We start from the raw sequence: 55,910 nt of genomic DNA on the forward strand, positions 1-55,910 counted from the left end.
AAAACGACTACTCAGCGCACTCACCGTGACACTCCTCGCCGCCGGGCTCCTCGTGGCCGCCGGCACTCCGGCATTGGCGGCGGGCCGCCTCCGCGCCGCCTTCACCTTGACGGGGACCACCGGTGAGTACACCGTCACCAACCCCAGCAGCGAAACCGTCGCCGACTGGTCCATCACCTTCACCCTCCCCGCCGGGGTGACCGCCACGAGCGGCTCCAACGCCACCGTGTCCCAAGCGGGCAACCAGGTCACCCTCACCCCGGCGTACTACATCAAGTCGCTCGCGCCGGGCCGCTCGACCTACCCCTACAGCCCGTCGTTCCAGCTCAGCTCCGCGGTCAACCCGACCACGTGCCGGATCGACGACGCCAACTGCGACGGCTCGGGCGACACGCCGCCGTCGACGCCGGCCAACCTGCGCCTCGTGGCGAAGACGACCACGACCGCGGCGCTGGCCTGGAACGCGTCGGCGCCGGGTTCGCTGCCCGTCTCCGGCTACGACGTCTATCAGGGCACCACCCTGGCGGCGTCGGTCACCGGTACCGAAGCCAGGATCACCGGCCTGACGCCGAACACGGCCTACAGCTTCACCGTCGTCGCCAAGGACCGGAAGGACACCAAGTCCCCGCCCACCCCGGCGCTGGCCGTGACCACCAACAACCCGGGCGACGACACCCAGGCACCGACGGCGCCGTCGAACCTCCGCTCGACCGCGGTCACCTCCAGCTCCGTCGCGCTGGCGTGGACCGCGTCCACCGACAACACCGGCGTCGTCTCCTATGACGTCTACCGCGGCACGACACTGGCCACCACGGTGACCGGGACGACCGCGACGGTGAGCGGGCTTTCACCGTCTACTTCGTACTCTTTCACGGTCAAAGCCCGCGACGGGTACGACAACGTCTCCGCGGCGAGCGCCGCTGTCAGCGCTCGCACCGGCGACATCGTGAGTGGGTACGCCCGGGTCGGCTACTTCGTCCAGTGGGGTATCTACGGCCGCCAGTTCTTCGTCAAGAACCTGGTGACCAACGGATCCGCGAGCAAGCTGACGCATCTGCTGTACGCCTTCGGCAACATCGACCCGGTCAACCACACCTGCCTTTCGGGTGTCACCAAGGGGACGACGTCGAATCCGCAGGACCCGAGCCAGGGTGACGGCGCGGGAGACGCGGAAGCCGACTACTCGCGGCCGATGTCCGCGTCGCAGTCCGTCGACGGTGTCGGCGACACCGGCTGGGAACCGTTGCGCGGCAACTTCAACCAGCTGAAGAAGCTCAAGGCCAAGAACCCGAATCTGAAGGTGCTCATCTCCTTGGGCGGCTGGACCTATTCGAAGTACTTCTCCGACGTCGCGGCCACGGCCGCGTCCCGGCAGAAGTTCGTCGCGTCGTGCATCGACACGTACCTGAAGGGGAACGTGAAGGCGTACGGCGGCGCCGGCGGGCCGGGCACGGCCGCGGGCATCTTCGACGGCATCGACATCGACTGGGAATGGCCGGGCAGTCCCGACGGGCATCCCGGGAACCACTGGAGCGCCAACGACAAGACGAACCTGACCGCGCTGCTGGCCGAGTTCCGCACGCAGATGGACGCCTACGGCGCTACCACCGGCAAGCGGTACGAACTGCAGGCGTTCACCCCCGCCGACCCGGCGAAGGTGAGCGGCGGCTGGGAAATCCCGAAGATCTTCGACTACCTCGACGTCGCCAACGTGCAGGGCTACGACTTCCACGGTTCGGGCAGCGACAACTCGTGGGAGCCGTACCGCACCGGCCATCAGGGAAACCTCTACGCCGACGCGGACGACCCGTACAACTTCAAGTTCAGTGTGGAGTCGGCGATCAACGCCTACACCGGCGCCGGGGCGAATCCACGGAAACTGACCCTCGGGCTCGCCTTCTACGGGCGAGGATGGCAAGGGGTCGCGGACGGCGGCAAGAAGGGTGAATGGCAGAGCGCGACCGGCGCCGCGCCAGGCCAGTTCGCCGAGGAAGCAGGTACTCGTGGCTACGCGAATCTCCTGGCCAGCGTGCCGAGCTGCACCGTCCAGCACGACACCGCGGCCGTGGCCACGGCGTGCTACACCGGCAACGGCGGGCAATGGTGGACCTTCGACGACGCCTGGTCCATCCAGCAGAAGGTCGCCTGGCTCAAGACCAGAGGGCTGCTCGGAGTCATGGCCTGGGAGATGTCGGGTGACACCGGAGCCCTCATGACCACAGTGGACAACTCGCTGAAGTAGAGGTTCCGGTCGATCCGTGAAGGCCTCCTTGCCTACCTTGAGGGTAAGCAAGGAGGCCTTCACGGATGCCCCGGTTTGCTGCACAGTGTGCCTGTGACTCCTGCGAACGACGACCGGATCCTGATCATCGTCGGCTCCTACACCGCCGCGAGCAACGGCAACGGTGAAGGCATCGGCACCTTCTGGCGCGACGAGCGGACCGGGGAGCTGACCCCGGCGGGCTCCCTCGCGCTGGACTCGCCGAGCTGGCTGACGCCGCATCCGACGTTGCCGGTGCTCTACGCCGTGAACGAGACGGCCGAGGGCGCCATCACCGCCGTGGCGGTCGCCGAGGACGGCACACTGGAGGCGTTGAACTCGCTGCCGACCGGCGGCGCGGATCCGTGTCATCTGGCGGTCACGCCCGATGGCCGGTTCCTGTTGTGCGCCAACTACAGCGGCGGAAGCCTTGCCGCCTTCGCGCTCGGCCCGGACGGGGTGCCCACCGTGCGCACGGCGCTCGTCCAGCACGAAGGCACCGGTCCCAACGCCGAGCGGCAGGAAGCCGCGCACGTGCACATGGCCGTGGTGGACGAAAGCGGCACACTGGTGAGCGCGGTCGATCTCGGCGCCGACGAGATCCGCAGTTACCGCATCGGCGAGGACGGCGAACTGATCCCGGTCTCGGTGTCGGAGCTGCCCGCCGGCACGGGTCCACGTCAGCTGGTCCGGCGTCCGGGTTCCGGTCACGCCTACGTCGTCGGCGAACTGGCAGCCTCGGTGATGACGATGCGGGAAGAGCAGCCAGGCTCGTTCACGGTGGTGAACTCGGTTCCCGCGACGCTGAGCCCCGGCGGCGAGAACCTCCCGGGACAGCTCGAACTGCACGGCGACCGGCTGTTCCTGTCGAACCGCGGTCCCGAAGCGATCACCGAGTTCACGCTCGACGGCGTCCTCCCGAAAGCCGTCGCCGACCACGGGACCGGTAGCTGGCCGCGGCATTTCTCGATCGTCGGCGAGCATTGTTATGTCGCGTCGCAGAGCGATGACGCGATTCAAGCCTACGAACGCGCGACCTGGAAACTCATCGGCAGCTACCCCATCGGAAGCCCGGCCTTCGTAGGCCCTTGGCCACACTGATTCATTCAGCGGGCTGAACGCTTTGTTCAGCCCGCTGAACAAAGCGGCACTTCTTTCTTTTCGGGGCGAATTAAGGTCTTGACGCAACTGGTTCAGACCATGACACTGAATCGCACGCCGCCGGTGACCTGGCTCACACCCGCCCGAGGAGAACCATGTCCCTACCGAGAAAACTGCTCGCCCTGACCACGCTCATCCCCTTGGCGCTAGGCCTTTTCAACGCTCCCGCCCAGGCCGCGCCCGCCACCTTCACCCACCCCGGCGTGCTGGTCAGCCGCCCGCAACTGGACTTCGTGCGCGCCAAGGTCCAAGCCGGCGCGCAACCGTGGAAACAGGCCTACGACGCGATGATGTCGAGTTCGTACGCGTCGCTGTCCCGATCACCGAAACCACGCGCCGTCGTCGAATGCGGTCCCTATTCGAATCCGAACATCGGGTGTACCGATGAACGGCAGGACGCGATCGCCGCATATTCTCTTTCCCTCGCCTGGTACATCACTCGCGACGCGAAATACGCGACCAAGGCGATCGAGATCATGGACGCCTGGTCGGCGGTAGTGAAGGACCACACGAACAGCAACGCTCCCCTGCAGTCGGCGTGGTCGGCCTCCTCGTGGCCGCGCGCGGCGGAGATCATCAAGCACACCTACCCGAGCTGGCCGAACTCCGGCCGCTTCGGCACCATGCTGCGGAACGTGTACCTGCCCGAGGTGATCAACGGCAGTCACAGCAACGGAAACTGGGAACTCAGCATGACCGAGGCCGCGGTCGGCATCGCGGTCTTCCTCGACGACAAGACGAGCTACGACAAGGCCGTCGCGAAGTTCCGCACTCGCGTCCCCGCCTACCTCTACCTGACCAGCGACGGAGCCCTCCCGAAGACCGCACCCGGCAGCGGCCTCGACACCCGCGACAAGATCGTGAAGTACTGGCAGGGCCAGACAACCTTCGTCAACGGCCTGTCCCAGGAGACCTGCCGCGACTTCACCCACACCGGCTACGGCCTCGCCGCCATCGCGAACTTCGCCGAAACCACCCGCATCCAGGGCCAGGACCTCTACCCGGAGATCGCCGACCGCCTCCGCGAAGGCCTCGGCTTCCACGCGAAGTACCAGATGGGCGCGACCGTCCCGTCGTGGCTGTGCGGCGGCAGCCTGAAGCTCGGCCTCGGCCCGGTCACCGAGGTCGGCTACAACCACCTCCACACCCGCCTCGGGCACACCATGAGCAACACCGAAGCCCTCACCCTGCGCCAGCGCCCCGCAGGCACCAACAGCCTGTTCGTCGCCTGGCAGACCCTCACGCACGCGGACAACCCACAGTGACCCCGCCGACGCCGCCTGATTGCGACAGGGCGGCCCTCACGGTCTGTTTTCCCAGCTCAGACACACAGTGACCCCTGGTTGCAACCCCGGCTTTCGGACCCGCTAAAGTACTCACATCGCACTCCACGGAGTGCGGGTCCGGGCTGTGGCGCAGTTTGGTAGCGCACTTGACTGGGGGTCAAGGGGTCGCAGGTTCGAATCCTGTCAGCCCGACCGGAAGACGAAGCCGCCTGGCTTGGGTGAGAACCCGGGCCAGGTGGTTTTTTCGTGTCACCGAAGACAATGTTTCGGCAGGCACCGAAGCATCCGCTTGGGGACCACGTGGACGAGGACGCTGTCCGCGTCGGAGCATCCCTGTGCACGAAAGACTCCACGACGCGAAGTCGGCCCTGCTGTGCCGGGAGGCTCTCGCGCTGATCGAGACCGTGCTCTGACGGCCACATCGATGATGTGGGCCGAACCCCGAGGCTGGACCGGCTACTGTCGTGGCCGACGGTCTCCGGTGAACCCTTGCGGGCGAAACTCGAGGAAGGCGGCGGAGCCGAGTCCGAGAGACTCCGCGAGCGCCTGCATCCGCGCGGGTCGCGTCGACGTACCCCAGCCCCCGGTGTCCACTCGGCGGTGGACGGTCTCCACCGCGGTCACCAGTTCGGCGGTGGTGAAGGTGCAGTGTCCGGGGTGGGCGGTGTAGGACTGGCGCAGCAGCCCGTCGGCACCCGCCATACGGACGTCCTCGGCGTACTCGCCCTCGTGTTCGACCGGGACGAGATTGTCGTCGGTGGTGTGCATCGTGAGCACGGGGATCGCCAACCGTCCACTCAGGACTGAAGTCGAGGCCATCCAGCGCGCGGCCGCCTGATCCGCCTTCACATCGGCGGTGCGGGTCAGCATGTCGAGGTCACCGTTCAGGTCGGCGCCCGCCTGCCGGTAGAGATCCGACACGAAGCCGAGCCTGCCGGACTCCGCGAGCAGCCCGCGATAGTCCACGCCGGTGTTCCACGAGGGATTCCCGCCGGCGGCCTGCTCGATGTCGTACCGCGCGGGCAGGATGAAGGGCAGGATGGAGCGGAGATTGCGATATTGGCCTGCCTGCCGCGCCTGCCGATCGCCGGGTGACGGGTTCGGCTGTCCTGGAACCCAGCCGGGTTCAAGGAAGAGCGAGGTGATCAGGGCGACCCGCGCCCGGCCTTCCACCGTGGTCTGGGCCTGATCCAGCGCGTCGACCATCCGCTGCGCGGTCGCCGTCGCCTCGGCGGCGCTCTCGAAGCGGGTCAGTTTCAGCGACTGTCCGCGGAGCAGCAATCCGGCCACGGCGTGCGCGCCGTCGAGCTGGTAGTTGAGCAGGTCGACGCCGCCACCCATCAGACCGCAGGTGGCCACGGCGCCATCGAGCCGCACGCCCGGGAACTCGGCGAGTTCACCGGTGACCAGTCCTCCCATCGAACTGCCGACCGCGATCGCGTGGCGTGGGGCGCCCGTCAGTCCGGCCACCGCGCGCAACGTGTCCCGCTGGTCCCGCGCCGCGGTGCCGAGAGCCCATCCGGCACGCGAGTACGACGAACCCGCCAAGGCGTAACCTCGCGCGAGAAGCGCCTCAGCGGTGACCGGATCCGGCGCGTTTCGCGGCGGGTTCGCCGGGCTCGGGTCGTAACCGTGACTGTAGAGCAGAATCGTGCCGTTCCAGGGTGCCGGGACATCGGCGATCCACGTCGTGCCGTTCGGCAGGACACCGGAATGACGGGTCGCGGACGGGGTTTGCGCCGCCACACTGCCCGGCGCGACCAAAGCCGCCGTCACGATCATCGCGGCCACCAGAACATTCCGCATGCCAGCCATTGCCGTCACCTTCCGAGGGCCAACCGATCGGATCCGACATTAGGCAGTACCGTGACGAGCGTCAAGACTGTGCACGACTTCGGCACCCGGAGATTGTCGGTCCGGCTCGGTAGCATGCGACGCACGACCATCAAACTTGAGAATGTCGGTATCGCCGTTCGCGACCTCGAAGCGACGATCGCCTTTTCACCGACCTCGGTCTCACGGTCATCGGCCGGGACACGGTCAGTGGCGAATGGACGGACACCGCCGTCGGCCTTGACGACAACCACGCCAAGATCGCCATGCTCCAGACGCCGGACGGCAACGGCCGCCTTGAGCTCTTCGAGTACATCCACCCGAAGGCGATCGAGTCGGAACCCACCCAGCCCAACGAGATCGGCATGCACCGCGTCGCCTTCTCAGTCGACGACATCGACAAAGCCCTTGAGATACCAGCGAAACACGGCTGCCACCCGCTTCGTGGCGTGGCGACCTAGGAGGACCTCTACGAGCTCACGTATGTCCGCGGCCCCAGCGGCATCATCGTGATGCTCGCCGAGGCGCTGAAGAAGAACTGACGTTTTCCTTCCGGTGCGGTCGCATCCGAGAGCCCTCTCGTCCGGCTTTGCGCCGAGCGATCAGCGGAACCGCCAGAACGCACAGCGCGATCACGACCAAGATCGTGATGCCGAGAACGTTCGCCGGTACCAAGGGCCTGATCAGGAGCACCACGACGAGCATCCAGCCCGCCAGAGTGACGATCTCGAGAACGAACGACCGCCACCCCCGTCTCACCCGCGGCCGCACCGACACGCCGAGGACGACCAACGCGGCACCCACCGCTCCCCACCACCAGTGATCCCCCATCGCCCCGTTCCCCGCTCGTGCCGACCGAGTACCCGGATCGGCGCCCGGCTACTCCTGGGTGCCGGGACGGCCGGCTTTCGTGGCGTCACTCATCGCCGGAACGGTAGCGCTGACGGTGTTCCTCGGCCTCCTCGCGCGGCGACTTCGTCAGCGGACGTCCGTGGACAAGGTCGTGCTCCGTGTAGTCCGCGCGCCGGGACGCCCAGCCCGGCAACAGGAACTTCCGTGTCCCGCCGCGCCCGCGATCACGCAGATCGGTGACCACGGCGAGACCGATGACCACAACGAGAACGCCGAGCCCTACCCAGATTCCGACCATGTCCGCTCCCCGTAGAAGAATTCACCGCGACTGGCCATCAGGATCACGGAGGAGTCGGGAGAGAACCTTGAAAAATCCTTGAATCAGCAGGTGAGGCCTGGCTGTCGAGCCGCACTGAGCAGCGCGCGCACGTCATCGGCTTCGGGTGCGCGAAGCTCGGTGTACGCGGCGAGGGCGGCCTCCAGATGCGGCCTCGCCTCGCTGTGGTTCCCGCCGGCGTGGTGGGTTTTGCCGATGCCATGGTGGGCTCTGGCGCGTTCGTGTAGATGACCGATTCGCTGCGCGAGGACTTGTGCGTCCTCGTACAGCTTGATCGCCTCGGCACCGGTTTTCGTGGCGGCGAACTCGTTGAGGGTGGCGACTTCGACGTTGGTGTTCCCACCGGTACGGGCGAACTCGAGGGCTCGCTGGAAGTGCCGTGTGGCCTTGTCGTCCTGTCCCAGGCCGGCGTAGGCGCTGCCCAGCGCGGCCAGCACCGGTGCACCGAGACCGGCTGAACCGAGGTCCTGCGCGATTCTGCCGCTCTGCTCCAAGAAGCCGATCGCGGCCTGATGATGGCCGCACCAGCTGTAGTGCTCGCCGAGGTTGCACAGCGCGATACCTTCCAGCAGCGCATGACCGGTGCGGCGGGCGGCGGCGAGAGCGAGCTTGTACTGCTTCCGGGCGGCCTTCCGCCGGCCGCGCATGTCATCCACCGACGCGAGACCGTTGCGGACCATGCTTTCGAGGAGGTCGTCTCGCCGGTCCAGGGCGATGGACAGGGCCTGCTCGAAATGACCGGCGGCCTCGTCGTAGCGGCCGAGCCGGAACAGAGCCATGCCGACGGCCTGCCCGGCGAAGCCCTGTTCCGCCGTGCCGGTGCCGGTCAGTGCGAGAGCGGTCGTGTGGAGGGTGAGTGCCTCGTGGTAGTGCGCGGCTACGTCCAGATATCGCCAGAGAAGCGCGGACAGCCGGGTCACCTGCTCTGCCAGGCCTGTTTCCGCCGTGTCGGCGGCCAACGCCAGCATGGTGGCGCGTTCGGTGTCGAGCCACGCACGCGCGTCCTCGTGCGCGGCGAAGTTCGGCTGTGGCCCGGCCGAACGTGCTGTCCGCGGCCGAAGGTAGGGCTCGTGCGGTGACATCCGGTCCATGGCGGCCGATGCCCAGCTCAGGTAATGATCGAACAACCGGGTCGACGCGGCCAGGCGGTCGGCGGAGGCGTCGGTCTCGGCGAGGAGTTCGGCAGCATAAAGCTTGACGAGGTCGTGTATCCGGAACCGGCCCGGCGGATTCTCTTCCAGGAGATGGGCGGCGCACAAGGCACGCAGTGGCCGAGTGTCCGCGAAGAGGGCGGCCGCGGCCGCTCGGTCGATGCCACCATCGGGCAAGAGCCCGAGCAGGCGGAACGCCGACGCGCACTGGCGGTCGAGAGAACGGTAGGAGGCGGAGAACACCGCGCGCACGCTCGCGGACAGCTCCCCGGTGTCCAGCGCGTCCAGCCGGCTTTCGCGCAGCTCGGCGGCCACCGAGGACAGCCGCCTGCCCGGCTGGGCGGCGATCCGTGCGGCGGCGATCGCGAGCGCCAAGGACAAGCCACCACAGTGGCGCAGGATTTCCTGTCCTGCTTCGGGTTCCTCGGCCAGGCCGGCCGCGCCCACCTTGTGCGCGAGCAGCTCGCGCGCCTGACGCTCGTCGAGGGTTCGCAGCGGCAGCGCGCTCGCGCCATGGGTGGTCAGCAGGCCGCCGAACCCATGACGGCTCGTGACGAGGACCGAACACGAAGATCCGCCCGGGAGCAGCGGGATGACGTGGTCTGTGTCCCGGGCGTTGTCGAGCAGCACGAGCAGCCGTCGCTGGGCGGTCAGGCTCCGGTACAGCGCCGCCAGCTCGTCCGGCTCGGACGGAATCGACCTCCCGGCAACGCCCAGCGCGCCAAGGAAACCGCGGAGTACACCGGCCGCGGGCACAGGTTCGTGGACCGGGTCGAAGCCCCGGAGATCAACGTAGAGCTGCCCGTCGGGGAAGCGGGTCACGTTGTCGGTCGCCCACCGCACCGCGAGCCAGGTCTTCCCGAGACCGCCCGCGCCGGAGATCACCGCGACCGCGCCCCGGTCGGCGAGCATCCGGTCGAGCGCCGCCAACTCCTCCGTGCGTCCGACGAACGAGGGAGGCGCGGCCGGTAGCTGCCGAGGGGCCGACCGGTCGCCATCCGGCCCTGCGCCGGTCAGGATTCGCTGGTGCAGCGCGCGTAATCGGGGCCCCGGGTCGGTGCCGAGCTCCTCCGCCAGATGCGACCGGAACGTTTCGTATTCCCGCAGCGCGTCGGCCGGATGTCCGTCGAGGTACAGCGCCTCGATCCGCTGCGCCGCCGCGCGTTCCCCGGCCACGCCGTCCGGTGGTGGCTCGGCCAGCACGGCGGCGTGGGCACCGATCCGCAGCCGACGGTCGTTGCGGTCCAGCACGGCCGCTTCATACTTGTACGCCAGCTCGCCGCGAACGCCGTCCGCCCATTCGGACTCCAGCTCGCCCAGCGGCCTGCCCCGCCACAACGCCAGCGCCTCTTCGTACAGCGCGAGCGCGGCGTCGTCTTCCACCGTCGTCCGCGCGCGCCCGAGCAAGTTCTCGAAGCGGTGCACGTCCACCGTCCGCGGATCGGCGAGAAGGACGTAGCCACCGCGGTCACGCTCGATCGTCACACCGTCCACCGGGGCAAACGCCCGCCTCAGCCGGGACACGTAGCCGTACAGCGCGTTCCTCGGCTGTGCGGGCGGCCGCTCGCCCCATACGCGGTCGACCAGCGTGTCGACCGGTACCACTCGTGCGACTTCGAGCAGCAACACCGCCAGAACGTCACGTTGACGCGCATGCCCGACATCGAGCCGGGCCCCGTCGGCCACCACCTCGACCGGCCCCAGCACCTCCATTTCCAGCACGGCCTCTGCCCTCCTCGTCTTCAGGGGTAGCGGATCGCCGTCACTCGTACAAGGCCTCTTCAAGGTTTTCCCCAGGTCCCCGGCGCACCGTGACGAGACCGAACGATCAGAGCCAGGAGCCGTGATGATTTCCGAGGCGTACCTCCGTACCCCGATAGCCGATGTCCAGCAGGAATTCGCCACCGCCAGGCGCTGGCGGCGGAGGTTGAGGCATGTGCTGACCCGCGTTCGCGGACGCCGGGCGCCCACCGGACGTCGATCACCGGGGCGTCGGCCTGTCCGAACCGGAGGACTCACGGATGAGATCGCGGTAGGCGGCGAAAGCGGGTTCGAATCCTGTCAGCCCGACCGGAAGAGGAAGCCGCCTGGCTTGGGTGAGAACCCGGGCCAGGCGGTTTTTTGTTTACCGAAGACAATTTTCGGAGCACACCGAAGCAAGAGCCGCCAGGGTTTCCTGCGTCAGACCCGGAAAGCCGACCAGGCATCACGATCACTCAAGGTCATCGCCCCTTCACCAAGCAGTGGTAAAGGGGCGATGACGCCCTGAATCAGGCTGATCAAGTCGAGCCGACGCTCAGAAGTCCCAGCTCTGACTCGCCGCGTTGTTACAGCTCCAGCTGACCAGAAGCTGGCCGTTCTCCGGCCTGCCGCCGAGAATGTCGAGGCATTTCCCGTTGAGGCGACTGCGGATCTCGTTGCCGTTCCGGAACCATCGCTGCGTGCTGGTTCCGTTGCAGTCCCACAGGTCCACCGAGCCCTGATCACCCTGGTGAGCGGCGTAGATCTCCAGGCATTTGTTGTTCATACTCGAGCGGATCTGCTCGCCGTCCCAGCGCCACTGCTGGTTCGTGTTGCCAGTGCAGTCCCAGGTGACGACGGAGGCACCGTTCTCCTGATGGAACATGAAGACATCGGCGCATCTCCCGTTCAGCCTGGACTTCAGAAGGGGTGCCGCGGCGGATGCCGGCGCACCGGCCACCGCGCCGCTGAACAGCATTCCAGCGGCGAGCAACGCCAGCAGGGGCTTCTTCACCTTGTTCATTCTTCCTCCTCGTTCGCCTCTCGGAATTCCGTGACCTGTCACAGAATCGATCAGCCGAGCAGGTTTGATCAGGTCGAGAAGGGCAGTCACAAGGTCAGACAGCCGTACCCGGCGAAAGTCCGCGACCGCCAGTCGTGAGCGGCGATTCACAAGTACAGGGCACTCACGACGCCTGCTGCTCGGCGATCCAGTTTTGGTACACCGTCACATCGGTCCAGATGCCCAGACCGCTGGCGCACTTCGGGTCCGCGTCACCATCGCGGCTGGTGGCACCGACCAGTTCCCATTCGCCCGGCCTGCCCTTGATCTGCGGCCCGCCCGAGTCGCCGTAGCAGCCCATCGCGTCCGGCGTGTCGGAACCGGTGCAGATTTCCTTGCCCGTGGCCAGATTGCGGCAATCCCCCGCCGGCATGACCTTGGTGTCCAACTCCTGGAGGATCTCCGGCGCACCGCAGTTCCGCTCGACGCAGTGCTCACCCCAGCCGAGGATCCGAGTCGCCGTTCCCGCGTCGCCCGCGGCCCCGGCGATCTTGATCGGCTGCTCGGTCACCGGTTTGTCCAACCGCACCAGCGCGATGTCACCGCCCTGCGGACTCTGCCCGCCGAAGTCCGGGTGCACGATGATCCGGCTGACACCGGTCTCGGTGCCCCCGCTGTTGTGCCGCCGCGCCCCGATCCTGGTCCTGACCTGCTCCGGTCGCGTCCCCTGTACGCAGTGCGCCGCGGTCACCACCCAGTTCTCGCTGATCAGCGAGCCGCCACAGAGGTGCCTTCCGCCCTGCTGCAGCGACACCATGAACGAGTAGTCCTCGGTGGCGTCGTGCCCGCCGATGACGAAGGGCGTCGGCCCGTCCGCCGCAGCGGCGGCCCCCGGTACCAGTACCGCTCCCACCGCGGCCAACCCGACCGCCAAGATCCCTGTTTTGCGAAGCATTGTCGTGAACTCCCCGTAGATGACGAATTGCTGACAGTCGTCACGCTATGGGGTGATGATCACCACTGGATCCACTCATCGGCCGGCGCGCATCGGCCGAATGACCGACCCAGCGTGACACTTCGCCACCCGATGGATGAATACCAGCCGCCTTCGCCCAGAGTTGACATGCCAGCTGTTTCAGTCGAGACTGAAATAACTAGCAATGAGTCTGGCTGAGAGGAGGACACGCCATGCCCGGTCAGGACAACCAGGACGAGGTACTGAAGTGGGTGGAGCAGGTGGCCACCTTCTGCGTGGAAGAGTGGGGGCTGCCGCCGATCACCGGCCGGATCCTCGGCCTCCTGATGATCTGCGACCCGCCCCAGCGCTCCGCCGGCGAGATCGCCGAGACGATTCAGGCCAGCCGCGCGTCGCTGACTTCGAACATGCGTTTCCTCACCGTCATCGGGCTCATCCGCAAGGTCCGCGTCCCCGGCGGCCGCACCGCCTACTACCGCATCGAAGACGACGCCTGGCACAAGGTGATCCAACGCAAACTCGACAGCCTCGCCGCGTTCGGCGACATCGCGGAACAAGGCCTCGCCCTCGCCGGTGGCGAAGGGCCCCGCGTCGAACGCATCCGCGCCGCCCAGCAGTCCCTGACCTGGCTGCGCGACATCGCCGCCGACAACCCCCTGAAAGCTTGAGGACACCTCCGTCATGCAACGTCTGCACCTCACCCTGGACCCCATCCAGGAGACCCTTCTGCTGACCCTTTACGCCAGGGCCCTGGACAGCAAGCTGCCCCATCCGATCCTCGGCGACACCCGCTCCGCCGACCTGATCGAGAAAATCGACTACGACTTCGCCAAACTCAAAGTCAAACCCAGCCTCATCTGCGGCACCGCGCTCCGCGCGAAGAAAGTGGACCAGACGGTCATCGACTTCCTCGCCGACCACCCCGACGCCATCGTGCTCGACCTGGGCTGCGGACTCGACACACGAGTATTCCGCTGCGACCCGCCCACCGGCGTCGACTGGTACGACATCGACTTTCCCGAGATCGTCAGCTTGCGCCCGCAGTTCCTCCCGGAACGATCCAGGCTCCTCGGCGCCGACCTCACCGAACCCGGCTGGCTCGACGCGCTGCCCAGGGACCGGCCGGCCATGATCGTCGCCGAAGGCCTGCTGCCCTTCATGCCCGGCGACACCTTCCAGCGGATGACGCGCGCGTTGACCACACACTTCCCCACCGGCGAACTCGCTCTCAACGGCTACACCCGCTTCGCCGCATGGGCGATGAAATACCACCCGACCATCAAAACCCTCGGCATCACCGCCGCCCAAGGCTTCGACGACCCACACGAACCCGAAGCCTGGGACGCGGCCCTCACCCTGGCCGACGAGCAGCTCCTCACCCGCGCCCCGGAAGTCACCGAGTTCCCTCAGCCTCTCCGCACACTCACCGGCCTCATGAGCCTGAACACAGGCCTGTCCCGTCAAGGAACCCGCATACTCCGCTACCGATTCTGACCGACCGACACCATCGGCACACCGCGTCCGTCCCTGGCGGTGTCCACACCGTCCGGGTTGACAGTTCCATGACAAACTCGGATCCAGCGGTTCCGCCCTCGCCGACCAGCTGGTGAGCTTGGCTCGTGAAGCGCGGCGAACTCGACGAGATCGTGAACGCGACCGTGCCACCGCCCGCCTGGTGGCTGGTCGCCGCGACCGGGCTGATCGCCGCGGCCGCGACACTGGCTTCGGCATCCGTGTTGCTGACCGGGCAAGAGCGACTGCTGACCCGGTTCAACGTGCTCGGAACCTTCGTGCATGAAGGCGGCCACGCCCTGATGAGCGTCCTGACCGGCGGCGGGGTCTACCAGGTCGGGATCTTCAGCCCTGATTCCGGGGTGACGTGGTCCTGGGCGCCCTCGCGGCTCTCCTCGATCCTCACCTCCGCGGCCGGCTACGCGATGCCGCCGTTGGCCGGCCTCGGTGCAGCGGTGCAACTTCAGCGCGGACACGCCGCCGCCGTGCTCACCCTCACCGTGGTCGCCACCGCCCTGCTGCTGTTCCTCTCCGCGGACCTGCTCACCTTCGCCATCGTCGCCGGCATCGGCACGATCGCCTTCGCCGCGCTGGCCTGGGCACCGCCGTTGCTACAGACAATGATCGCCTACCTCGAGGCGTGGCTGCTGCTCACCAGCGAACTCGCCGGAGTCGGCCACCTCCTCGCCGCCCGATGGCGCGGCGAGATTTCCGACACCGACGACGCCGCCAGCCTCGCCGCGAAGACCCACATACCCGGCATCCTCTGGATCCTCGGCTGGCTCGCGCTGATCATCTGGGCGTTGTCGAAAGCCTTTCCCATGCTGTGGCCATGACAAAACCGAAGCCGACCGGCGCGACATATCCCCGACGGGGTCAGAGTGCGACGTGGCCGGTGATACCCACGACCGTGTCGCCACCGACCCACATCTCGCCGTCGGACTGCTCGATGCGCACCCGTTCGCGGCGGTGCAGCTTCGTGCCCTGAGCGGCGACATACGCGGCCGGGGCCTCGTTGGCGGGAATGAGCCACTGCGCGATCGCGGCGTTCAGGCTGCCGGTCACCGGGTCCTCCACGAACGTGCCGCCCTCATCGACGAACGCCCGCACCTCGAAGTGGGCCTCGCCGCCCGGCGGGTGCGGGCCGAACACGCCGACGTCCGGATATTCACCGAACGCGGCCACGATGTCGTCCGGTTCGACCCGCAACGCCGCGGCCAGTGCGGCCACCGTCGATGACGGTACGGGACCGCTACGGCGCAACGGCGGAGCGGCGAACGCGAGCAGCTCCCCGTCGGCCCGCACCGTGACCAGACCAGCGCCGCACTCCTGTACCAGGCGACCTGCCGTTTCGGCGTGCCGCCGCGCTGCAGCCAGGCACGAGCGGACCCGAGCGTTACCGGCCGCGGCGCCACCCTCCGTGAGGTAGCCCAGGTGAGTGAGCGGACGGGCCGGTCACCGCCGCTTGCAGGCGTTTCCGATCTCTCCATCAAACCGTTACCCCGGTCGGGCTAACGGCGTCGTATCTTTCGGACCATTAACTCTGCCGGTTGCCACGTAACGACAGAGGGCAGGACAGGAGTCCCACACCTTTCCCGCGGTCGGCGCGGTCGCGGAGTCACCCAAAGGTGCGGGCGAGGCGAGTCCGGAATGGCCGGCTTTCGCCAAGGCGCGTCATCAGCGCGGGCCGGACGTTCACCGGGACACCGCGACATTGTGAAAATTCGCTTGCCTGGCACGGCTTTTGAGCGCCCTTGTGCGATGTGGACACACGGGTACGTGGCGCTTTCGCACCCCGTCGACGGGGATCGCGGCGTGCTCGGCGGCTTCGTCTTCGACGGCTGACGTCAGTCCGTCGACGGATCGGTTCGGGAGAGGACATGGCGATGAATGCTGCCGTCCGAGCACTATCCACAGTGGACACCAGGGACGGCTTCGGAGCCGGATTCCTCTGCTTTCCTCCTGCCGGCGCAACGGTTCTCAGCCTGCGCGGGCTCACAAGGGACACGGCAGGAATCGAAATGTGGGGTGCGGAGTATCCGGGGCACGGCGGACGTCTCGCCGAGCCGCCCGCGGCGTCGCTCGCGAACCTTGCCGAGGGGATCGCGTGGGACTCCCTCGACCATTTCGGAACCGAAGGGTTTTCGCGAATCACGCTGATCGGGTTCAGTATGGGCGCGTTCGTCGCCCTTGAAGTGGCCCAGCGCATCCGCGCGCGGGGACTGCCGGGACCGACGGCGTTGGTCGTCGTGAGCGCGTGCGCCCCGCAACTGCGAGTGCCGGGGAGATTCGCGAAGGCGGACGCCGCCGAGGCCGAGCGGCTACTCGATCGGAACGTCATGGCGCCAGTTGCGGGTGACGGTGCCTCCCCCGAGCTCCGGGAGTACGCGCTCGATCTGCTGCTCGGTGATCTGCGGCTGACCAATTCCTATGCCGGACCCGCGCAGGTGCGGCTGTCCTGTCCGATCGTCGCGATCCGGGGCGAGAACGATCCGATGTTCACGGGCGGCGATGACACGCTCAGGGCGTGGCGGGCCTGGACGTCCGGGCGGTTCACCGAGGCTGTCGTGCCCGGTGGCCATTTGGACATGCTCGCACCAGGCCAGGCCCCTGATTTCCGGGCGTTGGTCCACCGGTCCAGGTTCGACACCGAGGCCGCGCGATGAGCGGCTCCGCGCTGTCCGTGGTGCGCGGCCTGCCACGACGGCTCCCCCGCACGACCTGGTGCGATTTGTTCGAGCGCCAGGCTCGGCGGAACCCGGCCAGGACGTGCCTGGTCGCCGACGAGATCGCCTGGACCTTTCACGAACTCGACCTCCTGGCCGACCGGCTCGCCCAGGCACTCCGGGACGTCGGCGCGGCACCCGGAACTGTCGTGGCCTGCGCCATGACAAGATCCGCGCGGGCGGTGCTGAGCGTGCTCGCGACGGCGAAGGCGGGCGCGGTTCATCTGCCGATCGATCCGTCCCTGCCCGTCGCACGCCTCGACGCGATTCTCGCCGACGCTCGTCCCTCCGTGGTGTTGACGGATACCGCGGACCTCGCGGAGCGGGCGGATCTGGTGCTGTCCGATGAGGACTGGCGGAGACAACTCGCCGGACGACCCGAGCGGCGGTCGCCGCGGACCACGGAGGGCGCGGCGTACATCATCTACACCTCCGGTTCGACGGGCCTGCCCAAAGGAGTGGTGGTGGGCCACCGCAGCCTGGTCAACCTGTATGGCGAACTGGCTGGCCGGTTCTTCCCGGCGGGCCGCGGTCCGCAACGGGTGGCGCACGGTTTGCCCCTGGTCTTCGACGCGTCGTGGAATCCGCTGTTGTGGATGGCCGGTGGGCATGAACTGCATCTGGTTCCCGATCCGGTACGCGCGGAACCGGAGTCCTATGTGGACTTCGTACGGGAGCATCGGCTGTCGGTCGTGGAAGCGGTGCCCGCGCAGATGTCGGCGCTGCTTCAGGCCGGTCTGCTCGACGGCCGGAGCTCTCCGCGAACGCTGCTGATGGGTGGGGAGGCCATCGGCCAGGATCTCTGGTCGCAGCTGCGTGGAGCCACGGGTGTCACCGCGGTGAACCTCTACGGTCCGACCGAGTGCACGGTGTTCACCACGGCGTGCCGGTTCGGTGACCGCGCGACGCCGTCGATCGGACGGCCCATCGGCAACACCTCCATCCAGATCGTCGACGAGGACCTGCGGCCCGTACCGACCGGAGAACCCGGCGAGCTCCTGGTCAGCGGGTCCTGCCTCGCCCTCGGCTATCTCGGCGGGCCGGAGCTGACCGCGGACCGGTTCGTCACCACGGGCGAACGCCGGTACCGGACCGGCGACCGGTGCCGCCTCATGGCCGACGGCCACCTGGAATGGCTGGGCAGGCTGGACGATCAGGTCAAGATCCGGGGTCATCGGGTCGAGCCGGGTGAGGTGGAACAGGCTCTGCTGGCGTTTCCTGGCATCCGGCAGGCCGTCGTCCGGGCCGAAGGCAGCGAGCCGCGGCTGGTCGCGTACGTCGTGCTCGGCACCGACACGGTCGCCCAAGTGCGGGAACGGCTGCGGACGGTGCTGCCGGCGTATCTGCTGCCCTCCACCCTGATCCCGCTCGAGGCGATGCCGCTCGGGCCGAACGGCAAGATCGACCGGATCGCCCTCACACCGCCGGCCCCGCTTGTGAGGGTGAGCACGCTGACCTCCACGCAGGAACTCGTCGCGTCCGCGTTCCGCGTCCAGCTCGAGATTCCGGCGGTCGACGCGGACAGCGACTTCTTCGACCTCGGCGGGCACAGCCTGTCCGCCGCGGCGCTCGCCGTCCGGCTGCGGGCGTTGGGCGTGCCGTGTTCGCTGCGAGACGTCCTGCTCCGGCGCACGGTCGCCCGGCTCGCCGAACTCGTTCCCACCACTACGAAAGGAGTGACACCGTCATGGACGACTACGACGTGATCGTCGTGGGCGGCGGCCCGGGTGGCGCCACCGTCGCCGGGCTCACCGCCGCGGAAGGTCACCGGGTGCTGCTGCTGGACAAGGACCGCTTCCCCCGCTACCAGATCGGGGAATCCCTGCTGCCCGCCACGATCCACGGGATCTGCGCGATGCTCGGAGTGCGCGACGAGATCGCGCGGGCCGGGTTCGTCCGCAAACACGGCGGGACCTTCAAATGGGGTACCAGGCCGGAGCCGTGGACGTTCTCCTTCGCCGCGTCCGACCGCATGGCCGGGCCCACCTCCTACGCCTACCAGGTCGAGCGCACCCGGTTCGACACGATCCTGCTCGACGGCGCCCGCCGGCTCGGTGCCGAGGTCCGGCAGGACCATCGTGTGCTCGGCACGATCCGGGCCGACGACCGGATCCGCGGCGTCCGCTACACCGACGACGCGGGACACGAACGGCGGGCGACCGCCCGGTTCGTCGTGGACGCCTCCGGGCACGGCAGCAGGCTCCACCACGATGTCGGCGGAACCCGCGAGTATTCGCCGCATTTCCGCAATCTGGCACTGTTCGGCTATTTCGAGGGTGGCCACCGGATGCCCGCGCCCGACGCCGGGAACATCCTGTGCGTCTCGTTCACCGACGGCTGGTTCTGGTACATCCCGCTGTCGGACACGTTGACCAGTGTCGGTGCCGTCGTCAAACACGAGTCGGCGGACAAAGTACAGGGCGACCCCGCGTCGGCCTACGCCTCGCTGATCGAGGAATGCCCGCTCATCAGCGAGTTCCTCCGAGACGCCCACCGCGCGACCGAACCACCCTACGACCGGCTCCGCGTGCGGAAGGACTACTCCTACGACCGGACCGTCCTGTGGGCCCCGGGGATGGCGCTCGTCGGGGACGCCGCCTGCTTCATCGACCCGGTGTTCTCCTCAGGCGTGCACCTGGCCACCTACAGCGCGCTGCTGGCGGCCCGCTCGATCAACAGCGTTCTGGCCGGTTTCGCGGACGAGAAGCGGTGTTTCGCCGAGTTCGAAGCCCGCTACCGCCGGGAATTCGCGCTGTTCCGTGATTTCCTCATCACCTTCTACGAGCTGGACACCGGCGAAGAAGACTACTTCGCGCACGCGCGACGGCTCACCGATCATCAGGGGAGTGCCGACGAGGCCTTCGCCGAGCTCGTCGGCGGGGTGTCCTCAAAGGACTTCTCCCGTGCGTTGTTCGGCGACGTACTCGCGGAAGGCGTGCAGCTACAGTTACGCGGCCTGCTGGGCGAAGCCGCGGGCGACGAGCCGCCGACGTTCCCCGGTGGGCTGATCCCCACCGCGGACGGCAGGCGATGGCGGGTGCCCGATGCCTGACCTCGCCCTCCTGCTCGCCGCGCTCGCCGTGTTGCTGCCCTTGGCCCGTTGCTTCGGCTGGGTCTTCACCCGGCTCCGGCAGCCGGCCGTCCTCGGGGAGATCACCTGTGGGCTCGTCGTCGGCGTCGCCCTGCAAGCGGGCCCGAGCGTGCCCATCAGCGTCGAATCAACGCTGGACGCACTCGCTCAGCTCGGCCTGATCCTGTTCCTGTTCGGGGTCGGCGCCCGCCTCGCGCCGTCGATCACCGCCGCGCGGATCACGGCGGCGTTCGTCCCCGCGCTCGGCGCGATCGTCGTCCCGGTCGTCCTCGGCGCGCTACTGGCGCTCTGGCTCGCCGCACGCCACGCCCCCGCCGGGATCACGCCATTCGTCCTCTTCGCCGCCGCGGCCATGGCGGTCACCGCCTTTCCCGTACTGGCGAGGATCCTGGCCGAACGGCGCATGCTGGACGACCCGCGCGGCCGCTGCGCGCTCACCGCCGCCGCGATCACCGACGCCACGGCGTGGGCTGCGCTCGCCTTCGTCGCCGCGTCTGTCCACAGTGGACCTCAGACCTGGTCGCTGCTGGGAGTGGTCCCATTCCTGCAGGGCCTGCTCTTCCTCGCCCGCCCGTGGTTCGGCCGGGCGGTGGATCGGCTGTCCGCACCGGCCGCGGCCGTGACCATGGTCGTCCTCGCCTGCGCAGGGGCGGCGGTCACCGGCACCATCGGCCTGCACGCCGCGATCGGCGCGTTCCTCATCGGCGCCGCCGCGGGCCGCCCCTCGTCCCGCCACGACCCCGCCGCGCTGATCACCCCCCTCTCGTCCCTGCTGGTCCCGCTGTACTTCGTCCTCATCGGACGGAGGGTCGACCTCGGTGAGCTCGATACCACCCTGGTGACCGAAATCCTCGCGATCATCGCGGTCGCCGTCATCGCCAAAGGCGGCGGCGCGTACCTCGGTGCCCGCCTCGCCGGACAGGCGCCCCGTCCGGCCGCGGTCTTCGCGACCCTGATGAACACCCGCGGCGTCACCGAACTCGTCTTCCTCAGCATCGGGCTCGGTCTCGGCGTCATCGACAGCGCCTTCTACACCGCGATGGTCGCCATGGCCCTCGTCACGACCGCCATGACCGGCCCGCTCCTCAACCACCTCCAACGAAACAAGGTGACCCGAGATGCCTGACCACCCAGCCGAACCGTGGCGGATCAAAATGGTCGAACCGATCCGTACCACCACCCGCGAACACCGCGAACGAGCACTCCGGGCCGCGGGCTGGAATCCCTGCCTGCTCCGCTCCGAAGACGTCTACATCGATCTCTTCACCGACTCCGGCACCAACGCCATGTCCGACCGGCAATGGTCGGCCCTCATGCGCGGCGATGAGGCCTACGCCGGCGCCCGCAGCTTCTACATCTTCGAACAAGCCGTCCGCGCCCACTACGGCTACGAACACGTCATCCCCGTCCATCAGGGCCGGGGCGGCGAGAACATCCTTTCCCGCTGCCTCATTCGCCCGGGCACCCATGTCCCCGGCAACATGTACTTCCCCAGTACCCGCGCCCACCAGGAACTCAACGGCGCCACCTTCCACGACGTCATCATCGACGAAGCACACGACCCCGCCAGCGAGCATCCGTTCAAGGGCAACGTCGACCTCGACAAGCTGCGGGCCGTCATCACCGAACACCGCGGCGCCATCCCCTACCTTTCGCTCGCCGCGACCGTGAACGTGGCGGGCGGCCAGCCCATCAGCGTCGCCAACCTCACCGAGGCCTGCGAGCTCGCCAACGCCCACGGCATCCCGGTCTTCCTCGACACCGCCCGCGCGGTGGAAAACGCCTGGTTCGTCAAACAACGTGAGCCCGGCTGGGCGCACCGGTCGATCGCGGACATCCTGCTCGCCCTCTGCTCCCCCACCGACGGCGCCGTCATGTCGGCCAAAAAGGACTGTCTCGCCAACATCGGCGGCTGGATCGCCTTACGCGACCACGATCTCGCCGAACAAGCGCGCGGGCTCGTCCTGCTCTACGAAGGACTCCACACCTACGGTGGCATGGCGGGCCGCGACATGGAAGCCATCGCGCAAGGCATCACCGAATCCGTCGACGAACAGCACATCCGCGCCCGCATCGCGCAGATCGGCTACCTCGGCCACCGGCTCCACACCGCGGGTGTCCCGATCGTCCGTCCCCTCGGCGGCCACTGCGTCTGCGTCGACGCCACCACCGTCCTCGGCCACCTACCCCGCACCGAACTCCCCGGCCAGACCCTCGCCGCCGCCGTCTACCTCGAGGGCGGCGTACGCGGCGTCGAACGCGGAACCGTCTCGGCCGGACGTGACCCGGCCACCGGCGAAAACCGCCACCCGCCCTTGGAATTCCTCCGGCTCGCCATCCCCCGCCGCGTCTACACCCAAAGCCACATCGACCACGTCGCCGACACGCTCATCCTCGTCCACAAAGACCGCCACCGCATCACCCATGGGCTCACGTTCACCCACGAACCGCCCCACCTCCGCTTCTTCCAGGCCCGCTTCGCTCCGACCGGAGGTACCGACATCTACGCCGCTTGAACGCCTTGTCACAAACCCCAAGGCCACGCGCGGGCAGCGAGATTCCGGGTCACCAGGCCGAACCTGGTCTTCGGCACGAGCATGGCCACGGCGAGTGTGTGGGCACCGGCGATCGCGATGTGCTGATGACCAGCCACAAGGGGAACAGAGAGCACGGTTAGCTCGTAACCGAGACTCTATTCGTCGATCTTGTGAGGCAGCCCAGTAATGACTCCGGAGAACTCGACCCGGTAGCGGGTCGGCGTCGTGCCCAGCGCGGTGGCGAAATGCTCGCGAAGACGGGCAGGCGTGCCGAAACCGGATTGTGCGGCGACGGCGTCGATGCCGAGCGTGGTCGTCTCGAGAAGGTGCCGCGCCCGCGCGAGGCGTTGGGCGACAAGCCAGTTGTGGACGGTGGTCCCAGTGCGGGCGCGAAACGAGCGGGTGAAGGTGCTCCTGCTCAGATGGGCACGGGCCGCGAGGCCGTCGATGCTGTGCTGTGCGTCGAGATGGGACTGCGCCCAGCTCATCACGTGAGTGAGCGGATCCTCGTCCGGGGCGGGGACGGGGAATTCGATGAACTGGGCCTGGCCACCGGGACGGTGCGGCGCGGCGACGATCCGGCGGGCGACGCGGTTGGCCACGACCTGACCGGCCCGGCGAGCGAGCAAATGAAGACAGGTGTCGATCCCGGCGGTCGCGCCCGCACCGGTCACCACGTCGCCCTCGTCGACATACAGGTCTTCGGGACGCAGCTCCACCGAGGGGAAGCGCCGCCGGAACGTTTCGGCCCATTTCCAGTGCGTCGTCGCCGCGCGACCGTCGAGGATGCCGGCATCCGCGAGGGCGAAGACTCCCAAGCAGAGCCCGACGACGAGTGCTCCGCGTTCGTGCGCGGTCCGCAGCGCGGCGGAGACGGGCGCGGGCGTGGGGGCTTCCGGGTCGGACCACCACGGCACGACGACGATGTCGGCGTCCGCGAGCGCGCCGAGGTCCGCGGGAACGTCGATGGAATAGCCGGCGCCCGTGGCGAGCAGTCCTCGCTTCACGGCGACGACCGTGATCGGCCACGGCTCCATGTCGCCCACCGGGGATTCGGGTCCCCAGACCAGCGACGGCACGGCGAGGTGGAACGGGCTGATCCCCTCGAACGCCAGGACGGCCACTCTCGGAGCGCTCATCGATCCCTCTTCCCGCGGATGTCGGCCGATCTCGACCATGCCTGACCCGAATCCGTATCTCGATATCGGATCGGGTCAGCCACGATGGTAGCCGTACCGACGGAAAGCGAAGGAAACACGATGACCAGCACCACTCTCCGCGAAATCAGCGCCCTGCCGACGACCCCCGCGACGCTCTCGGACGCGACGGTGATCCTCGTCGACTACCAGAACACCTACACGCGCGGCGTGATGGAACTCGACGGCTGGGAAGCGGCGCTCGACGAGGCCGCCACATTGCTGGCGCGTGCTCGCGCGGAGGGCGCGACGGTCATCCACGTCGTGCACGACGGCGGCGAGGGCAGCCCGTACGACCTCGGGCAGGACATCGGCCGGATCCACGAGCGCGTCGCTCCCGTTCCGGGTGAACAGGTCGTGGTGAAGACCGCGCCGAACTCGTTCGTCGGGACACCCTTGGGGGAGCTGGTCGACGCCGCCGGACACCAGGACGTCGTCGTGGCCGGGTTCATGACCCATATGTGCGTCACGTTCACCGCGGAAGGCGCGTTCCTGCGCGGGAACACCCCGACCGTGGTGGCGGCCGCCTGTGCCACGCGCCCGCTCCCGTCCGTCGCGGGCGCGGTGACCGCGGCGGAACAGCACCGTGCGGCCCTCGCCACGATCGGTGACCTCTACGCCGTCGTCGTCGGCTCCACGGCCGAGCTCGGCTAGGACCTGCGAGGCGGCGCCCGCACGTGGATCATGAACGTAGTCCCGCCGCCGGAGCATCGAAGGGGTCGTAATGGCCAAGCTCAACGTCGCCGAGCAGTTCGTCCAGGTCCTGGTGCAGGCCGGGGTGGAGCGGATCTACGGCGTGGTCGGCGACAGCCTCAACCCCGTCGTCGACGCCATCCGCCGCACACCGGGCATCGAATGGGTGCACGTCCGCAATGAGGAGGCGGGCGCGTTCGCCGCGGCCGCCGAGGCCCAGCTGACCGGACGGCTCGCGGTGTGCGCCGGCAGCTGCGGCCCCGGCAACACCCACCTGGTGCAGGGGCTTTACGACGCGCACCGCACCGGTGCCCCGGTTCTCGCGCTCGCCTCGCATATCCCGTCCGGCCAGATCGGTACCGGCTTCTTCCAGGAGACCCATCCCGAACGGCTGTTCGTCGACTGCAGTGGCTACTGCGAGCAGATCAGCGGACCCGCTCAGATGCCGAGGGTCCTGCGGATCGCCATGCAGCACGCGTTGTCCCGCGGTGAGGTGTCGGTGCTGGTGCTGCCCGGCGATGTCGCGCAGCTCGACGCCACTTCGCCCACCGGCCAAGGGGTTCCGGTCACCGAACACGGGACGGTCGTGCCACCGGAACCACAGGTGGCACGACTCGCCGAGCTGATCAACGAGGCCGAGACCGTTACCGTGTTCGCCGGTGCCGGCGTCCGTGGCGCGCACGCCGAGGTGATGGAGCTGGCCGGGACGGTGCAGGCACCGGTCGGCCACAGCCTGCGCGGCAAGGAGTGGATCCAGTACGACAATCCCTACGACGTCGGAATGAGCGGACTGCTCGGCTACGGCGCCTGCTACCGGGCCATGCACGACGCGGATCTCCTGCTCCTGCTGGGCACCGATTTCCCTTACGACTCCTTCCTTCCTCAGGCCCGGACCGTGCAGGTCGACCACGACGCGACCCGGCTGGGCCGTCGCACGCCGCTGGAGCTCGCGGTGCACGGCGACGTGCGGGAGACCCTGCGAGCCGTGCTGCCGCTCTTGCGGCGCAAGACCGACCGCAGGTTCCTGGACCGCATGCTGCGTGAACACTGCAAAAACCTGGAACAGGTCGTCGACGCCTACACCCGCAACGTCGAGCGGCATGTGCCCATCCATCCGGAGTTCGCCGCGGACCTCCTCGACGAACTCGCCGCGGACGACGCGATCTTCACCGTCGACACCGGCATGTGCAACGTCTGGGCGGCCCGGTACCTCACGCCCAACGGGCGCCGCCGGGTCATCGGGTCGTTCCTCCACGGCACCATGGCCAACGCCCTGCCGCACGCCATCGGCGCGCAGTTCGCCTACCCGGGGCGCCAGGTCGTGTCGATGTCCGGCGACGGCGGACTCGGCATGCTGCTCGGAGAGCTGCTCACCGTGGCGTTGCACGACCTTCCGGTCAAGATCGTGACGTTCAACAACTCCTCGCTCGGCATGGTGAAACTGGAAATGCTGGTGGACGGCCTGCCCGACTATCAGACCGATCACCGGCCGGTCGATTTCGCCGCCATCGCCAGTGGCGCGGGACTGCGCGCCGAGCGGGTGACCGATCCGAACCGGTTGCGTGCGGCGCTCAAGGAGGCACTGGGGCACGACGGTCCCGCGCTGGTGGATGTCGTGACGGATCCGAACGCGTTGTCCGTCCCGCCGCACATCACCGCCGGTCAGCTCGGCGGATTCGCCTTGGCCGCGAGCAAAGTCGTGCTCGAAGGCGGGGTGGGCCGGATGATCGACCTCGCCCGGGCCAACCTCCGCAACATCCCGCGCCCCTGAGAACGCCGGCTCGCCGCGGCTGACGTTCGTGCGGGCCGTTTTCCACGGCCCGCGTCACTCGGCGTCCGCGTCCGCCCGGGCGTCGTTGATCGCATTGGCCCGCCCGGCCCAATCACTGGTCGGCGGGTGGGTGAATTCCTGCCTGGAGTCGCCTCCGGAATTGACAGGACATCCTCCGATCGGTCACCGTGATCGGCGCTGGGAGCGCTCCCAGGGTGAGCGGCTCACCGAGCACAAAGGAGTGTCCATGGGTGTGACAGCGAGAAAACTCCTCGCCGTGGCGAGCGCCTGCGCCGCCGTGGTGCTGTCGGCGGCACCGGTCTCCGGAGCGAGTACCGAGGCCGCGGGGTTCGCCTGCCGTGTGGACTACGCCGCGAAGGACTGGGGCTCCGGCTTCGGCGTCTCCGTGACCATCGCGAACCTCGGCACCGCGGCCGTCAACGGCTGGACCCTGACGTATTCCTACGCCGGCAACCAGACTCTTCAGCAGGGCTGGAACGGCCTTTGGTCGCAGTCCGGCAAACAGGTCACCGTCCGGAACGAGACGTGGAACGGCACCATCGCGGCAGGCGGCAGTGTCCAACCGGGCGCGAACTTCTCCTATAGCGGCAGCAACGGCACGCCGACGGAGTTCGCGGTCAACGGCGCCGCCTGCACCGGTGTCCCGCCGACCGAGCCGCCGGGCGGCGGGCCCGCACCGGCGTTGAAGGTGTCCGGGAACCAGCTGACCGCCGACGGCAAGTCCTACCGGCTGCTCGGCGTCAACCGCGCCAGCGGCGAATTCGCCTGTATGCAGGGCAAGGGCATGTGGGACAGCGGCCCGGTCGACCAGGCGTCGGTCGACGCGATGAAGACCTGGCACATCCGCGCGGTGCGCATCCCGCTGAACGAGGACTGCTGGCTGGGCCTGTCCGGCTCGCCCAGCGGGCCCGCCTATCAGCAGGCGGTCAAGGACTACGTGAACCTGTTGGTGGCCAACGGCATCAACCCGATCCTCGATCTACATTGGACACATGGGCTGTACACCGGCAACGTGTCGGCGTGTGCGGACGTCAACGCCACCTGCCAGAAACCGATGCCGAGCATGGAGCACACGCCGGCGTTCTGGACTCAGGTCGCCACCGCGTTCAAGGGCAACGACGCCGTCGTGTTCGACCTGTTCAACGAGCCTTACCCGGACGCGGCCGACAACTGGGCGAACGCGGCCGCCGAGTGGCGCTGCCTGCGCGACGGCGGCCAGTGCACCGGCATCGGCTACGAGGTGGCGGGGATGCAGGACCTTCTCGACGCCGTCCGCGCGACCGGCGCGACGAACGTCGTCATGACCGCCGGACTCACCTGGACCAACGACCTCTCCCAGTGGCTGACCTACCGGCCGATCGACCCGCTGAACAACGTGGTCGCGTCGTGGCATTCGTACAACTTCAACGCCTGCAAGACCTCCGCCTGCTGGGACAGCCAGATCGGCGCGGTCGCCGCGCAGGTTCCGGTGCACGCCGGGGAGATCGGCCAGGATTCGTGCGCGCACGACTACCTGGACCAGGTGATGGCGTGGCTGGACGCGCACCGCCTCGGGTACACGGCGTGGACATGGAACCCGTGGGGCTGCACCGGTGGCAACGTCCTCATCCAGGACTACGCCGGCACCCCGACCACCACCTACGGCGAGGGTTTCAAGGCGCACTTGCTGAGCGTGACGCCCTTCGTAGCGCGGTGATCTTGAGACTCGGCAGTAGTTGTAATCAGGGCCGCGGCCGCGCTCGCGGGGTGCCGGCGATGCAAGGATGCCGTCCATGGGATCGGACTGGATGTGGAACCCCACGCTGCCCGGCGGAGCGTTGCGGCCGGCGACGGTGGAACGCCTGCTCACGCTGACCGTGGCCTTCGGTCTGTCGCCGCGTCGGCCGGACGGAGGGATCAACGGCTTCGACAGCTCCCCCGGCCATGAGGGCGAACACCGGGTGCTGAATCGGCGAGAGCTGGTCCACGGCCTCGCCACGGGATCCTGGAGCACCAACCTGTGGAACCGCTCCGAGGTGGACGTCTTCCTGTCCACCCGTTTCGAGCGCTGCACCTCCTGCTCACCGATCTGAAAGATCCCTTTTCGACCGCCGCGCCACCTCCGGGTTCCTGGCCGGAGTGGCTGAGCTGGACGACCTACTTCGATTTCGACCGCTACCGGCGGTTGCCGTCCCTGACCGCGGGACTGGACGCCGATATTCGTCGGACGACCGACGGGGCAGCCGTGATCGCGTTCTTGGCCGACCCGGCCGCGGTCGACGAACTGAGGTTCGCCCGGCTGCATCGGCAGTATCGGCGCGCGGCGGGCCAGGCGCTTCACCGCTTGTAGGGTTCGGCCATGAGCCAGCCGATCTCGTTCACCGACCTCAACTTCAAGCTCGCCGTGATCCAGGAGCTGATGTACAACCAGGATCTCCTCCCGCGGTTCGACCTGCGTGAGTACGCCGCCGCACAGGGCTTCACCTTCGACGACGGCAGCGTCGAGGCGGTACCTGAGGCCCTGGCCTACTTCGAGGCGCTCGAGGTGCCGGTCGCGCTCGCGGAGAAGATCACCGAGATCGAGATGGACGGCGGCAACGAGATCTACCTCCAGATCGCGCCGAACTGGGATGGCGAGGACGGTCTGTTCGATGTCGACGAATTCGCCGACGTGCGGCACTTTCCTTACTTGAAGTCGATGACACTGCTCTACACGGGCAACGACGAGGCACTGGAGACACTGCGCGCCCGCGGCATCGAGGCGGACTGGCTCTGACCTTTCCGGGGCGAAGTGGTCGCCACGATGACCTCCATCCGAGACGTGACGTACTCCCGGTACGCCGTTTCTTCGGACCGCTTCACCCAGGCCTCCCGAACATCGCGACCAGCGCGGGATCGTGGAACTTGATCACGCGGGAGACACCGGTCGCCGTCGCGGCCAGCACCACGACACCGTCCGCCCGAAGCACGCCATCCGCGTCCCGGTGGTACACGACGGCGGCGGGTTGGCCGTTGGCGGTGGTGGCGGTCATCTTCCAGTCGCCCGGTGTGCCGAGCACGAACGCGTCGAGCACGTGAAGGCACATCGCCCTGCCCGACTGCCAGTCGCGGAACGGCGTCGCCTCCAGGGTGGCGTCGGTGCGCAGCACCTGTTCCAGCAGGCGGGCGTCGGAGCGTTCGAAGGCCGCGATGTAGCCCGCGAGCAGAGCGCGTGCCCGCTGGTCCGTCGGTTCGAGCAGTTCCGTGGGTTCCGGCTCCACCTCGTCCAGCCGGGCACGGGCGCGCTGCAGACCGCTTTTGACCGCCGCGATGGTGGTACCGAGGATCTCCGCGGTCTCGGCCGCGGAGAACGCCAGCACTTCGCGCAGGATGAGGATCGCCCGTTGGCGGGCGGGCAGGTGCTGCAGGCCGGCGACGAGGGCCAGCCGCAGCGATTCACGCGCGACCACGACCGTGGCGGGATCGTCGCCGGGCGGGGCGATCCACGCGTCCGGCAGCGGTTCCAGCCACGAGACCTCGTCCGGCGCGACGGTGCTCGGCGGGCGATCGGGTCCGTCGTACGGGCCGGTCAGACCCGAGGGCAGCATCCTGATCCGCCGCGGTTCCACCGCCCTCAGGCAGACGTTGGTGGCGATCTTGTAGAGCCAGGATCGCACCGACGACCGTCCCTCGAAGCCGGAGTAGGACCGCCACGCCCGCAGATAGGTCTCCTGCACGAGATCCTCGGCGTCGTGCGCCGAGCCGACCATGCGATAGCAGTGTGCCAGCAGTTCCCGGCGGAACCGCTCGGTCTCGGCGGTGAACCGGTCTTGACCCGGTGGCGTCACTCGGCTCCTTCAGGCGACTTCCGGTGTGGCACGGTGTCAGGGCAGCAGCGCCAGTTTGCCGACGGTGGCCCTGTTCTGCAGTTCCGCGAGTACTTTCGGACCGTCGGCCAGGTCATAGACGGTGGGCAGCCGGGGAGTAACCACACCGGCGGCGATGAGCGCGGACAGCTCGCTCATGACCTCGCCGAAGATCCGCGGCGAGGCCTGGATCAGCACGCCGATGTTGAGCCCGATGACGTGAACCTGGTGTTTGTACACCAGGTCCCAGTTGGTGATCGTGGCTTCGCCGCCCGCCAAGCCGTAGACGACGACGCGGCCGGTGACCCGCTTGGCCGCGGCCAGGCTCGCCTCGAAGGTAGCGCCGCCCGCCGACTCCAGCACCACATCGGCACCCGCGCCACCGGTCAGTCGCAGCACCTCAGCGCCGAGGTCACCACCGAGGGAGTCCAAGACGTGGTCGGCGCCCAGCGCCAGCACAGTTTCGTGCTTTCCCGGCGAGGCGGTGGCGATGACCGTCGCACCGTAGTACTTGGCCATCGTCACCGCGGCCTGTCCGGTCGCGCCCGCCGCGGCGTGGATCAGCACCGTCTGCCCCGCGGTGACGCCACCCAGCGGCTTCAGCGCGGCCAGCGCGGTCGGCCAATTCACCACCAGGCCCAGTGTTTGCTCTTCCGACCAGCCAGGGGGCACTGGCATCGCCGCGGCGGCGGGCAGCACCATGTAGTCGGCGAAAGCTCCATTTCCGACGCCGACGACCCGGGCTCCAGGTCGCGGATCGGTCACCCCCTCGCCCACCGCGACGACCTCGCCGGCGGCCTCGAAGCCCGCCACGTATGGTGGCCTCGGACCGTTCAGGAAGGTCCCGTAGGCCTTCGAGACGTCGGCGAAGTTGACGCCTGCCGCGGTCACGCGGATCAGGACCTCACCCGCTTCCGGGCTCGGCACCGAGGCGTCGGTGATCAGGCGCAGGTCACGCGGGCCGGTCAGGGAAGTCTGCTGCAGGGCGCGCATGGTCGCTGGAACGGTCATCGGCGATCAGCCTTACTTTTCTCGGCGTACCTGATGGGAGACGCGGGCCGCGTCTCCCATCAGGTAGATCCTGGTCATCGCGAAAAGGAATCGGCCGCTCTTCGAAGGATGCCGGGACGCCGGGAAAAGCAGGGTGCAGGCGACTTCATGTCCTCGGTGGAGGTCAGCGCCGCAGATCGAGGTAAGCCACGGCGGCTTGCCCGGCGAGCACCACGTAGGCGTGCGTGCCGTCCTGGGTGACCGCGATGCCGTACGGGTAGGCACCCGCGGGCAGCTTGCGCACCAGCGTGTTCGTGCTCGTGTCGAACTCGGCGAGTGTGCCCTGTGTCGTATCGCTCGCCCTGCTTCCCGCGTAGACGCGGCTTCCGTCCGGACTGATGGCGAGCCGGTGGCCGTTCTGCAGCCCCGGCACGCGCGCGACGACCTCGTGGGCGATCAGGTCGACGACGACGAGCGCACTGCCACCGTTCTGATAGGCGCGTGTTCCGTCCGGGGAAAGCACCACGTCGCCGCCCGAGCCGGTCTTCACCGCGTCGGTCACGGTGTTGGTGGCGGTGTCGATCGCGGTGAGCTCACCGGATTCCGTCGCCGCCCAGATCTTCGTGCCATCCGGTGAAGCGGCGAGCGCGTAAGCGGAGGTCTCGAGCTTGACCGCCGTCACCTCGGTGTCCGTGGCCGTGTCGAGTACGTGGACGGCTTCACGTCCGGCCACGTAGACCCGTGAGCCGTCGCGCGACACAGTGAGCGAGGTCGGGTAGTCGCCGCCGAACGCGGAGGCGACCATCGTCTCCGACGCCATGTCGATCACCGAGACGGCGTTCGCATAGGCGTTCGCGACATACGCCTTGGCCCCGTTCGGGGTGAACGCGACTTCGAAGGGGCCACGCTGGACAGCGATGGTGTTCGTGACCTTGTGGGTCGCGGTGTCGACGACGGTCACGGTCGCGTCCGGCGGGCTGGTCACGAGGGCCTTCTTGCCGTCCGGGCTGATCGCGACGGCTTCCGGATACTTGCCGGTCGGGATCAAGACGGCCGGATCGGCCGCGGCCGCGACCGCGGTGGACGCGCCGAGCAACACGGCGGTGACCCCGACGACCACGGCGCGCCGCGTCAAAGTACGTGACATTGTGGTTAGTACTCCTTGTCCAGGCACGACGAAGCCGTGCCACCCCAGTTGACGACCAGAACCTAGCGGACGAAGTGGACAGTGCACCAGCGGGCCCGGCGCGGGCCGCTTCCGCGGCTACCGGGCGAACGAGACGCGTTCGTCACCGATTCGAACGAATGGGTTCGGCCTGATCACCATCAGGTGACGCACCTGCTCCCGCCCGCGAGCGACCGTTTCCCGAATGGGCGCACGAGCGTCGCGGATTGTCGATTGCCGGTCGGTGAATCGGGGACGGCAAATCGTGCAGGCGCCACTCACAAGAGTGAGGAAATCCGGAAATGCTCGATCCCGTTGAGCCGGAAAGGGGAACCGCCAGTGCAACTCAAATGGCGGCATTCGATCGATACATCTTTGTCGTAACGTCGAATGAGGAGCATTTCTCCTGCACACACCCCGCAACGAATTCCGTAATACCTGGAGGTTTTCGTGATTCGACGTCCTCTGCGCACCATGTCCGCCTTGATCGGCGCCGCGGCCGCCGTGACAGCGTTCGCGACCCCGGCTTCGGCGGCGACGCCGGTGCTGAACGAAGCGGCCGGTCCGGCCACATTGGCCGCCACGCAACAACGTCTCAGCGGTTCACTCGGCGCCGCGTTCGCCGGTTCCTGGCTCGACAAGACGACCGGCGAACTGATCGTCGGCACCACCGACGCGAGTCATTCCGCCCGGATCCGCGCGGCGGGCGCGATCCCGAAGGTGGTGCGGCACAGCGCCGCCGAACTGAAGAAGATCCAGTCCACATTGGACAATAGATCGGCGGGGGTACCCGCTTCGGTCGCCGGCTGGTACGTCGACGCGCCCACGAACGAGGTCGTGGTCAGCGTGGTGGGCGGCGATCCGGCGGGCCGGGCCTGGGCGACGGCCACCGGAGTCCCGGTCCGGGTGGCACAAGTGAAGAGCGCACCGCGGCCGCTGTGGGCGGTCGTCGGCGGGCAGGGGCTCTACTTCAGCGGCGGGGCTTGTTCCGTCGGGTTCAACGCCTACGACGACGATGACCATTACGTGATCACCGCGGGCCATTGCACCGAACTCGGCGGCACCGTGCGCGGCGTCGACGGCACGATCGGCAAAGTCGCGAGGTCGTCCTTCCCCGGCAACGACTACGGGACCGTCAAGGTGACTCAATCGGACGTCTCGACCCCGCCCCGGGTCGATCGGTACGAGGACGGTTCGGACGTGCGGATCGAAGGCGCCGACGTCGTGGGGGTCGGTGGCCGGATCTGCCGGTCCGGGATCACCACCCACTGGCAGTGCGGGCGAGTGGAGGCCTTGGACCAGACGGTGAACTACGGCAACGGGAACATCGTCAAGGGCCTCACGCAGACCGACGCCTGCGCCGAACCGGGCGACTCCGGTGGCTCGTTCGTCAGCCGTCCTTCGTCGGGTTCCGGCACGAAACTCGTGCAGGCGCAGGGAATGACCTCGGGCGGCTCCGGCGACTGCGATGAAGGCGGCACCACGTTCTTCCAGCCCGTCAAGGAGGTACTCAACCGCTACGACCTGACCCTCGAAAAAGACTGATCCCCCTGGGCAGGGGGCGGCCGAGTTCCCCGGCCGCCCCCGTCGTGCTCGCTCTCGCCGGTGTCACGAACAGGGCGACACTGCTTGCCCGCCAAGGAATTCCGTGACCTGCCCGGCGAGGTCGCGCGCCTCGCCGACCAGCGTGTCGATTTCGGCCCACCGGCGGCGGATCCGCTCGTCGTCGGCGACCATCGTGCCGGAAACCATGCTCAGGAACAGATTCGCGTCCACCGCGACCTCCGCGAGCCGCAGGAAGGGACGGAGGTCCTCCCGGGTTCCCGCGCCGTGCGCGGCCGCCCATTCGCGGGCCCGCATTCCGGCGTCGTGGCACGCGTCGACGAGGAAGGACCGGATTTCCTGCGGCCGGTTTCCCGCGCGAGCCGACGGCTTTCCCAGCAACGGAAGAATGTTCCACGCCACCGAGAGCAGGCAGTCGGCCACGTCATCCATCGACTCCACGTCCACGGCGGGGAGTGTTCCCGTCCGAATCCGCTGCCAGGCGGAATGACTCGCGCGAACGGCAGGATAGACCCGATCGGGTAATCGTCCGTGCGTCGACCACCTGCACACCGGCGAGGAGACCGGACAGTCCTTGATGACCTTGGGGCCGGATCGCGAGGATGCCGCTGGCGAAGAACAGCAGATTCGCCAGCGCCTCGAATCCGCCGTTGACCACCGAAGCCAGGGTGAGCAAGGTGAAGTAGCCGCCGGAACCGGCGAGAAACCGCACGAGCATCCGCCACCCGGCCGGCCTATCGCCGTCCGGTCCGACAGGGCGCAGCAACACGACCCGTTGGCCGAAGCTGGCACCATTCCCCGCGAGAGGAACGACGAGCAGCAGGAGCACCGCGGGCAACAGGGTGCCGATCAGGGCCGTGAACACGGTGTTCGGTTCGCCCGCCGACAAGGTCGTCACCAGCCCGAGAGTGGTGCCGAGCAGGACGACCGAGACGAGGTCGACGGCCATCCCGAGCAGACGGCGGCGGGCGGTGACCGGACGCGGGATCCCGGGTGGCGCGGACGGCTCGTTCCCGGGCAGCAGCCGCAGCAAGGGGGCGAGCCCGAAGCCGACGGCGGCGCCGAGTGCGTTGGTCAGCAGGTCGTCGACATCGGCCAGCCGGTACGGGCACTCGAACAGGAACCAGACCCCGGTGAACTGGGTGCACTCGATGAACAGCGAGACCGCGAGTCCGATCGCGACGGTGGCCGCGAAACTCCGCCGGAAGAGGTGCCGCACGAACATCCCCAGCGGCACGAACAAGGCGACGTTGAACACCGCCTGCTGGACCGCGGGATTGCGCAGGATCGCCCGCAGGCCGCTCCCGAGCTGTTCGCGGCGGATGTCGGCGACGAACTGGAACGGCCGCAGCTGCAGGTGACTCGTCGCGTGTTCGGCGCACCACGCCGCCGTCGTCCGCGGGATGGGGAGCAACGTGTACGTCCACAGGGACATGGCGTAGACCAGGAACCCGAACACCAGCAGGACCCGCCAAAACCCGAGTTCGCCGCGGCGCCGGTAACTCGCCGCGATGTACGGGACGGCCAGGAGACCCGCGAGCACGAAACCCGCGAGCACCGCGATGACCGCGGAGACGGTCGGATCAGTCACTCGCGGAAGCTAGCAACGCCCGCTCCGGCGCACCCGTTACGCCACCTGGCCGGGTGACGGCACCGGCCGAAGTGAGGGCGCGCTGATGCGCGAGCGCGGCGATGGCGAACGTCAGGTGGACGACGACCCAGTTGCGGTCTTCGCGGTGGACCCGCTGCAACAGGTCGAGGGTGGCATCGCCGGGACTACGGCCCTGACGGCAGGCGTCGATGAACGCCTGGGTCAGTTCGTCGACGTTCTGCCGGAACTCGGCGAAAGCGTCGGCGGGCTGGGCGTTGGAGCAGCAATCCACGGTCACGTCACTCAGCGTTTCATAACGCGACACAAAGTTACGACTTGGTCGGGGCTGAATCACTCACGTGAGGTAGCCCCACCGAGACGTCTGTGCTCTGCGTCACGCCGAGGCGAACTTGGCCGGCATCCGGCGTTCGCGTTCCGCCGTCTTCGCCCGGCGGGTGACCGGGAAGCGCTGGTCGAGTTCGACCAGCAGCGGCGTCACCGCCATCAGCGCCAGCAGTGCGAGTCCGGCGTAAGCCCCCAGGGTCGCGATGATCGTCATTTCCGCCTCCTGATCCCCGTGCCGCCCGCTTCCGGCGGCCTGCAACCAGGATCGCCGCCCGGCGGGGTACGGCGGATCGGTCATCCGGCGGGCACGCCTCCACCGGTCGGCCTTTTCGGCACCGGCCTTTCGGCCGACCCAGGGCGGCGGTGCAGCAGATCGAACCGCGACCACATGGCCTCGGCCGCTTCGATGGAGTCACTGGTCCGAGCGGGGTCGACGGCGGCAAGTTGCGCGACGATGGCCTGCACCAGGCTCATCCCCGCGGTCAAGGACGGAAAGAAGGTGACACCCTCGGCGGGCACCATCAGCACTTGCTCGACAGCGCCCGCCAGCGCCGGACTGGCCGCGTCGGTGATGGCGAAAGCACGCGCTCCCCTGGCCTTGGCTTCGTTCGCGGCGAGCACGGTGCTCTCGTACAGCCGCCAGAAACTGATCGCGATGAGCACGTCGTCGGCGGTGAGCTTCGCCGTGGCGTTGGCGAGTTCGGCGTCGCCCGCGGTGATCGCGTGGACGTCGTAACCGGCGAGCCGCGCGTTGTGCGCGAAAGCGATCCCGACGGCGGCGTAGCTGCCATCGGCGATGACGACCGTGCGGCGCGCGGCGGCGACCGCCTCGGCGACGTTGCGGATCTCGTCCTCGTCGAACCGGCGGTTGAGCAGAGCGAGGCTGTCGAGGTCGCGGCGCAGCGACGCCGACCCCGGCGAGTCGACGTCGCGGTGTTCCTCAGCCACTTGCGGCGCGCTCAGCGACGACATGTAGCGCGCCCGCAGTTCCTGTTGCAGCGCGGGCCAGCCGGCGAACCCCAGTGCCTGCGCGGTACGGGTGACGGTGGCGACGTTGACCCCGGCGAGCTGGGCGAGCTCGGCCGTCGAGCCGAACGACGCCCGGCGCGGCTGGGAGACCAGCACTTCGAGCACGGCGGCCGACTTCGGGCGCAATCCGCGTTCCGGCGTCCGATCTCGGAGCCACGCCTCGAAACCGTCGTCGGTTCCCGTCTCTGCCACGCGCACCCCTCCCTCGACCGCGCCACGGTAACGCATCGTGCACACCGAACCACATGCAACAACCATTGCAGTTTTGTCGAAACGCAGTATACGTTGTCCGCACTCTTCGTCGCCCGAACACGGAAGGCGTTCCCCATGACGCTTCTGGCACGACTGGACCGGCTCCCCTTGAGCCGTCCCCACTACAAACTCCTGCTCATCGGCGGACTCGGTTACACCTTCGACGGGATGGACTCCGCCGTGGTCGCCTTCCTCCTGCCGAGCGCGAAAGCGGCCTGGGACCTCGACAACGGGCAGCTCGGGCTGATCGGTTCGGCGACGCCGTTCGGCTTCCTCTTCGGCGCGATCGCCGCCGGACTGCTGGGCGACCGCATCGGCCGCAAGAAGGTCATGATGTACGCGCTGGCCTTCTACGCGGTGTTCTCGGTCCTCGCCGCCTTCTCCCCCAACTACGAGATCTTCCTGGGCGCCCGGGTGCTGGCCGGAGCGGGCGCGGGCGCCGAAAGCGCGATCATCGCCCCGTTCCTGTCCGAGTTCGTCCCCGCCAAACGACGCGGCTGGTTCGTCGGCGCGCTGGCCGGGTTCTTCTCGTTCGGGTTCGTGGCCGCCGCGCTGATCGGGCGCTTCGTCGTCCCGACGGTGCCGGAGGGCTGGCGGGTCGCCCAGCTGATCACCGCGCTGCCGATCGTCATGCTGCTGTGGTGGCGCCGGTCCCTGCCGGAATCACCGCGGTTCCTCGTCGCGAACGGGCGGCACGCGGAGGCGGAGAAGATCGTCACCAAACTCGAGCGGGACGTCGAAAAGGCGACGGGGCAAGCACTTCCGCCGGTCGCCGAGACCGATGCCCAGCCGGCGACGGAGACGCCGAAGGTCAACCTCCTCAGCGCGCTGAAGTTCCTCTGGAGCCCCGCGATGGCACGGCGGACGGCGGTGATCTGGACTGTCTGGTTCGTGATCACTTTCTCCTACTACGGCTTCTTCTCCTGGATCCCCACGCTGCTCGTGCAACGCGGGATCACGGTGACCAAGAGCTTCGAGTTCTCCATCATCATCTACCTCGCCCAGATTCCCGGGTACTTCTCCGCGGCCTGGCTGTCGGAACGGCTCGACCGCAAGCACACCATCGCGCTGTACCTGGCGGGCTCCGCGGTGAGCGCGTTCTGGCTGAGCCAGATGGACGCGCCGTGGTCGATCACCCTCGCCGGGGCGGTGCTGTCGTTCTTCCTCAACGGCACCTACGCCGGCGTGTACTCCTACACCCCCGAGGTGTTCCCGACCTGGATCCGCGCCAGCGGGACCGGGCTGTCCAGCGCGTTCGGCCGGGTCGGCAGCATCCTGGCCCCGACGATCATCGGCCTGTCGGCGGCGAGCCTCGGCTTCGCCGGTGTCTTCGGCCTGACCACCGCCGTCCTGGCGGCCGGGGTGGTGTGCGTGGTCGTGTTCGGCCTGTCCACCGCCGGCCGCTCGCTGGAAGAACTGACCGAGCACGGCGCGCCCGTGAAGACCGCGAAGGAGATGACGAAGTGACCGTGTCACTGTCCACTGTGGAGGACAAGACCCGCGCCACGATCGGCGTGCGCTTGTTCACCGTGCTGGCGTGGGTGCCCGAACGGAAAGCGCTGCGGCGCGTGCACAGCAGCCACCCGGCGGAGTACCCGGTGGGCGGCGAGAAGACCGTCGAGGTCGCCGCAGGCTGGCTGGACCGGTGCATCACCGGGCAGGAACCCTACTTCGGGCCGGACAGCGCGGCGGTACGGGAGATCTTCGCCGACCACGAACTCATCGACCGGCTGGGCTGCGGCGCGGTGATCAACGTGCCGGTGGTGGAAGACGGCCGAACGCTCGGCGTCCTCAACATCCTCGACGCGGAGGGCAGCTACGACGCCGATTCCGTCGTGGCGGCCCGTTCACTGGCACCGTTGGCGGTCCCGGCCCTGCGCGAAATCCTGGAGACGCGATGAACGGATCACTGCTGCTGCGCAACGCCCGTCTGCTCGACCCGGCCAAGGGCGAGTACACCGAGGGAGACCTCCGGTGCGAGGACGGCCGCATCGTCGAGATCGGCACGGGTCTCACCGTCGGTGACATCCGGACCGAGGACCTGCGTGGCTCCGTCGTGCTGCCCGGCCTGGTCGACGCCCACGTGCACGTGACCGCGTCGACGGCGGATCTCGGGTCGCTCCCCTCGTCGTCACCGTCCTATGTGGCCGCGCACAGCGCCCGCACGATGAGCCGGATGCTGGACCGCGGCTTCACCACGGTCCGCGACGCATCGGGCGCGGACTACGGCCTCGTCGACGCGCAGGCCGAGGGCTTGTTCCGGGGTCCGCGACTGCTGTTCTGCGGACGCGCGCTGAGCCAGACCGGGGGCCACGGCGACAGCCGGACCCGCGGCGCCAACGCCAGCGACGACCACCCGTGCTGCGCGGGTCTCGGACGGCTCGCCGACGGTGTCGACGCGGTCCGCGCGGCGGCGCGCGACGAACTCCGCAAGGGAGCGCACCACATCAAGGTGATGGCCTCCGGCGGTGTCGCCTCCCCCACCGACCGGATCGACTCGACGCAGTATTCCGCCGACGAACTGCGCGCGATCGTCGAAGAGGCGGAAGCGGCCAACCGGTACGTCGCCGCGCACGCCTACACCGCCCGTGCGGTGAACCGCGCGCTGAAACTGGGCGTGCGGTCGATCGAGCACGGCAACCTGATCGACGATCTCAGTGTCGAGCTGTTCCTCCGGCACGACGCCTATCTCGTGCCCACCCTGGTCACGTACTGGGCGTTGAAGGAGGAAGGGCGCGAGCACGGGCTGCCGGAATCCAGCTGGCGCAAGGTCGACGAGGTGCTCGGCGCGGGAATGGCCGCGCTGGACCGCGCCGCCCGCGGCGGGGTGAAACTGGTGTACGGCAGCGATCTGCTCGGCGGGATGCACCGGCACCAGAACCACGAATTCCGGCTGCGCGGCGAGGTGCAGCCCGCGCTCGACGTCCTCCGGTCGGCGACGTCGACCGCCGCGGACCTGCTGAACCTGACCGGTGAGATCGGTACGCTCGCCCCCGGCGCGCACGCGGATCTGCTTGTCGTGGACCGCGATCCGCTGGAGGACATCGGCGTCCTGGCCGAACCGGAGAAGTTCCGGCACGTCATCCAGGGTGGGACCGTGGTCTCGGACTGAAACGCATTTCGTCCTCTAAATGCGGTAGTTGCGTGTGCATCTACCGCATTTAGAGGACTGAACGCGGGTCAGAGGACGAACCCGGCGGGGAACGGGTCGTCCGGGTCGAGCAGGTAGGTGGCGTTGCCGGTGATCCAGGCGCGTCCGGAGAACTCCGGTACCACGGCGGGCACGCCGCCGACTGTGGTCTCCTCCACCAGTTCCCCGGTGAAGGTGGTGCCGATGAACGAACTGTTCTCGAACGGCGTGTGCAGCGGCAACTCACCGCGGGCGTGCAGCTGAGCCATCCGGGCCGAGGTGCCGGTGCCGCAGGGCGACCGGTCGAACCAGCCCGGATGGATCGCCATGGCGTTCCGCGACGCGCGGGCGTCCGAGCCCGGCGCGAGGAACTGGACGTGTTTGCAGCCACCGATCAGCGGATCCGCCGGATGCTTCGGCGGACGCTGGTCGTTGATCGCCGCCATGATGTCCAGCCCCGCGGCGAGGATCCGGTCCTTCTCCGCGCGATCGAACGGGATGTCCACTTGGGACAGTTCGAGGATCGCGTAGAAGTTCCCGCCGTAGGCCAGGTCGTACCGCACCTCCCCGAGCCTTGGCACCTCGACGACGGCGTCACGCTCGGCCAGGAACGACGCGACGTTGCGGAGCTTGACGCGTTCCGCGCGGCCGTCGCGGACCTCGACCTCAGCGTGCACGAGCCCGGCCGGGGTGTCCAGGCGCACCACGGTCTTCGGTTCGGTCACCTCGACCATGCCGGTCTCCACCAGCACGGTCGCCACCCCGATCGTCCCGTGCCCGCACATCGGCAGGCAGCCCGACACCTCGATGTAGACCACGCCCCAGTCCGCGTCCGGCCGGGACGGCGGCTGCAGGATCGCGCCGCTCATCGCGGAATGACCGCGCGGTTCGTTCATCAGGAACTGCCGCAGATGGTCGAGATGCGCCATGAAATACCGGCGGCGTTCGGCCATGGTGTCACCGGGGATGAGCCCGACCCCGCCGGTCACCACCCGGGTCGGCATGCCTTCGGTATGGGAGTCGACAGCGGTGATCGACCGGATCGACCGCATCTACTCCACCCCCAGCGAGGCGAGCGCGCGACGCATGTCGGCGGTGACCCGCTCGCGGTGCTCGCCGGTCAGCGGCCCGCGCGGCGGACGGCACGGCCCGCCGTAGCGGCCGACGAGGTCCATGCCGAGCTTGATCGCCTGGACGAACTCGGTGCGCGAGTCCCAGCGAAACGCGGCCACGAGCGGTTCGTAGAGCGCCCTGGCCTCTTCGAGCTTGCCGGCTGTCGCCAGCTCGAACAGGCGCACCGATTCGGCGGGGAACACGTTGGGGAACCCGGCGAACCAGCCGGTCGCGCCCATCAGCAGGCTTTCCAGCACGACGTCGTCGGCGCCGCTGATCACGTCCAGGCCCGGTGCCTGCTCGCGGATCTCCAGCACCCGCCGGACGTCACCGGAGAACTCCTTGACCGCCACCACGTTGTCGATCGCCGCGATCTCTGTCAGCAGAGCCGGGGTCAGGTCGACCTTGGTGTCGATGGGGTTGTTGTAGACCATCACCGGCAGGCCGACCGACGCCACCGCCTCGAAGTGGGCGAGCACCTCGCCGCGGTTGGCGCGGTACATCGTGGGCGGCAGGCACAGCAGGCCGTCGGCGCCGTCCTCGGCCGCGACCTCGGCCCAATGCCGTGCCTGATGCGCCCCGGGACCGTGCACGCCGACGACGACGATCCCGTCGTCGCCGACGGTTTCGATCGCGGTCCGGGCGACCCGACGGCGTTCCTCGTCGGTCAGCGACGAGTATTCGCCAAGGGAGCCGTTCGGGCCGACGCCCCGGCAGCCGTTGTCGACCAGCCACCGGCAGTGCGCGGCGTAGGCGTCGTGATCCACGGCCAGCCCGGCGGGCGCCGAGGCGTCCGCCCGGTACGGGAGGGCGGTCGCGACGACGACGCCACCGAGGTCGGGGCTGCTCATTCAGGATCTCCTTCGGTTCGGGCGGCGAGCTCGCCCAGCCGGATGGGCTGGGCGATCGGGCGGTGATGTCGTTCGGTGGCACCGCAGAGTTCGGCCACGGTCGGGCCGCACATCCGGCCCTGGCACGGGCCGAGCCCGGCGCGAGTGCCGAGTTTCAGCGCGTGTGAGCCGGGACAGGCGGGATCACGGGTGGCGCGGACGAGTTCGCCGTACGTGGTTTCCTCGCAGCGGCAGACGATGGTGTCCTCCCGCAGCCAGCCGTGCCACGCCGCGCCGATCGGATGGGCCGAGGCGAGCCGTTCGGCGAAGCCCCGGGCCCGGTCACGGGCGTGGAGCAGCGCCGTGGACGGCTTTCCGCCCGCGGCGACGCATCCGGCCACCGCGCCTTCGGCCGCGGCGGTGACCGCACCGCCGATGCCGGTGATCTCGCCCGCGGCGAAGAGACCGTCCACTGTGGTCCGTTGCTCGCCGTCGACGCGGACGAAACCACCGTCGAGGACGCAGCCCGCCGCGACGGCCAGTTCGGGCTGCGGGACGAAGCCGTGTCCGACACAGACCGCGTCGACCTCGTAGGTCCGCTCGGTGCCGGGAACGACCGACCAGTCCGCCCGGACTCTGGCGGTCACCACTTCACGGACCTTGTCGGCGCCGCGTGCTTCGATCACGGCCCGGCCCATCCGGTACGGGACGCGATGGCGGGCCAGGGTGGCGCCGTAGCGGGCCAGCTCGCCGGCCTTGCCGGTATGCGCGGCCAGCTGCCACGGTCGAGCCGACCATCCTTTTCGGACGGTGGCGAACGGGTTGGCCTCCAGCACGGCGACCACCTCGGCCCCGACGCCCAGCAGCGATTCCGCGACCGGCAGCAGGAACGGTCCGGCACCGGCGACGAGCACGCGCTCGCCGATCGCGACCCGCTCCCCCTTGGCCAGCGCCTGCGCCGCGCCCGCGGTGTACACACCGGGCAGTTCCCAGCCGGGGAACGGCAGGGTGCGATCGTGCGCGCCGGTCGCCAGGATCAGCGCGTCCGGTTCGAGGGTCAGCCTCCGCCGTCCACCGCCGTCGGACTGTCCCCGCAGCACATGCAGCCGGTTCTCCACGCGATCGAACGCCCACACGGAGGTGCCGGGCCACCACCGGCAACGCGGATGCGTGAGTACTCGGCGGCGCGCGTCGAAGCCGGCCCAGCCGTGCTGGATCCGGTCCGGATGCCGCGCCGAGTAGGCCTCGGGCAGCATCCGGTGATACTGGCCGCCGGGGGCGTCCGCCTGGTCCAGCACGGTGACGTGGGCGCCTGCCCGCAGCGCGTGCTCCGCGGCCGCGAGCCCGGCGGGTCCGGCACCGACGATCACGACCTGAACGCTCACGTGCCCTCCTCCCGCGACTGGGTGCGGATCTCGTCGCCGTCGGCGGCCGGACGGCGGCACGCGCGGACGTCGGGCACGTCGTTGACCGTGAGCAGGCAGTCGAAGCAGGCGCCGATTCCGCAGAACACGCCGCGTGGCGCGCCGGCCCGGGTAGTGCGCCAGGAGATCCGGCCCGCGGCGAGCAGCACACCCGCCACGCTCTGGCCCGCGATCCCGGCCACCGGTTCGCCGTCGACGGTGATCCGGATCGGCCGGTCGGTACGGCCGACCGGATCCCGGTCACGCGGCTGCAACCGGCCGCTCACGCCGCCACCCCGGCCAGTACCGCCGGACGGTCCACAGTGAACTCTTCGACACCCATCGCGGGCTCCGTCCCGGTGAGCAGTTCGCGCAGCAACCGGGCGGTGCCGACGCTCAACCCGATTCCGGCGCCTTCGTGACCGGTGGCGTGCCACAGGTTTCCCAGCCGTGGGTCCTCGCCGAGCACCGGGAGATGATCGTCCACATAGGGCCGGAAACCGCCGTAGGCCCGCATCACCGCGACGTCGGCGAGCGCCGGGAACAACCGCAGCGCCTTGACGGCGATGGCGCTCAGCACGTCGGGGCGGATGGCGTCGTCGAAGCCAACCCGGCGGCGTGACGAGCCGATCAGCACGGTCCCGCCCCAGGTCGACTCGACGACGGCGGACGTCTGCAGGTCACCCGAATCGGCGCCGACCGCGCCGACGTAATCGGCGTCGTAGACCTTGTGCCGGACGACACCGGGCATCGGGGTGGTCACCAGCACCTCGCCCCGGCGGGGGCGGATCGCGATCGGGGCACCGAGACGCGCCGACACCTGGCCCGCCCACGGGCCCGCGGCGTTGACGACGACGTCGGCCTCGATGACCTCACCGGGCACGCGGACGCCGGTGATCGATCCGTCGCGGACGACAGCGCCGACGACCTCGGTATCGGATCGCAGCCGGGCGCCGTGGCGCACCGCGGAACCCAGCAGCGCCAACGCCGCGCCGGCGGGCTGGACCTGCGCGTCCTCCGGATAGTGGAAAGCGGCGGTCACCTCGCGGGTCAGCGCGGGTTCGGCTTCAGCGAGTTCCTTGAGCGACAACGGTTCCGCGCGCACTCCGGCACCGGTCTGGGTCCCGGCGAACGCGGTGAGTGCACGAGCGCCCTCGTCGGTGGTGGCGACCACGATGCCGCCCTTGGGGTCGTACTCGATCGCCGACGCCGCGCGTGCGTCCTCGTCGGCGATCTCGGCGACCACTCGCGGCCACAGCAGAGCCGAGAGTTTCGCGAGTTCGAGTTCGGCGCCCGGCCCTTTGTCGGAGACGAGGACATTGCCCTCGCCGTGCGACGTGGTGCCCCCGGCCGGACGGCCGCGATCCACGACCACGACGTCGAAGCCCGCCCGGCTCAGCTCACGGGCACAGGCGGCGCCGACGATACCCGCGCCGAGGACGACCACGCGCGTTCGGTTCAACGACCCTCCAGTGTTCGGTAAAGCGAACGATCGGAGGGTAGGTTCCCGCGAAGAGAGGTGTCAATCCCCCGCCCGGCCGTCAGCCCTTCAGCACGGGATGCGGCTTGCCGTCGAGCCGTTCGTCGGCGCGGTATTGCAGCAGCAGCACCGAATGGACCGGCCCCTCCGCGGCGGTGTAGCAATGCGGCTCACGGGCGTCGAAGGCGACGTAGTCCCCCGGGCCGACGTCGACGGTCCGGCCCGCCACCTCGACGTGCAGCGAGCCCGACTGCACGACAGTGTGCTCGATGCCGACATGCCCCTGCGAACGCTGCGGCGCGTCACCGCGCACGACCTGGTCGTACACCTCGAACACGCCGTCACCGGTCTCGATTCGCCGCAGCGGCCGAAGATCGACGCCCTCACCGCGGAGCACCTCGACGTCGGCGCCGCGGACCACGGTGAGCGCACCGCCGGCCCGGTGGTCGAGCAGATCGGAGATCGCCACCTCCAGCACCCTGGACAGGCTGAACACGGTCTCGATGGTCGGATTGCCACCACCGGACTCCAGCTGCGACAGCGTCGCCTTGCCGATACCCGAGCGCCGGGACAGCTCCGACAGCGAAAGCCCCCTCGCCGTCCTGGCCGCGCGCAGGTTGACCGCCAGCATGTCCCGGATCGAGGGGGCCTCGTTCTCCACCGCTTCTCCCGCGTCGTTCGTCAAACCGTACGATCGGAGGGCGAATTGTTCGCTTTGCCGATCGAGTTCGCGGACATCATGACACGGCTTCGGCTTCAGGGCTCGTGAGTGAGGGTGGTTCCGGGTCGACTCCGCCGCTATAGCGAGACGAGGCGAACCTGTCGTGATGAACCCGGCAAGAGGGGCTCACGCAAGGAGCCCACACGGCTCATGACTGTCCATAAGGGACGCTGTTTCGCAACAAATGCGCCCGATTTGGGCGACTTGCACGGTATTGCGAGGCGGTCGTGAGTGATTTGGGTTGCTCTGGCCAACGGTGTTTGGTTACCTACGGCGGGTGAGCTGGGTAGCGCTGGTCCGTGAGGGACTCCTTGAGGGACCCAGAGTCCCTCAAGGAGTCCTTCACGGACCCGAAACCCCATCACAAACCCCAGCGGCACCACCAGTCACAACAGCGGCGCGTGAAGGACCCCTTCCCTCGGCTCAGCCGAGGGAACTCGACCCTCACACCTTTCCCAGTACATGAAGGCCCCGTTCACTGCGCCTAGCGCAAGGACGGGGGCCATCATGTACTTCACGCGAGCAAGCCCGCAGGCCACGAGTAGGTACCTGAGAGAGGGTTCGTTCTATTGAGGGGTAAGTCAAACGTGTCGTGTCGCGGGCTGTGGTCGCTGCTGCCTACGCGTTTCCCTGGTGGTGAAGGCTTCCTTGCCTACGCTGACGGTAGTGAAGGAGCCCTTCACTACCGTCAGGCGTGATCCCTGGTGACAGTGGGACGGCTGTGACATCAACGTCCTGTCTTGAAGTCCGTGAAGGCCTCCTTGAGGGACCCAGAGTCCCTCAAGGAGGCCTTCACGGACTTACCACCCACCACGCCACCTTTGCCTTACCCCTCAAATTACCCTAATTAACACTCACGACCCCCTGCGGAAACGTACACATAGGCATCAATCGGACATTCAATCGTCCGCTGGTGTCCCTTGTGGACACCGCAGCGGCTGAGTCGAGGAAACTCGACCTTCACACCTTCCCCAGTACACGAAGGCCCCCTTCACTGCGCTAGGCGCAAGCAAGGGGGCCATCATGTACTTCACCGCGGGCAAAGAGCACCGGAACCACCGGACGTCCCGGCACCCGAATCACTCACGACCCTCTGGCGGCCTGGACCCAGGCGGTGACCTCGTCCGCGGTCGAGGGGAAGCCGCCGGAGAGCAGATCATGGCCGGATCCGGTGACCACGACGTTGTCCTCGATGCGGATGCCGAGGCCGCGGAGCTCCGGCGGCACGGTGCGGTCGCCGGCGTGGAAGTACAGACCGGGCTCCACCGCCAGTGCCATGCCCTCGGCGAGCGTGCCCTCACGGTAGGCACCGGGGCTCGCGGAAGCGCAGTCGTGGACGTCCAGCCCGAGGAAATGACCGGTACCGCAGACGATGTACCGCCGGTGCTGCTGCCCGTCCGGCGACAGCGCTTCGTCCACCGAAACCGGAAGCAGGCCCCACTCGTGCAAGCCCCTGGCGAGCACACCCAGCGCCGTCGTCTGGAAAGCGGCGAAGTCCTGGCCCGGCCGCACTTCCGCCAGCGCCGCGAGATGCGCCTTGTGCACCAGGTCGTACACGTCGCGCTGGGCGGCCGTGAACTCCCCGCCGACCGGGAAGGTGCGGGTGATATCGGCCGTGTACAAGGAATTCAGCTCGACTCCGGCATCGAGCAGCAACAGGCTGTCGTCGGTCACCGGCCCGTCGCAGCGCGTCCAGTGCAGGATCGGCGCGTGCGGACCGGCGGCGACGATGGAGGTGTAGCCGGGGCCCGTGCCCTCGGTGCGGGCACGGCGGTCGAAGGTGCCCTGCAGCCAGCGCTCCCCGCCGCCGCGGACCGCCTCGGGCAACGCGGACAGTACGTCGGCGAACCCGCGCGCGGTGGCGTCGACGGCATCGCGCAACTGGCCGATCTCCCAGTCGTCCTTGATCCGGCGCACGTCCGCGAGGACGGTCCGGAGCCGTTCGCTGTGGCCGAAGCCGTACGCGTCGAGCACGGGATCGACCCCGGCGCCGGTCAGCACGCCCGGGTTACGTCCGCGCAGGCCGCGCGGGAGGTCTTCCAGCGGACGGCATTCGATGCCGAGCGCGTCGCCGTACGCGGCCGGACCGGCGGCGGAGCCGACCCACAACGGGCTGGTGTCCGCGTCACCAACGAAGTCGGGTTCACCCGACTCCGCCGGGCGCGGGACGTACAGCGTGGCGTGGTGGCTGTCGCCGGCCGGGGTCAGCACGAGAATCGCGCCTTCGCGTTGGCAGCCGGTGAGCCAGACGAAGTCGCTGTCGGCGCGGAAGCCGTGAAAGGTGTCGTTGGAGCGCACCACGGCGCGGCCGGCCGCGAGCGCGATCCGCTGCCCCGGCAGCTCCGCCGACAGCCTGCCGCGGTGGGCGGCCGCGGCCTCGGCGGTGCCCGGCGGCACCTCGACCACGTCGTCGACGGGTTCCCAGCCGTCGCTGATCCAGTTCTGGAATCCCTTGGCGGCCAGCAGCGCGCGCAGATCCGGCCGGGTTCGGTCGCCGGTCATCGGCTCCCCCTTCGAGTAGTCACGGTCCTGGCCGCACTGTCACACCGCGAACGGGCGGGCCGTAATGACCGGCGGCGATAGACTCCGCCTATGGCCCTGGAGATCCGGCACCTGCGGGCGATCTGCGCCATCGCCGAAGCGGGCAGCCTCTCGCAGGCGGCCGCCGCGCTGGGCATGTCCCAGCCGTCGCTGACCTCGCTGCTCCAGCGGCTCGAACGGCAGATCGGCGCGCCACTGTTCGTCCGCAGCCACACCGGCGTGACGCCGACCCCCGTCGGCGAGCAGACGCTGCGCCGCGCGCTGACCCTGCTGGTGGAGTTCGACCGGTTCGAAAGCGATCTTCTCGGCGCGCTGGGCGACGGCCCGGTCCGGCTCGGATCGTCCCAAATGGACTGTCTGCCCACGTTCGTCGAGCGGCTCGACGACGCGCTGCCGGGCCTCGACGTGACCGTCCACGTGGAGCCGTCCAGTTCCGTGCTGGCACAGGGATTGGCCCGCGCCACCCTCGACATCGCCGTCATCGCCATGTCGGACGACCAGGAAGTACCGCTGGCGAAGCAGTTGGGGCACCGGGTGCTGTTCTCGTGGCTGCCCGTCTTCGTCGGCCTTCCCGCCCGGCACCGGCTCGCCGACGGCTTCGAGGTCGACCTGGCCGACCTCGCGGACGAAGCGTGGATCGGACCGCCAGGGCCTGAAGACGGCTCGCTGACGTCATTGCGTGCGGCGACGCATCGGGCCGGGTTCACGCCGCGGATCCGTTTCGAATATCCCAACGGCGGTGGGCGGCACCTGATCGCGGCCGGGCAGGCCGTGCAGCTCGTGGAACCGACCGCACCCGAGCTTCCGGGCATGGTGGTCCGGCCGCTCAAGGGTGATCCCATGCGGATGCGGCTCGTGCTGGCGTGGCGCAAGGAGCGGCTGACCTGGGATCAGGCGGAGAACGTCTATCGCGCGGTGATGACGTCCTACACGCGGCACGCGATGGCGTCCACGCCGTTCCGGACCTGGTGGGAACGGCGGCGGAGTGCCCAGTCCTGGGATGGGCTGGTGGACTTCTTCCGGGCGCCCGGCTGGTCCTCGTGAGTGGAAATGACAGTTCTCACCATCCTCATCACTCACGAGACCTAGCGTGAAGACCATGATGATCGATGATCTGGTCGCCGAGTTCCCGCCGGACCGTCTCGTCCGCGACCCGGACGTCCTGCGGAGCTTCGCCCACGACGAAGCCGAGTGGGCGCCGCACGGCATTCCCGTCGCCGCGGTCCGCCCGCACACCGCCGAAGAGGTCCAGACGGTCGTGCGGCTCTGCCTGCGTCATCGCGTCCCGTTGGTCACCCGCGGCGCGGGCACCGGCCTGTCCGGCGGCGCGAACGCTCTCGACGGCTGCGTCATCCTCGTCACCGACAAGCTCACCGCGATCAAGGAGATCGACGAACGAGAGCGGTTCGCGGTCGTCGAACCCGGCGTCGTCAACGACGATCTCGGCGCCGCCTGCGCGGAACGCGGGCTGTGGTATCCGCCGGATCCGGCGAGTTCGCCGTGGTCGACGATCGGCGGCAACGTGGCGACCAACGCGGGCGGCGTGTGCTGTGTGAAGTACGGCGTCACCCGTGACTACGTGCTCGGCCTGCAGGTGGTGACCGGCACCGGCGAACTCGTCCGGCTCGGGCGCCGCACCGCGAAAGGCGTCGCGGGTTACGACCTCGCCGGGCTCATGGTCGGTTCCGAGGGCACGCTGGGCGTGATCACCGAGATCACCGTGCGGCTCCGGCCCGCTCGCGGCGCGGAGCGGACCGTCGCCGGGTATTTCGACACCACGGTCGCGGCGGGTGAAGCCGCCGCGGCGGTGGCGGCGCGAGGGGTGGTGCCCTCGGCGCTCGAACTCGTCGACCGGCACTGTCTCGCGGCGGTGGACGCGTGGAAGAACATGGGGCTGAGCGCGGACGCGAACGTCGTCCTGCTCGGCCGCACGGACACCCCTGGCGCGCTGGGCGAGCACGAAGCCGCCGTTCTGCTCGAATGCTTCGAGAACGCCGGAGCGACCTGGGCCGCCCAGTCCTCCGACGAGACCGAGGCCAACGCGCTGTTCGCCGCCCGGCGGCTGGCCTACCCGGCGCTGGAACGACTCGGGCCGGTGCTCACCGAGGACGTCTGCGTGCCGACGCAGGCGGTGCCCGAGATGCTCGCGCGGATCGACGCCGCCGCCCGGCGGCACGACGTCGTGATCGCCAACGTCGCGCACGTCGGCGACGGCAACCTGCATCCGCTGCTGGTGACGCCGCCCGGCGACGAGAACGCGCGGAAGGCGGCGCAAGCGGCCTTCGAGGACATCATCTCCGGCGCGCTCGACCTCGGCGGCACGGTCACCGGCGAGCACGGCGTCGGCCTGTTGAAGCAAGCGGGACTCACCCGCGAACTCGGTCCCGCGGTGCTCGAGATGCATCGCGCGGTCAAACACGCGCTCGATCCGCACGGAATCCTCAATCCCGGCAAGGTCTTCCTGTAACTCCCTTCCGTCCCGCCGCGATTGACCCGGTATCTGGGGAACGGAGACGGGAGATGATGACGCAACGGCTGTGGCTGGGTCTGGCGGTCGTCTACACGGGCACCGCCTTGGTCCAGCTCTACCTTCTCGCCAGCACCGGCGCCGTCTGGGCCGGGACACTCACCGCGGTCGGCTTCGTGGCGGCGTTCCTGTGCGCGTTCGCCGCGTGGAAGGTCCCGAAACAGGAACGTGGCGGCACGAGGGAAGCCGACTCGCCTCGACGCTAGGCGCTGTCCTGCGGATACGGGACGGCCCACGGTTCCCCTTCGAGGAGGACACCGTTGGCCACGTAGGAGATCGTGCGGTACCACCCGGCGAGCACGAGGAGTTCCAGAAGCTGTTCCGCCGGGTAGTACTCGGCGAGCGCGGCCCACGCGTCCTCGGAAACCGTTGCCGTGTCATGGAGTTCGTCCACAGCGACGATCAGCGAGCGCTGGCGGTCGGACCAGACGGGATGTCCGGAGTCACCCGAAACGGTCGCTTCGACCTGCTCCGGCGTGAGCCCGACGGCCGAGGCGAAAACCGCGGCGTGGACACCCCATTCGTACCGGCAGCCGGATCGTGCGGTGACCCGCGCGATGACGATTTCCCGGTCCAGCGCGGGCAATTCCCCGTGCGCGAGCAAACCCGCGCCGAGGACGCGCATGCGCGAAGCCAGGTCCGGGTGGTGCTGCAGTAGCCGGAACAGGGCCAGCGGGTCGTGCGCGACTCCGGGCGGCATCCATTTTCGCAAGGCTTCTTCGACGTGCGCCTCGTAGGGCGGCGTGAGTGGTGCGATCCGGGCCATGACCACCTCAAGTGCTTCTCTTTTCGAACCACTATGCTGCTTCGAAAGCCGAAGCACAAGGGGAGGTCATGGCCGAAGACCCGATCCCGCGCCCCGGACGGCCGGTCCGCGGCTCCGAAACGGGCCGTCCCCTCATGGCCGCGCTCGACCTGCTGGGACGGCGGTGGACACTGCGGGTGATCTGGGAACTGCGCCACGGCCGGGTCGGCTTCCGCGAACTCCAACGTCGCTGCGAGCGCATGTCGTCGAGCGTGCTCGCCACCCGGCTCGGCGAGCTCACCGAGGCCCGCATCGTGGAAACCGGCGAAGACGGTTACCACCTGACACAATTGGGGGACCAACTTCTCGACGCGTTGCATCCACTCGAAAACTGGGGCCGGGCCTGGGAAAAGGCCCTCGGCGAGTGATCATGCGCCGCCGTGAATCATGGCTTGTTCACCCTCTCCGTATTGCCACGCGCTGTGAGCGGCGTACCGTGACAGGTACGTGAGGTTGAGTCCACCAGCCCGCATGAACGACCCGCATGTCCGCGGCCCAAGAATTTCGACCGGCGACGCGGTGGCGAGTTCACTTGCGCAGCCGTTGTGCAGGCTTACCCGTTGTCCGTCTCGTCCCGGCTATCCGGGAGACCCCCTCATGATCGATCGACTTCCGTTCCCCCGAGGAAGCCGCGATGGCCCTGCCCTCCGGACCGTCCTCCGCGTCACCGTCCCGCGGCCCCGGCCGTCCGACGAGCACGTGATGCGCGTCCGCCGAACCCGATGGAGTGAGGACCTGCTCGTCGTCTCGGCCGGTGGCGAGATCGACCTCGCCACGGCGGGACGGCTCGAGCGCGCGCTGCGAGGCGATCTCCCCGCCGCCACGGTCCTCGACCTCACCGACGTCACCTTCCTCGGCGTCGCGGGGCTCCGGGTCATCGAATCCTCCGCCGCCCGCGCCCGCTCCGAACGCCGGGCCACCGGAGTCGTCGCCAGCACCCACTCGGTGCTGCGACTGCTGCACCTGTTCGGTGCCGACACCCACATCCCCCTCTACCGGCACCTCGGCACCGCGATCCGCGAAGTGCCGAAGGCCGTGCCCGCGCGGAATCCCTGACCGCGGCCGCTCAGGAGCCGGCGAGCGGCAGCAACGTGGAGAGGCCCGTCTTCTGCGCGAGCCGCCGGATCGTCGGCGACGGCAGGAAACTCAGGCCGACCCCCTGGCTGCCGCACCGGTCGTTGATCCGGACCAGGGTCGCCAGCCCGGTGGAATCGCAGAACTCCACACCTTCCAGGTCGACGACGAGCCTGCCGGGCACGGGTTCCAGCGCCTCCTCGAAGGTCTCTTTCAGGTCCTCGGACGTCGTCATGTCGATCTCCCCCGCCACCGAGATGACGACCTGCGTGCCGTGGGGCCTGCCGACCGACACCGAGAACGGAACCTCCTTGATGTCGCCGTCTCCGCTAGTCACCGTCACACTCCCTCACGATCGGAACACCGAGAGTTCCGAAGATATCCGATGGCGGCACCCATCCGCGCGGCACTCGCGCCGCGATCCGGGCGTTGCCTTAATCTTGGCGGTGGAACCGGCGGTCGCGGACCGCGGCGGACGAGGAGGAGAAGCCCCGTGATGCCGATCGACGAGCCGGTGCGACAGAACCCCGACGAGCTGGTACGCGAAGTCGCCGCCGTACCGGCCGAGGCCGCCGCGCTGCGGGACGTCCTGGCGAACTGGGCACTCGAACGGGGCCTTCCCCGCGAACTGGCCGAAGACCTCAAGCTCACCGCCTACGAAGCGATGACCAACGTCGTCAAGCACGCCTACCCGGACGGGACCGACGACAACGTCATGACGATCACCGCCACCTACGTCGACGGTTCGATCGTGGTCACCGTCGCCGACGAAGGCCGCTGGCGCGACGGGCGCCGCCCGGACGGCGGGCGCGGCCTGCCGATCATCCGTGCCTTCGCCCCGGAGGCCGCCGTGACGAGCACACCCACCGGCACCAACGTCCGGCTTTCCTGGCCCTGCCCCACTGTCTGAACCGCTCAGCTTTCGACGTCGCGGACCGGCCACGGCAACCGCGCGGCGAGCACGAATCCGCCACCGGGATCCGCGTGATGCTCCAGGTCACCGCCGGCCAGCGCGACTCGCTCGGCGAGGCCGAGCAGGCCGAATCCCGAGGCTGGCGGGCCCGCGACCGCCAGCGACGCACCGGAATCCCGGACCGTCACCCGCAGCCCGTCACCCGGCTCGCCTTCGACGGTGACCGCGACCCGGGCTCCCGGCGCGTGTTTGCCCGCGTTGGTCAGCCCTTCCTGGACGATCCGGTACACGGTCCTCGCGACCGCGTCGGGCGGCGAGCCCTCGGTCGTGGCCGTCAAGGTGACGTCCAGTCCCAGTCCGCGCGCGTCCGCGACGAGGGCGGGCAAATCGGCGAACGAGGGCTGAGGTGGTTCCAGCCCCTCCGGATCCGCCCGGAGCACGCCGAGGACGTCGCGCAGTTCTTCGAGCGCCTGATGAGAGCCATCGGCGATCCCGCGGGCGAGTTCCGCGACCTGTTCGGACGGCAGGTCGGTGCGATGTCCCAGTACCCCGGCCTGCATGGCGACCAGCGAGACCCGGTGCGCGAGGACGTCGTGCATCTCGCGGGCGATCCGGTGCCGCTCCAGGATCCGTGCCTCGGCCGACCGCGCGGCCTGCTCGCGTTCCGCGCTTTCGGCCCGTGCCCGCAGGGAACGCAGTTCTTCCCGGCGAGCCCCGACGGCGGCACCCACGGCCACCGCGATGCCCACGGCCAAAATGGAGACGCAGAGCATCAGCCACAGCGGCGCCGGCGCGTCACGGCTGGGATAAAGCCCGGAGGTCAGCACCGCGGTGATCACGCAGACCACCGCCGCGACCGACGTTTCCACCGGTCGCCGCCGGGTGGCCAGCGAGCCGAGGGCGTACAGCGCGGCGCCACCGGCCACCACCGAAGCCGTCGCGACGAGGATGACCGCCATCGCGACCACCATCGGGAACCGGCGGCGCCACAGCAGCGCCACCAGGCAGACGAGGGCGACCAACGGATCGCCGGTGATCAGCCACTGGATCCTCGGGTCCTCAGATCCCGGCGGGAGCTGCGCCGCGGTGAGGATCCAGAACAGCACACCCAGCGCGGCCGCCACCAGCAGACGCCAGGCCTGTTGCCAGGGGCGCAGGGGTGGCCCGACGTCGGTGATCACCGGCCCATCATGGTCGAACCGCGCACGGCGGCACAGCCGCGCACCGGACGATTCCGGCCCCGACCTCGGTCGCGGCCGGGGTCGACTTTGGTCGAACACCAGATGCGACGCGATGCCGATGTGGTCGTCGTCCGTTCTGCGCGATGCTGAGCCCAGACCGCGAAAGGGGAGGTAGGGAGCATGAACAAGGGCGGCTTTCTGGGGCTGCAGGTACTCGGGATGGTGGCGATCGCCGTCTTCGCGCAGGCGGCCATCCGCAGTCTCTTCGACCATTCCGCCACCCAGTTATGGGGAGCGTTCGACTGGGTACCCGGTGACTGGGCCGGCAGGTTGATCGTCTTCCTGCTGCTCGCCGCCGCCGGGGTGGCGCTGGCCGGCTGGGCGCACGATCGCGGCAAGCAAGTGTCCCGCTGACGCGACGCCGGTCCGCTAGGATCCGCAGCCGGGCGTTTTCCGTCTACATCGGACGGAGGGCGCGGGCCTGGTCGATCGCGGGAGAGTGCATGGCGGACGGAGTTGGCTTGCTTTCGGGGTGGTCGGCCGAACCCACCGAAGTGACCAGCTACGTAGGCCGCGACGCCGAGACCGGCGAGGCGCGGCGCCTGCTCGAGACGGCGTCACTGGTCACCTTGACCGGTCCGGGCGGAGTGGGGAAGACGAGGCTCGCGTGGCGGATCGCCACGGCGCACCGGGAGGCGACCGCCGACGACGTCGCGTTCGTGTCGCTGGCCGAACTGCGCGAACCCGCGTTGCTGGTGCCGACCGTGGCGAACGTGCTCGGCTTCGGCGACCGTTCGGCGAAACCGGCCATCGACGTCGTCGTCGAAGCGCTGCGGGAAAGCCGGTTACTGCTGGTACTGGACAACTGTGAACACCTCGTCGAGAGCTGTGCCCGGTTCGCCGACACCGTGGTGCGGGAGTGCCCTCAGGTGTCCGTGCTGGCCACGAGCAGGCAGTCCCTCGGCGTCGCGGGCGAACGGGTCCTCCCGGTGCCGCCGCTGGCGGTGCCGGAACAGGGCGACTCCTTCGAACGCGCGGTGAACTACGAGTCCGTGCGGCTGTTCGTGGATCGCGCGACCGCGGTGGCGCCGTCGTTCCGGCTCACCGAATCCGACACCGAACCGCTGATCCGGCTGTGCCGGCGGCTCGACGGGCTGCCGCTGGCCATCGAACTGGCCGCCGTCCGCGCGCGGGTGCTGTCCCTGCGCCAGCTGGCCGACCGGCTCGACCGGCAGTTCTCCGTGCTCACGAAGGATCGTCGCGGCCGCCCGGAACGCCACGAGACGA

At 68.8% G+C, this 55,910-nt stretch carries 55 protein-coding genes and 1 tRNA gene (1 of these 56 only partly in view); 30 read left to right on the forward strand and 26 right to left on the reverse strand.

The window, feature by feature from the left end; translation table 11 throughout:
- Positions 1-25 precede the first annotated feature (25 nt).
- The 4 genes from ACZ7KI_RS05370 to ACZ7KI_RS05385 all read left to right on the forward strand — a co-directional run bounded on the left by ACZ7KI_RS05370 (position 26) and on the right by ACZ7KI_RS05385 (position 4,899).
- Positions 26-2,242, forward strand: coding sequence for a glycosyl hydrolase family 18 protein (locus ACZ7KI_RS05370; protein WP_470272167.1), 2,217 nt, complete (start codon positions 26-28; stop codon positions 2,240-2,242).
- Between the two features lie 93 nt (positions 2,243-2,335).
- On the forward strand, positions 2,336-3,361 hold the full coding sequence (locus ACZ7KI_RS05375; protein WP_470271967.1) for a lactonase family protein: 1,026 nt from the start codon (positions 2,336-2,338) through the stop codon (positions 3,359-3,361).
- A 155-nt stretch (positions 3,362-3,516) separates the two neighbouring features.
- A complete protein-coding gene (locus ACZ7KI_RS05380; protein ID WP_470271968.1) occupies positions 3,517-4,686 on the forward strand; it encodes an alginate lyase family protein in 1,170 nt (389 codons plus the stop codon).
- A 139-nt stretch (positions 4,687-4,825) separates the two neighbouring features.
- Positions 4,826-4,899, forward strand: a tRNA-Pro gene (locus ACZ7KI_RS05385).
- 264 nt (positions 4,900-5,163) lie between these two features.
- Here ACZ7KI_RS05385 and ACZ7KI_RS05390 read toward each other — a convergent pair.
- Positions 5,164-6,522 (reverse strand): lipase family protein, encoded by a 1,359-nt coding sequence (locus ACZ7KI_RS05390; RefSeq protein WP_470271969.1) that lies wholly within the window; start codon positions 6,520-6,522, stop codon positions 5,164-5,166.
- Between the two features lie 209 nt (positions 6,523-6,731).
- Here ACZ7KI_RS05390 and ACZ7KI_RS05395 point away from each other — a divergent pair, with 209 nt between their 5' ends.
- Positions 6,732-7,001, forward strand: coding sequence for a VOC family protein (locus tag ACZ7KI_RS05395; protein WP_470272168.1), 270 nt, complete (start codon positions 6,732-6,734; stop codon positions 6,999-7,001).
- A 455-nt stretch (positions 7,002-7,456) separates the two neighbouring features.
- Here ACZ7KI_RS05395 and ACZ7KI_RS05400 read toward each other — a convergent pair whose 3' ends face one another.
- From ACZ7KI_RS05400 to ACZ7KI_RS05415, 4 genes are all read right to left on the reverse strand, one after another.
- Positions 7,457-7,690, reverse strand: coding sequence for a hypothetical protein (locus ACZ7KI_RS05400; protein ID WP_465501695.1), 234 nt, complete (start codon positions 7,688-7,690; stop codon positions 7,457-7,459).
- Positions 7,691-7,773: 83 nt separating this feature from the next.
- Positions 7,774-10,593, reverse strand: a complete 2,820-nt coding sequence (locus ACZ7KI_RS05405; protein ID WP_470272169.1) for an AfsR/SARP family transcriptional regulator — start codon at positions 10,591-10,593, stop codon at positions 7,774-7,776.
- Between the two features lie 583 nt (positions 10,594-11,176).
- Positions 11,177-11,644: an RICIN domain-containing protein gene (locus ACZ7KI_RS05410; RefSeq protein WP_470271970.1), complete on the reverse strand. Its 468-nt coding sequence runs from the start codon at positions 11,642-11,644 to the stop codon at positions 11,177-11,179.
- Between the two features lie 163 nt (positions 11,645-11,807).
- On the reverse strand, positions 11,808-12,578 hold the full coding sequence (locus ACZ7KI_RS05415; protein ID WP_470271971.1) for a S1 family peptidase: 771 nt from the start codon (positions 12,576-12,578) through the stop codon (positions 11,808-11,810).
- 233 nt (positions 12,579-12,811) lie between these two features.
- On the opposite strand from ACZ7KI_RS05415, the gene ACZ7KI_RS05420 reads away from it, so the two are divergent.
- The 3 genes from ACZ7KI_RS05420 to ACZ7KI_RS05430 all read left to right on the forward strand — a co-directional run bounded on the left by ACZ7KI_RS05420 (position 12,812) and on the right by ACZ7KI_RS05430 (position 14,947).
- Complete coding sequence (locus ACZ7KI_RS05420; protein WP_470271972.1) at positions 12,812-13,267, forward strand: GbsR/MarR family transcriptional regulator; 456 nt, start codon at positions 12,812-12,814, stop codon at positions 13,265-13,267.
- 13 nt (positions 13,268-13,280) lie between these two features.
- Positions 13,281-14,093: a class I SAM-dependent methyltransferase gene (locus ACZ7KI_RS05425; protein WP_470271973.1), complete on the forward strand. Its 813-nt coding sequence runs from the start codon at positions 13,281-13,283 to the stop codon at positions 14,091-14,093.
- A gap of 125 nt (positions 14,094-14,218) precedes the next feature.
- Entirely contained in the window at positions 14,219-14,947 is a 729-nt protein-coding gene (locus ACZ7KI_RS05430; protein WP_470271974.1) for a M50 family metallopeptidase, read from the forward strand.
- Positions 14,948-14,987: 40 nt separating this feature from the next.
- Here ACZ7KI_RS05430 and ACZ7KI_RS05435 read toward each other — a convergent pair whose 3' ends face one another.
- The gene (locus ACZ7KI_RS05435) at positions 14,988-15,416 is read right to left on the reverse strand and encodes a PhzF family phenazine biosynthesis protein (RefSeq protein WP_470271975.1); all 429 of its coding nucleotides are present in this window, start codon (positions 15,414-15,416) and stop codon (positions 14,988-14,990) included.
- A gap of 581 nt (positions 15,417-15,997) precedes the next feature.
- Between ACZ7KI_RS05435 and ACZ7KI_RS05440 the strand changes: the two genes are divergently transcribed.
- Genes ACZ7KI_RS05440 through ACZ7KI_RS05460 form a run of 5 tightly spaced genes read left to right on the forward strand, consistent with a single transcriptional unit; the run spans position 15,998 to position 22,444 of the window.
- Positions 15,998-16,777, forward strand: coding sequence for a thioesterase II family protein (locus ACZ7KI_RS05440; RefSeq protein WP_470272170.1), 780 nt, complete (start codon positions 15,998-16,000; stop codon positions 16,775-16,777).
- Positions 16,774-18,543, forward strand: coding sequence for an amino acid adenylation domain-containing protein (locus ACZ7KI_RS05445; RefSeq protein ID WP_470271976.1), 1,770 nt, complete (start codon positions 16,774-16,776; stop codon positions 18,541-18,543). Before ACZ7KI_RS05440 ends, ACZ7KI_RS05445 begins: the two co-directional genes overlap by 4 nt.
- Positions 18,525-19,889 (forward strand): tryptophan 7-halogenase, encoded by a 1,365-nt coding sequence (locus ACZ7KI_RS05450; RefSeq protein ID WP_470271977.1) that lies wholly within the window; start codon positions 18,525-18,527, stop codon positions 19,887-19,889. Before ACZ7KI_RS05445 ends, ACZ7KI_RS05450 begins: the two co-directional genes overlap by 19 nt.
- Entirely contained in the window at positions 19,882-21,054 is a 1,173-nt protein-coding gene (locus ACZ7KI_RS05455; RefSeq protein WP_470271978.1) for a cation:proton antiporter, read from the forward strand. The genes ACZ7KI_RS05450 and ACZ7KI_RS05455 overlap by 8 nt, the downstream gene beginning before the upstream one ends.
- Positions 21,047-22,444 (forward strand): tryptophanase, encoded by a 1,398-nt coding sequence (locus tag ACZ7KI_RS05460; RefSeq protein ID WP_470271979.1) that lies wholly within the window; start codon positions 21,047-21,049, stop codon positions 22,442-22,444. The genes ACZ7KI_RS05455 and ACZ7KI_RS05460 overlap by 8 nt, the downstream gene beginning before the upstream one ends.
- 8 nt (positions 22,445-22,452) lie before the next feature.
- On the opposite strand, the gene ACZ7KI_RS05465 is transcribed toward ACZ7KI_RS05460, so the two are convergent.
- Both ACZ7KI_RS05465 and ACZ7KI_RS05470 read right to left on the reverse strand, forming a co-directional pair.
- The gene (locus ACZ7KI_RS05465) at positions 22,453-22,581 is read right to left on the reverse strand and encodes a hypothetical protein (RefSeq protein WP_470271980.1); all 129 of its coding nucleotides are present in this window, start codon (positions 22,579-22,581) and stop codon (positions 22,453-22,455) included.
- Between the two features lie 39 nt (positions 22,582-22,620).
- Positions 22,621-23,604 (reverse strand): GlxA family transcriptional regulator, encoded by a 984-nt coding sequence (locus ACZ7KI_RS05470; RefSeq protein WP_470271981.1) that lies wholly within the window; start codon positions 23,602-23,604, stop codon positions 22,621-22,623.
- Positions 23,605-23,724: 120 nt separating this feature from the next.
- Between ACZ7KI_RS05470 and ACZ7KI_RS05475 the strand changes: the two genes are divergently transcribed.
- The 5 genes from ACZ7KI_RS05475 to ACZ7KI_RS05495 all read left to right on the forward strand — a co-directional run bounded on the left by ACZ7KI_RS05475 (position 23,725) and on the right by ACZ7KI_RS05495 (position 28,901).
- Complete coding sequence (locus ACZ7KI_RS05475; protein WP_470271982.1) at positions 23,725-24,315, forward strand: isochorismatase family protein; 591 nt, start codon at positions 23,725-23,727, stop codon at positions 24,313-24,315.
- Positions 24,316-24,385: 70 nt separating this feature from the next.
- Positions 24,386-26,125: a pyruvate dehydrogenase gene (locus tag ACZ7KI_RS05480; RefSeq protein ID WP_470271983.1), complete on the forward strand. Its 1,740-nt coding sequence runs from the start codon at positions 24,386-24,388 to the stop codon at positions 26,123-26,125.
- A gap of 247 nt (positions 26,126-26,372) precedes the next feature.
- Entirely contained in the window at positions 26,373-27,842 is a 1,470-nt protein-coding gene (locus tag ACZ7KI_RS05485; RefSeq protein WP_470271984.1) for a cellulase family glycosylhydrolase, read from the forward strand.
- Positions 27,843-27,918: 76 nt separating this feature from the next.
- Entirely contained in the window at positions 27,919-28,218 is a 300-nt protein-coding gene (locus ACZ7KI_RS05490; protein ID WP_470271985.1) for a hypothetical protein, read from the forward strand.
- Between the two features lie 266 nt (positions 28,219-28,484).
- Positions 28,485-28,901, forward strand: coding sequence for a DUF6892 domain-containing protein (locus tag ACZ7KI_RS05495; RefSeq protein WP_470271986.1), 417 nt, complete (start codon positions 28,485-28,487; stop codon positions 28,899-28,901).
- An 82-nt stretch (positions 28,902-28,983) separates the two neighbouring features.
- Here ACZ7KI_RS05495 and ACZ7KI_RS05500 read toward each other — a convergent pair whose 3' ends face one another.
- From ACZ7KI_RS05500 to ACZ7KI_RS05510, 3 genes are all read right to left on the reverse strand, one after another.
- Positions 28,984-29,952 carry an RNA polymerase subunit sigma-70 gene (locus tag ACZ7KI_RS05500; protein WP_470271987.1) on the reverse strand — a complete coding sequence of 323 codons (969 nt, stop codon included), beginning with the start codon at positions 29,950-29,952 and terminating at the stop codon, positions 28,984-28,986.
- 36 nt (positions 29,953-29,988) lie between these two features.
- Positions 29,989-30,981, reverse strand: a complete 993-nt coding sequence (locus ACZ7KI_RS05505; protein WP_470271988.1) for a zinc-binding dehydrogenase — start codon at positions 30,979-30,981, stop codon at positions 29,989-29,991.
- Positions 30,982-31,144: 163 nt separating this feature from the next.
- Complete coding sequence (locus tag ACZ7KI_RS05510) at positions 31,145-32,107, reverse strand: YncE family protein (RefSeq protein ID WP_470271989.1); 963 nt, start codon at positions 32,105-32,107, stop codon at positions 31,145-31,147.
- A gap of 468 nt (positions 32,108-32,575) precedes the next feature.
- On the opposite strand from ACZ7KI_RS05510, the gene ACZ7KI_RS05515 reads away from it, so the two are divergent.
- A complete protein-coding gene (locus tag ACZ7KI_RS05515; RefSeq protein ID WP_470271990.1) occupies positions 32,576-33,670 on the forward strand; it encodes a S1 family peptidase in 1,095 nt (364 codons plus the stop codon).
- A gap of 63 nt (positions 33,671-33,733) precedes the next feature.
- Here ACZ7KI_RS05515 and ACZ7KI_RS05520 read toward each other — a convergent pair whose 3' ends face one another.
- The 5 genes from ACZ7KI_RS05520 to ACZ7KI_RS05540 all read right to left on the reverse strand — a co-directional run bounded on the left by ACZ7KI_RS05520 (position 33,734) and on the right by ACZ7KI_RS05540 (position 36,845).
- Positions 33,734-34,120, reverse strand: coding sequence for a hypothetical protein (locus ACZ7KI_RS05520; RefSeq protein ID WP_470271991.1), 387 nt, complete (start codon positions 34,118-34,120; stop codon positions 33,734-33,736).
- Positions 34,113-35,279, reverse strand: a complete 1,167-nt coding sequence (locus tag ACZ7KI_RS05525) for a VanZ family protein (RefSeq protein ID WP_470271992.1) — start codon at positions 35,277-35,279, stop codon at positions 34,113-34,115. The genes ACZ7KI_RS05520 and ACZ7KI_RS05525 overlap by 8 nt, the downstream gene beginning before the upstream one ends.
- Entirely contained in the window at positions 35,272-35,577 is a 306-nt protein-coding gene (locus tag ACZ7KI_RS05530; RefSeq protein ID WP_470271993.1) for a hypothetical protein, read from the reverse strand. The genes ACZ7KI_RS05525 and ACZ7KI_RS05530 overlap by 8 nt, the downstream gene beginning before the upstream one ends.
- Before the next feature lie 96 nt (positions 35,578-35,673).
- Positions 35,674-35,922 carry a hypothetical protein gene (locus tag ACZ7KI_RS05535; protein WP_470271994.1) on the reverse strand — a complete coding sequence of 83 codons (249 nt, stop codon included), beginning with the start codon at positions 35,920-35,922 and terminating at the stop codon, positions 35,674-35,676.
- The gene (locus ACZ7KI_RS05540) at positions 35,919-36,845 is read right to left on the reverse strand and encodes a MurR/RpiR family transcriptional regulator (RefSeq protein WP_470271995.1); all 927 of its coding nucleotides are present in this window, start codon (positions 36,843-36,845) and stop codon (positions 35,919-35,921) included. Before ACZ7KI_RS05540 ends, ACZ7KI_RS05535 begins: the two co-directional genes overlap by 4 nt.
- 135 nt (positions 36,846-36,980) lie before the next feature.
- Here ACZ7KI_RS05540 and ACZ7KI_RS05545 point away from each other — a divergent pair, with 135 nt between their 5' ends.
- Genes ACZ7KI_RS05545 through ACZ7KI_RS05555 form a run of 3 tightly spaced genes read left to right on the forward strand, consistent with a single transcriptional unit; the run spans position 36,981 to position 40,017 of the window.
- A complete protein-coding gene (locus tag ACZ7KI_RS05545; protein ID WP_470271996.1) occupies positions 36,981-38,372 on the forward strand; it encodes an MFS transporter in 1,392 nt (463 codons plus the stop codon).
- The gene (locus tag ACZ7KI_RS05550; RefSeq protein WP_470271997.1) at positions 38,369-38,806 is read left to right on the forward strand and encodes a GAF domain-containing protein; all 438 of its coding nucleotides are present in this window, start codon (positions 38,369-38,371) and stop codon (positions 38,804-38,806) included. Before ACZ7KI_RS05545 ends, ACZ7KI_RS05550 begins: the two co-directional genes overlap by 4 nt.
- Entirely contained in the window at positions 38,803-40,017 is a 1,215-nt protein-coding gene (locus tag ACZ7KI_RS05555; protein ID WP_470271998.1) for a metal-dependent hydrolase family protein, read from the forward strand. Before ACZ7KI_RS05550 ends, ACZ7KI_RS05555 begins: the two co-directional genes overlap by 4 nt.
- A gap of 68 nt (positions 40,018-40,085) precedes the next feature.
- On the opposite strand, the gene ACZ7KI_RS05560 is transcribed toward ACZ7KI_RS05555, so the two are convergent.
- The 7 genes from ACZ7KI_RS05560 to ACZ7KI_RS05590 form a co-directional block, all read right to left on the reverse strand.
- Positions 40,086-41,087, reverse strand: a complete 1,002-nt coding sequence (locus ACZ7KI_RS05560) for a proline racemase family protein (protein WP_470271999.1) — start codon at positions 41,085-41,087, stop codon at positions 40,086-40,088.
- Positions 41,088-41,999: a dihydrodipicolinate synthase family protein gene (locus ACZ7KI_RS05565; RefSeq protein ID WP_470272000.1), complete on the reverse strand. Its 912-nt coding sequence runs from the start codon at positions 41,997-41,999 to the stop codon at positions 41,088-41,090. It abuts the gene before it with no gap.
- Positions 41,996-43,363, reverse strand: coding sequence for an FAD/NAD(P)-dependent oxidoreductase (locus ACZ7KI_RS05570; protein WP_470272001.1), 1,368 nt, complete (start codon positions 43,361-43,363; stop codon positions 41,996-41,998). Before ACZ7KI_RS05570 ends, ACZ7KI_RS05565 begins: the two co-directional genes overlap by 4 nt.
- Positions 43,360-43,668, reverse strand: a complete 309-nt coding sequence (locus tag ACZ7KI_RS05575) for a (2Fe-2S)-binding protein (RefSeq protein ID WP_470272002.1) — start codon at positions 43,666-43,668, stop codon at positions 43,360-43,362. The genes ACZ7KI_RS05570 and ACZ7KI_RS05575 overlap by 4 nt, the downstream gene beginning before the upstream one ends.
- Entirely contained in the window at positions 43,665-44,843 is a 1,179-nt protein-coding gene (locus ACZ7KI_RS05580; RefSeq protein ID WP_470272003.1) for an NAD(P)/FAD-dependent oxidoreductase, read from the reverse strand. Before ACZ7KI_RS05580 ends, ACZ7KI_RS05575 begins: the two co-directional genes overlap by 4 nt.
- Before the next feature lie 79 nt (positions 44,844-44,922).
- Positions 44,923-45,522 carry a helix-turn-helix domain-containing protein gene (locus ACZ7KI_RS05585; RefSeq protein ID WP_470272004.1) on the reverse strand — a complete coding sequence of 200 codons (600 nt, stop codon included), beginning with the start codon at positions 45,520-45,522 and terminating at the stop codon, positions 44,923-44,925.
- Positions 45,523-46,665: 1,143 nt separating this feature from the next.
- The gene (locus tag ACZ7KI_RS05590; RefSeq protein WP_470272005.1) at positions 46,666-48,084 is read right to left on the reverse strand and encodes an aminopeptidase P family protein; all 1,419 of its coding nucleotides are present in this window, start codon (positions 48,082-48,084) and stop codon (positions 46,666-46,668) included.
- Between the two features lie 90 nt (positions 48,085-48,174).
- Here ACZ7KI_RS05590 and ACZ7KI_RS05595 point away from each other — a divergent pair, with 90 nt between their 5' ends.
- From ACZ7KI_RS05595 to ACZ7KI_RS05605, 3 genes are read left to right on the forward strand one after another with little or no spacing between them, the layout of a single operon-like run.
- On the forward strand, positions 48,175-49,167 hold the full coding sequence (locus ACZ7KI_RS05595) for a LysR family transcriptional regulator (RefSeq protein WP_470272006.1): 993 nt from the start codon (positions 48,175-48,177) through the stop codon (positions 49,165-49,167).
- A gap of 55 nt (positions 49,168-49,222) precedes the next feature.
- Entirely contained in the window at positions 49,223-50,590 is a 1,368-nt protein-coding gene (locus ACZ7KI_RS05600) for an FAD-binding oxidoreductase (RefSeq protein WP_470272007.1), read from the forward strand.
- A 53-nt stretch (positions 50,591-50,643) separates the two neighbouring features.
- On the forward strand, positions 50,644-50,856 hold the full coding sequence (locus ACZ7KI_RS05605; protein WP_470272008.1) for a hypothetical protein: 213 nt from the start codon (positions 50,644-50,646) through the stop codon (positions 50,854-50,856).
- Here the strand turns inward: ACZ7KI_RS05605 and ACZ7KI_RS05610 are convergent.
- Positions 50,853-51,416 carry a carboxymuconolactone decarboxylase family protein gene (locus ACZ7KI_RS05610; RefSeq protein WP_470272009.1) on the reverse strand — a complete coding sequence of 188 codons (564 nt, stop codon included), beginning with the start codon at positions 51,414-51,416 and terminating at the stop codon, positions 50,853-50,855. The two genes, ACZ7KI_RS05605 and ACZ7KI_RS05610, sit on opposite strands and share 4 nt — an antisense overlap.
- 68 nt (positions 51,417-51,484) lie before the next feature.
- On the opposite strand from ACZ7KI_RS05610, the gene ACZ7KI_RS05615 reads away from it, so the two are divergent.
- Together ACZ7KI_RS05615 and ACZ7KI_RS05620 are read left to right on the forward strand one after the other, a co-directional pair.
- Positions 51,485-51,823 carry a winged helix-turn-helix transcriptional regulator gene (locus tag ACZ7KI_RS05615; protein WP_470272010.1) on the forward strand — a complete coding sequence of 113 codons (339 nt, stop codon included), beginning with the start codon at positions 51,485-51,487 and terminating at the stop codon, positions 51,821-51,823.
- Between the two features lie 229 nt (positions 51,824-52,052).
- On the forward strand, positions 52,053-52,511 hold the full coding sequence (locus ACZ7KI_RS05620; RefSeq protein WP_470272011.1) for an STAS domain-containing protein: 459 nt from the start codon (positions 52,053-52,055) through the stop codon (positions 52,509-52,511).
- A 10-nt stretch (positions 52,512-52,521) separates the two neighbouring features.
- Here the strand turns inward: ACZ7KI_RS05620 and ACZ7KI_RS05625 are convergent, their stop codons facing one another.
- The gene (locus tag ACZ7KI_RS05625; protein WP_470272012.1) at positions 52,522-52,866 is read right to left on the reverse strand and encodes an STAS domain-containing protein; all 345 of its coding nucleotides are present in this window, start codon (positions 52,864-52,866) and stop codon (positions 52,522-52,524) included.
- 159 nt (positions 52,867-53,025) lie between these two features.
- On the opposite strand from ACZ7KI_RS05625, the gene ACZ7KI_RS05630 reads away from it, so the two are divergent.
- Positions 53,026-53,439 carry an ATP-binding protein gene (locus ACZ7KI_RS05630; RefSeq protein WP_470272013.1) on the forward strand — a complete coding sequence of 138 codons (414 nt, stop codon included), beginning with the start codon at positions 53,026-53,028 and terminating at the stop codon, positions 53,437-53,439.
- 5 nt (positions 53,440-53,444) lie between these two features.
- On the opposite strand, the gene ACZ7KI_RS05635 is transcribed toward ACZ7KI_RS05630, so the two are convergent.
- Positions 53,445-54,623 carry a sensor histidine kinase gene (locus ACZ7KI_RS05635; RefSeq protein ID WP_470272014.1) on the reverse strand — a complete coding sequence of 393 codons (1,179 nt, stop codon included), beginning with the start codon at positions 54,621-54,623 and terminating at the stop codon, positions 53,445-53,447.
- A gap of 180 nt (positions 54,624-54,803) precedes the next feature.
- Here ACZ7KI_RS05635 and ACZ7KI_RS05640 point away from each other — a divergent pair, with 180 nt between their 5' ends.
- Both ACZ7KI_RS05640 and ACZ7KI_RS05645 read left to right on the forward strand, forming a co-directional pair.
- On the forward strand, positions 54,804-55,037 hold the full coding sequence (locus ACZ7KI_RS05640; protein ID WP_470272015.1) for a hypothetical protein: 234 nt from the start codon (positions 54,804-54,806) through the stop codon (positions 55,035-55,037).
- A gap of 89 nt (positions 55,038-55,126) precedes the next feature.
- Positions 55,127-55,910: the start of a LuxR C-terminal-related transcriptional regulator gene (locus ACZ7KI_RS05645; RefSeq protein WP_470272016.1), read on the forward strand. 1,529 nt of this gene lie beyond the right edge of the window; the window shows 784 of its 2,313 coding nt (coding positions 1-784); the start codon lies at positions 55,127-55,129; its stop codon lies beyond the right edge, outside the window.

It is taken from the genome of Amycolatopsis sp. NPDC039088 (genome assembly GCF_055598845.1).

Excerpts from the sequence above, each read along its gene's own strand:
- ACZ7KI_RS05380 (WP_470271968.1), top strand. The coding sequence starts at position 3,517 with ATGTCCCTACCGAGAAAACTGCTCGCCCTGACCACGCTCATCCCCTTG.
- ACZ7KI_RS05440 (WP_470272170.1), top strand. The coding sequence starts at position 15,998 with ATGAATGCTGCCGTCCGAGCACTATCCACAGTGGACACCAGGGACGGC.
- ACZ7KI_RS05420 (WP_470271972.1), top strand. The coding sequence starts at position 12,812 with ATGCCCGGTCAGGACAACCAGGACGAGGTACTGAAGTGGGTGGAGCAG.
- ACZ7KI_RS05600 (WP_470272007.1), top strand. The coding sequence starts at position 49,223 with ATGATGATCGATGATCTGGTCGCCGAGTTCCCGCCGGACCGTCTCGTC.
- ACZ7KI_RS05510 (WP_470271989.1), bottom strand. The coding sequence starts at position 32,107 with ATGTCACGTACTTTGACGCGGCGCGCCGTGGTCGTCGGGGTCACCGCC.
- ACZ7KI_RS05480 (WP_470271983.1), top strand. The coding sequence starts at position 24,386 with ATGGCCAAGCTCAACGTCGCCGAGCAGTTCGTCCAGGTCCTGGTGCAG.
- ACZ7KI_RS05485 (WP_470271984.1), top strand. The coding sequence starts at position 26,373 with ATGGGTGTGACAGCGAGAAAACTCCTCGCCGTGGCGAGCGCCTGCGCC.
- ACZ7KI_RS05520 (WP_470271991.1), bottom strand. The coding sequence starts at position 34,120 with ATGGATGACGTGGCCGACTGCCTGCTCTCGGTGGCGTGGAACATTCTT.
- ACZ7KI_RS05535 (WP_470271994.1), bottom strand. The coding sequence starts at position 35,922 with ATGACCGATCCGCCGTACCCCGCCGGGCGGCGATCCTGGTTGCAGGCC.
- ACZ7KI_RS05555 (WP_470271998.1), top strand. The coding sequence starts at position 38,803 with ATGAACGGATCACTGCTGCTGCGCAACGCCCGTCTGCTCGACCCGGCC.
- ACZ7KI_RS05390 (WP_470271969.1), bottom strand. The coding sequence starts at position 6,522 with ATGGCTGGCATGCGGAATGTTCTGGTGGCCGCGATGATCGTGACGGCG.
- ACZ7KI_RS05415 (WP_470271971.1), bottom strand. The coding sequence starts at position 12,578 with ATGCTTCGCAAAACAGGGATCTTGGCGGTCGGGTTGGCCGCGGTGGGA.
- ACZ7KI_RS05505 (WP_470271988.1), bottom strand. The coding sequence starts at position 30,981 with ATGACCGTTCCAGCGACCATGCGCGCCCTGCAGCAGACTTCCCTGACC.
- ACZ7KI_RS05640 (WP_470272015.1), top strand. The coding sequence starts at position 54,804 with ATGAACAAGGGCGGCTTTCTGGGGCTGCAGGTACTCGGGATGGTGGCG.
- ACZ7KI_RS05450 (WP_470271977.1), top strand. The coding sequence starts at position 18,525 with ATGGACGACTACGACGTGATCGTCGTGGGCGGCGGCCCGGGTGGCGCC.
- ACZ7KI_RS05400 (WP_465501695.1), bottom strand. The coding sequence starts at position 7,690 with ATGGTCGGAATCTGGGTAGGGCTCGGCGTTCTCGTTGTGGTCATCGGT.
- ACZ7KI_RS05610 (WP_470272009.1), bottom strand. The coding sequence starts at position 51,416 with ATGGCCCGGATCGCACCACTCACGCCGCCCTACGAGGCGCACGTCGAA.
- ACZ7KI_RS05455 (WP_470271978.1), top strand. The coding sequence starts at position 19,882 with ATGCCTGACCTCGCCCTCCTGCTCGCCGCGCTCGCCGTGTTGCTGCCC.
- ACZ7KI_RS05545 (WP_470271996.1), top strand. The coding sequence starts at position 36,981 with ATGACGCTTCTGGCACGACTGGACCGGCTCCCCTTGAGCCGTCCCCAC.
- ACZ7KI_RS05595 (WP_470272006.1), top strand. The coding sequence starts at position 48,175 with ATGGCCCTGGAGATCCGGCACCTGCGGGCGATCTGCGCCATCGCCGAA.
- ACZ7KI_RS05410 (WP_470271970.1), bottom strand. The coding sequence starts at position 11,644 with ATGAACAAGGTGAAGAAGCCCCTGCTGGCGTTGCTCGCCGCTGGAATG.
- ACZ7KI_RS05460 (WP_470271979.1), top strand. The coding sequence starts at position 21,047 with ATGCCTGACCACCCAGCCGAACCGTGGCGGATCAAAATGGTCGAACCG.
- ACZ7KI_RS05495 (WP_470271986.1), top strand. The coding sequence starts at position 28,485 with ATGAGCCAGCCGATCTCGTTCACCGACCTCAACTTCAAGCTCGCCGTG.
- ACZ7KI_RS05445 (WP_470271976.1), top strand. The coding sequence starts at position 16,774 with ATGAGCGGCTCCGCGCTGTCCGTGGTGCGCGGCCTGCCACGACGGCTC.
- ACZ7KI_RS05620 (WP_470272011.1), top strand. The coding sequence starts at position 52,053 with ATGATCGATCGACTTCCGTTCCCCCGAGGAAGCCGCGATGGCCCTGCC.
- ACZ7KI_RS05405 (WP_470272169.1), bottom strand. The coding sequence starts at position 10,593 with ATGGAGGTGCTGGGGCCGGTCGAGGTGGTGGCCGACGGGGCCCGGCTC.
- ACZ7KI_RS05565 (WP_470272000.1), bottom strand. The coding sequence starts at position 41,999 with ATGAGCAGCCCCGACCTCGGTGGCGTCGTCGTCGCGACCGCCCTCCCG.
- ACZ7KI_RS05560 (WP_470271999.1), bottom strand. The coding sequence starts at position 41,087 with ATGCGGTCGATCCGGTCGATCACCGCTGTCGACTCCCATACCGAAGGC.
- ACZ7KI_RS05490 (WP_470271985.1), top strand. The coding sequence starts at position 27,919 with ATGGGATCGGACTGGATGTGGAACCCCACGCTGCCCGGCGGAGCGTTG.
- ACZ7KI_RS05630 (WP_470272013.1), top strand. The coding sequence starts at position 53,026 with ATGCCGATCGACGAGCCGGTGCGACAGAACCCCGACGAGCTGGTACGC.
- ACZ7KI_RS05475 (WP_470271982.1), top strand. The coding sequence starts at position 23,725 with ATGACCAGCACCACTCTCCGCGAAATCAGCGCCCTGCCGACGACCCCC.
- ACZ7KI_RS05605 (WP_470272008.1), top strand. The coding sequence starts at position 50,644 with ATGATGACGCAACGGCTGTGGCTGGGTCTGGCGGTCGTCTACACGGGC.
- ACZ7KI_RS05615 (WP_470272010.1), top strand. The coding sequence starts at position 51,485 with ATGGCCGAAGACCCGATCCCGCGCCCCGGACGGCCGGTCCGCGGCTCC.
- ACZ7KI_RS05425 (WP_470271973.1), top strand. The coding sequence starts at position 13,281 with ATGCAACGTCTGCACCTCACCCTGGACCCCATCCAGGAGACCCTTCTG.
- ACZ7KI_RS05470 (WP_470271981.1), bottom strand. The coding sequence starts at position 23,604 with ATGAGCGCTCCGAGAGTGGCCGTCCTGGCGTTCGAGGGGATCAGCCCG.
- ACZ7KI_RS05590 (WP_470272005.1), bottom strand. The coding sequence starts at position 48,084 with ATGACCGGCGACCGAACCCGGCCGGATCTGCGCGCGCTGCTGGCCGCC.